Origin of the sequence: Stieleria sedimenti (assembly GCF_025060895.1) — a bacterium.
GTDB classification, from domain to species: Bacteria; Planctomycetota; Planctomycetia; order Pirellulales; family Pirellulaceae; genus Stieleria; species Stieleria sedimenti.
In genome coordinates this window covers 1-43,428 of record NZ_JANZKV010000138.1, presented here as the reverse complement: position 1 = coordinate 43,428, position 43,428 = coordinate 1, and the positions used below count along the sequence as shown (strand labels likewise).

Annotated in this window: 27 protein-coding genes; 13 read left to right on the top strand and 14 right to left on the bottom strand. The window is 59.3% G+C overall.

Annotated elements, in window-relative coordinates; genetic code table 11:
* Positions 1-296: 296 nt before the first annotated feature.
* The 4 genes from NZK35_RS17565 to NZK35_RS17550 form a co-directional block, all read right to left on the bottom strand.
* Positions 297-1,658 (bottom strand): methyltransferase RsmF C-terminal domain-like protein, encoded by a 1,362-nt coding sequence (locus NZK35_RS17565; RefSeq protein WP_259633837.1) that lies wholly within the window; start codon positions 1,656-1,658, stop codon positions 297-299.
* Positions 1,655-2,020 (bottom strand): hypothetical protein, encoded by a 366-nt coding sequence (locus NZK35_RS17560; protein ID WP_259633836.1) that lies wholly within the window; start codon positions 2,018-2,020, stop codon positions 1,655-1,657. The genes NZK35_RS17565 and NZK35_RS17560 overlap by 4 nt, the downstream gene beginning before the upstream one ends.
* Positions 2,017-3,039, bottom strand: coding sequence for a hypothetical protein (locus tag NZK35_RS17555; protein WP_259633835.1), 1,023 nt, complete (start codon positions 3,037-3,039; stop codon positions 2,017-2,019). Before NZK35_RS17555 ends, NZK35_RS17560 begins: the two co-directional genes overlap by 4 nt.
* 186 nt (positions 3,040-3,225) lie before the next feature.
* The gene (locus NZK35_RS17550) at positions 3,226-4,395 is read right to left on the bottom strand and encodes a fatty acid desaturase family protein (protein ID WP_259633834.1); all 1,170 of its coding nucleotides are present in this window, start codon (positions 4,393-4,395) and stop codon (positions 3,226-3,228) included.
* Between the two features lie 218 nt (positions 4,396-4,613).
* Between NZK35_RS17550 and NZK35_RS17545 the strand changes: the two genes are divergently transcribed.
* The 7 genes from NZK35_RS17545 to NZK35_RS17515 all read left to right on the top strand — a co-directional run bounded on the left by NZK35_RS17545 (position 4,614) and on the right by NZK35_RS17515 (position 14,305).
* Positions 4,614-5,891: a BaiN/RdsA family NAD(P)/FAD-dependent oxidoreductase gene (locus tag NZK35_RS17545; protein ID WP_259633833.1), complete on the top strand. Its 1,278-nt coding sequence runs from the start codon at positions 4,614-4,616 to the stop codon at positions 5,889-5,891.
* A 624-nt stretch (positions 5,892-6,515) separates the two neighbouring features.
* Positions 6,516-9,353, top strand: a complete 2,838-nt coding sequence (locus NZK35_RS17540) for a c-type cytochrome (RefSeq protein WP_259633832.1) — start codon at positions 6,516-6,518, stop codon at positions 9,351-9,353.
* 219 nt (positions 9,354-9,572) lie between these two features.
* Positions 9,573-11,087, top strand: coding sequence for a DUF7133 domain-containing protein (locus NZK35_RS17535; protein ID WP_259633831.1), 1,515 nt, complete (start codon positions 9,573-9,575; stop codon positions 11,085-11,087).
* A gap of 201 nt (positions 11,088-11,288) precedes the next feature.
* Positions 11,289-12,164: an alpha/beta hydrolase gene (locus NZK35_RS17530; RefSeq protein ID WP_259633830.1), complete on the top strand. Its 876-nt coding sequence runs from the start codon at positions 11,289-11,291 to the stop codon at positions 12,162-12,164.
* A gap of 376 nt (positions 12,165-12,540) precedes the next feature.
* Positions 12,541-13,395, top strand: a complete 855-nt coding sequence (locus tag NZK35_RS17525) for a hypothetical protein (RefSeq protein ID WP_259633829.1) — start codon at positions 12,541-12,543, stop codon at positions 13,393-13,395.
* A gap of 134 nt (positions 13,396-13,529) precedes the next feature.
* Positions 13,530-13,655, top strand: coding sequence for a hypothetical protein (locus NZK35_RS17520; RefSeq protein ID WP_259633828.1), 126 nt, complete (start codon positions 13,530-13,532; stop codon positions 13,653-13,655).
* A gap of 146 nt (positions 13,656-13,801) precedes the next feature.
* Entirely contained in the window at positions 13,802-14,305 is a 504-nt protein-coding gene (locus NZK35_RS17515) for a DUF1269 domain-containing protein (RefSeq protein WP_259633827.1), read from the top strand.
* A gap of 88 nt (positions 14,306-14,393) precedes the next feature.
* On the opposite strand, the gene NZK35_RS17510 is transcribed toward NZK35_RS17515, so the two are convergent.
* The gene (locus NZK35_RS17510; RefSeq protein WP_259633838.1) at positions 14,394-14,828 is read right to left on the bottom strand and encodes a ferritin; all 435 of its coding nucleotides are present in this window, start codon (positions 14,826-14,828) and stop codon (positions 14,394-14,396) included.
* Positions 14,829-15,312: 484 nt separating this feature from the next.
* Between NZK35_RS17510 and NZK35_RS17505 the strand changes: the two genes are divergently transcribed.
* Positions 15,313-15,681 (top strand): hypothetical protein, encoded by a 369-nt coding sequence (locus tag NZK35_RS17505; RefSeq protein ID WP_259633826.1) that lies wholly within the window; start codon positions 15,313-15,315, stop codon positions 15,679-15,681.
* Positions 15,682-16,012: 331 nt separating this feature from the next.
* On the opposite strand, the gene NZK35_RS17500 is transcribed toward NZK35_RS17505, so the two are convergent.
* On the bottom strand, positions 16,013-17,506 hold the full coding sequence (locus NZK35_RS17500) for an arylsulfatase (RefSeq protein WP_259633825.1): 1,494 nt from the start codon (positions 17,504-17,506) through the stop codon (positions 16,013-16,015).
* Positions 17,507-17,908: 402 nt separating this feature from the next.
* A complete protein-coding gene (locus tag NZK35_RS17495; RefSeq protein WP_259633824.1) occupies positions 17,909-19,606 on the bottom strand; it encodes a sulfatase family protein in 1,698 nt (565 codons plus the stop codon).
* A gap of 348 nt (positions 19,607-19,954) precedes the next feature.
* Between NZK35_RS17495 and NZK35_RS17490 the strand changes: the two genes are divergently transcribed.
* Positions 19,955-21,301 (top strand): amidohydrolase, encoded by a 1,347-nt coding sequence (locus NZK35_RS17490; protein WP_259633823.1) that lies wholly within the window; start codon positions 19,955-19,957, stop codon positions 21,299-21,301.
* 56 nt (positions 21,302-21,357) lie between these two features.
* On the opposite strand, the gene NZK35_RS17485 is transcribed toward NZK35_RS17490, so the two are convergent.
* The gene (locus tag NZK35_RS17485) at positions 21,358-21,561 is read right to left on the bottom strand and encodes a hypothetical protein (RefSeq protein ID WP_259633822.1); all 204 of its coding nucleotides are present in this window, start codon (positions 21,559-21,561) and stop codon (positions 21,358-21,360) included.
* A 204-nt stretch (positions 21,562-21,765) separates the two neighbouring features.
* Entirely contained in the window at positions 21,766-22,575 is an 810-nt protein-coding gene (locus NZK35_RS17480) for a hypothetical protein (RefSeq protein ID WP_259633821.1), read from the bottom strand.
* A gap of 254 nt (positions 22,576-22,829) precedes the next feature.
* Between NZK35_RS17480 and NZK35_RS17475 the strand changes: the two genes are divergently transcribed.
* From NZK35_RS17475 to NZK35_RS17460, 4 genes are all read left to right on the top strand, one after another.
* Positions 22,830-24,917 (top strand): CehA/McbA family metallohydrolase, encoded by a 2,088-nt coding sequence (locus NZK35_RS17475; protein ID WP_259633820.1) that lies wholly within the window; start codon positions 22,830-22,832, stop codon positions 24,915-24,917.
* Between the two features lie 177 nt (positions 24,918-25,094).
* The gene (locus NZK35_RS17470) at positions 25,095-25,931 is read left to right on the top strand and encodes a hypothetical protein (protein WP_259633819.1); all 837 of its coding nucleotides are present in this window, start codon (positions 25,095-25,097) and stop codon (positions 25,929-25,931) included.
* Between the two features lie 213 nt (positions 25,932-26,144).
* Positions 26,145-27,239, top strand: coding sequence for a glycoside hydrolase family protein (locus tag NZK35_RS17465; protein ID WP_259633818.1), 1,095 nt, complete (start codon positions 26,145-26,147; stop codon positions 27,237-27,239).
* 221 nt (positions 27,240-27,460) lie between these two features.
* Positions 27,461-28,768, top strand: a complete 1,308-nt coding sequence (locus NZK35_RS17460) for an NRAMP family divalent metal transporter (RefSeq protein WP_259633817.1) — start codon at positions 27,461-27,463, stop codon at positions 28,766-28,768.
* 142 nt (positions 28,769-28,910) lie between these two features.
* On the opposite strand, the gene NZK35_RS17455 is transcribed toward NZK35_RS17460, so the two are convergent.
* The 5 genes from NZK35_RS17455 to NZK35_RS17435 form a co-directional block, all read right to left on the bottom strand.
* On the bottom strand, positions 28,911-31,040 hold the full coding sequence (locus NZK35_RS17455; RefSeq protein ID WP_259633816.1) for an FAD-dependent oxidoreductase: 2,130 nt from the start codon (positions 31,038-31,040) through the stop codon (positions 28,911-28,913).
* A gap of 200 nt (positions 31,041-31,240) precedes the next feature.
* Entirely contained in the window at positions 31,241-32,695 is a 1,455-nt protein-coding gene (locus tag NZK35_RS17450) for a neutral/alkaline non-lysosomal ceramidase N-terminal domain-containing protein (RefSeq protein WP_259633815.1), read from the bottom strand.
* 258 nt (positions 32,696-32,953) lie between these two features.
* A complete protein-coding gene (locus NZK35_RS17445; protein WP_259633814.1) occupies positions 32,954-38,683 on the bottom strand; it encodes a neutral/alkaline non-lysosomal ceramidase N-terminal domain-containing protein in 5,730 nt (1,909 codons plus the stop codon).
* Between the two features lie 197 nt (positions 38,684-38,880).
* Positions 38,881-39,873: a sialidase family protein gene (locus NZK35_RS17440; RefSeq protein WP_259633813.1), complete on the bottom strand. Its 993-nt coding sequence runs from the start codon at positions 39,871-39,873 to the stop codon at positions 38,881-38,883.
* Between the two features lie 158 nt (positions 39,874-40,031).
* Complete coding sequence (locus NZK35_RS17435) at positions 40,032-43,172, bottom strand: cohesin domain-containing protein (RefSeq protein WP_259633812.1); 3,141 nt, start codon at positions 43,170-43,172, stop codon at positions 40,032-40,034.
* Positions 43,173-43,428: the final 256 nt, after the last annotated feature.

Below are 43,428 nucleotides of genomic sequence, written 5' to 3'. Positions count from 1 at the left end.
CCACCGTCTCGCTGCTCCGCAGCGACCAGAATCCGCCTCAAGGCTGGACACCAACCGCCGCTGGTGTGCAGGCTTCAGCCCAATACCGCTAAGTTAAGCGTCGTTTCTTCAGATGAGGGCCCGTAGGCTCGCGCCAAACGGCTGATATTCGTTTGACATCAGCCGGTTCGCGCCAGCGTCCGGGCCCCCTCATTCATGTTGACTTAGCGGTATTGGGCTTCAGCCGCCCGGTCTCGCTGCTCCGCAGCGAGAGGGCATCGCCTGAAGCCCAAACATCAACGTGCGAAGATCGAAGTTTATCCCACGTTCATCCGGGCCGCGGCGGGCAGGTGATTTTTGCCGGTCCCGCGAGATGCCTTCACCCAGCCCAACGCTCGGCCTTGGTATCGCACGACACACCAGCCTGACGCGTCGCAAGGGATCGGTTGACCACTCAGGTACCGCTGTGCCGTCAGCGCATCGACTTCGATCCCTTTAGACGCCCGCACCGCACCGGTTCGACGTAGCGCCGCACCATGCGCGGGCTTCCAGGTTTGGCCGGTGCGATAGGCCGCTTCGGGACCGACGGCGGCAATCGATTCGACCCACGGCGGAGCGTCCTCGGGCCATGCCCAAAGGACCGCGCCGGCAACCTGGTATCGCTGTGGCGTCGCGTCAAACCAGACGTTGAATTCCTCCGGCAACCGCTCCGGCTGCTTGCCGCGTTTGCGTTTTTCTCGAATTTTCGATGCGGCAGGAATCGTGTCGTCGAGGTCACAGCGAAGCGACGCGGCAAAACTGCCCGCACAGTCGTGGCGATGTGGCCACAAGCGATAGCAGCATCCGGTCTCGTCGCTCGCATAGTCCGCCAGGCGATCGAGTGGTTCGGGTGTCACGCCGTCTTGGTCTAATAGCCAGCGCACTTGAGATTCGTTTTCCGCTTCGGCAAACGTGCACGTGCTGAGCACCAATCGGCCTCCGGGGCGGAGCAGGTTGACGGCCGACGCAAGAATCCGCTTGGCCCGCAACGCGCTGTGTTCGATCTGAGTCTTCGAAACCGCGGCCAGGCTTTGTTTGCCGCGTCCCAGCAACGCTTGTCCGCTGCAGGGGACATCCGCCAAGACCAAATCAAAGATGCCGCCGAGTCGCGATTGAAGCCGCTCGGGATCAAGGCTCGTAATGGCGTAGCGGTCGCTCCCGGTGCGAGCCAGGTTGTAGGCCAACGGTGCAATTCGAGATTGAATCGGTTCGTTGGCCAGCAAAAAGCCGTCGCCGATCGATTCCAACAGGGCGCTCGATTTGCCGCCCGGCGCGGCGCATAAATCACAGATCAATCGGTCGCGTTGCGGAGGACGGTCTGCATCGGCGGCCGCCAAGGCCAACATCGAGCCGGCATCCTGAATGAAAAAGTCGCCGGCGGCGTACGGCAGTGTTCGGCTCGGGCGGACTTCCGGATCGGTGCATTGATAACCGAGTGAATACCACGGAATCGGGCGGACCGGAAACGCGAAGTCCGGGGGATCGATGTCGTGTCGATAACGCACCGCGCTGGGGTGTCGCGACATCAAGGCGGCGGAGAACGCGGCGAATTCCTCGGGACGCATCGCGGCGTTTCCGAGTGCCGCCACCAGCGGTTCCAGAACGTCGGCCTGATCCGCGTCAGACGGTTCGTCGTTCACGTTGTCGTGCGCTGCAAGTATTTCAAGGCTGAAACCACCAGCGACAGGACGCACGCTAACAGCAGGGGCGATGTAAACGTAAACATGATGAAGGCCCGATGTGCCAGTCGACCGACGTCTTCACCACCATCCTCCGCTTCTCCGTACAGCAACACACTGAGTTCTTCGCGGATCGCCGGGACTTGTGATGCGTAGTACAACGCCGCCGAGATGAAGGCGAACACGACCATCATCAGCAACATCATCGACAGACTGATTTGAATCCTGGGGCCATGCTTGGCGGGGCGCGGCGAGGCATCCGATTCGGCCGGCCCGGTCGCGACACGCTGTGAGGGTTCAGGGTTTATCGAAACTGGACTCATCCGTCGATCGCCTCCTTTGGCAATTCCGGCAACGGCTCGACCGGCGCTGCGGGCGGTTCCCAAAGATCCTCCGCCTCTTGGCCACCGGTGTCACTGCGGAGCAACAAATAGATTCCCCCGAGTAGACCAAATGCCAGCGTGGTTTGCCAGGCAACCACGACCATGGTGATCGCATCGGCGGCAGCCTGAAACTGCGCACCGTTTGGCGAAATCACCGACGCGACGATCTGTGCTGCCAGCACCGACGCCCCGCCGATTCCGCCCAGCAACAGGCCGAAGAGAAACACCACCGCCCCGGAAAACACCACGTACCCGATCAACGACAGTGGGCGACGATACAGTGACTCATAGCCACGGCTGAGCGAATCGATCGGGTCGGGCGTGGGTTCACAGACCATCGCAACGAGCGCCAGCGGTACGGCGAAAAGCGCACCGAATCCCAGAATGCCGACCGGAATCGCGGCGATACCGATCGCCCAGCCGGTGATGCCAGAGACCACGGGAATGTCCGCCACGAAACTCGGTACACGGATCAGAAACACGCCCACCAACAGGGCCACGATGCACAGGCAGGGCAGGATCGGCACGAACAGTGATCGCCCAAGCCGCGCTCCAACCAAACGCAACGTCCGACCGGCGCGCGGCAGGGGTTTGCCCGCAGCCAACGCAGCGCCGTCGCGGCAAACAAACTGAAGCACCGGAATCCAAACGATCAGCATCACGGCGACCAGCAGCGATCCGAACAGCGGACCGGTCGTATCAAAGATCGCCCCAAGCATCCGGATGTGGGAGTGAAGCTCCCAGACCGGGGCCAGTCCGAGACGTCCCCCTAAAAAGAACGATCCGACCGTTCTGGTCACGACGCAGGCGATCAAGACAACTGAGACGTGACTGGGCGAAGCGAGAATCCTGGGGATGCGGGTCAGTCGAATCCAGGATGCCACGTCGACCCAGGAACGCATCCGAGAAAACATCCCGGATTCGAAGTCGTAACCGGCGTGAATCTCGCTTTTGTTCAAGCCTGGGCTCCGCTTCGTCCGATCGACCGTGGGCAATTCCGACCAAGGGCGATACGCGCCGCGGTGGTCGCTCGTTCCCTCCAGGTCGCAGTATCACCTCCGCGGTGCCGATCACGCAAGAAGCCCAACTCCCGTGGTTGGCGAAAGCCTCGACACCAACGTGCGCGTCAATGGCTCGGCGGCTGTTCAGGCCGCCATCGCGGACGGTTCGCTCTCGGCAGATTTCCCACGATCGCGTGCCCGTCGCCAAAGCGCCTTGATCTCGGCGGTCAAGCTGGTCGCGACCGTTCGGTGATACGGCGAGTCGGCCGGCAACCCCTCGATCAGCCGACGATGGGCTTCGCCCAGGTTGTGGTAGGGCAGGCGGGGGAACAAGTGGTGCAAAGCGTGGTAGCGCGTTCCGATCGGCCCCCACAGTTCGCTGATCCACGCATGGTGGGGATAGTTGACCGAATCGAGTAATTGTTCTTCGAACGTCATCTCGCCGCCATCGCCCGTCCATCGATGAGCTCCCAGCGTGCGGACTTCGTTCAGCGTCAATAATCCAATCGCAACGCTGTACGCGACGATCCACAACGGATCAAACCATTCCCCGGTCACAATCTTGTGGCGAAAGATCAATCCGCTGCCGACCAGAAAACAAAAGAACTCCTGCATCACCACGATCCGCATTTCCTTGTCCGACGGATCATCACGCTCGTAGAACGGGTCCACCACCATCGTCGAGGCGTGGCGGTGCACGAACGCGCGGGCTCCCGGAATCAGCCAACAAACCGGGCTCAGTACCACGAATCGAAACAGGCCCAAAAAGGGAATGATCAGCGCCTGGCCGATGAAGCCGACGATCATCCAGGGGCTGTGATGGCTGAGCGACAAATACTCACCGTCGTGGTCGGTGCCGTAATGTTTGCGTCGATGGTGATCGACGTGCGGATAGTACAGAAACGACGGCACGAACAACGGGATGCCACACAACGCATTCCAAGCGAACCGGAATCCGTTGAACCCCTCTTTGGGTAAGTGGACCAGCTCGTGGATGAACATCACCGAGCGCATGAACAACAGCACGGTCGCCAGATACGACACGATCACCACGGGAATCACCCAGGGCGCCGGCCAAAACAATCGCGGCACGTGCAGCGTCGCGTGCAAGGCAATGAAGCCGCCGACGATCGACAGTAAGAAATCCGTCCAGTAGATTCGTGGATTCGGTTTCGTCAAATCACCGATTAAATTGCGGGCTTCGGCAAAGGAAAACGTGCCATCGCCCCGCGGCGGGACGGGAACCACCTTCGGCGTTCGCTTCGGGTCTGGATTCGTGTCGCTGGCGAGTTGGGCTGGGCTATCAACGGACATCGCAGAACAATCGTGAAGTGGGTCGCGGTGGTGATCCGGCACGCGGTTGGGCAAACCAACATGGTCGGACAGAATCCTCGTTTTGCTTGTATCGTCCCTGCAAGGCGGCAAGTTTGACCGGCCGTCCCAGTAAACCCCCAGTTTAAATCGCTTCTTACGGCCTTGCCCGCATATTCCCCAAAGTTACTGACGTCACGATTGTCGCAGGCGGACCGCACATGACCGATTCATCCACACTCGACAAATCCGCACACCGAGTCGTGGTGATCGGCGCCGGGGCGGCCGGCTTGGTCGCTGCGGCGGAGGCCGCAGTGAGGGGGGCTCGCGTACTGCTGCTGGAGAAGAATGGCAAAACCGGCGTCAAGATCTTGATGTCCGGTGGAACCCGCTGCAACATCACCCAAGACACCGATGCCAAGGGAATCGTCCAGGCCTTTGGCAAGACGGGACGATTTTTGCAAAAGTCCGTCGGTGCCTTCGGGCCGGCCGATGTCGTGGCGATGTTTCACGAGCAGGGGGTCCAGACCAAGGTGGAGTCGACCGGGAAGGTGTTTCCGCAATCCGACCGCGCGATCCACGTCCGAGACGCCTTGCAACGGCGTGCCGTCCAAGCGGGAGTGAAGCTTCATTTGCGTTGTGCCGTCACCGCGGTCGAAAAAACGGCCGACGAGTGGCTGGTCCGTACCGAATCGGAATCGATCCGCTGCGATCGGCTGATCGTGACCGCCGGCGGCAAAAGTTGGCCGGGCTGCGGCACAACCGGCGATGCGTATGCCTGGCTGCACAAACTGGGCCACACCATCGTGCGGACCCGACCGGCACTGGTTCCCCTGGTCGGCGGATACGATTGGACGCACAGCTTGTCCGGTTTAACGCTCGATGACTGCATCGCGTCGGTTTACCAACGCAGTGATTGGCAATCCAAGGCACCCTCCAAACGCAAGCCGCTGGTCAGCCGCCGCAGCAGCTGGCTGTTCACGCACCTGGGGTTCTCCGGGCCCGCCGCGATGGACGTCAGCGGCACGATCACCCGTGCCGATTCGTTCGACGACGTCACGTTGGCCGTCGATCTGGTGCCCGAGCTGTCGGTCCCGCAAATCGAGGCGGCACTGACCGATCGCGGCGGTGGCGGGCGCCGCACGACCACCGCCGTGATCGCAGAGTGGTTGCCAAGTCGACTGGCCGAATCGGTCGCCCGGGCGAGTGACGCCGAGTGCCCGATCGCAGAACTTTCACGCGTGAAGCTGCAGGCACTCGTCAACGGGCTGAAAGACGCAACGTTTCCCGTGCAAGGCACACGGGGGTTCGCCAAAGCGGAGGTGACGGCCGGTGGCGTGAAGCTGACGGAAGTGGATCCGCGAACGATGGAAAGTCGCAAGGTCCCCGGTCTCTACATCGCCGGCGAAGTGCTGGACGTCGATGGTTGGATCGGAGGCTACAACTTCCAAGCCGCCTTCAGCACCGGACGAGCCGCCGGAATCGCCGCCGCGGAGTAAGCCTCCCGCCTGCGATCCTCGGCAGTGGCGTAAGCTTCCAGCTTGCGATCCCCGGCCGTCCCGGCCGACCCCCGTCAGCCAACGCTGTGAAGCGTTTTTTCCATGTGTTTCTTGAGGTTTTAGCGGCAGGGCGCGAGCCCTCCGGTCTTTCACGAAGTTTTTGAAGCGCGACCGGACGGCTCGCGCCGTTCCGCTAACACCTTGAGGTTTTAGCGGTAGGGCGCGAGCCCTCCGGTCTTTCACGAAGTTTTTGAAGCGCGACCGGACGGCTCGCGCCGTTCCGCTAACACTTTAGAGCCAAAGGGCGTGACATTGGACGCAAGCCTACCGCTAAAAAGTCGTTCACGGCGTAGGGCGGAGCCTGGGAAAGAGTTGCGTCATGACGAAGACCGCTCCACCAACGACGGCGCGGCTCGCCCCACTTCGCAGGAGAGGGCTTCGACGAATGGGACGTGCGCAAACACGACTCAGGACTGCGTATCGCGCACCGCGACGCCGTGTCACGCCGGATTCTTGTGGCCGAGTCGCTCTGCTCTGCTTCGGCAGGCCAAATGCGTGCTCTACACTGCAGTTACACTGTCGACATCGAACATGAACCTTGATCATCAGACGAGAACCCTTGGCGTGAATCGAATCCTGCTCGCCGGACTGCTGTTTGTACTCGGTTACCATGCCGCACGGTGCCCTGCCCAGTCTCCCCCGCAACCCTCGTTGACCGACCGACTGCTCGCCGAAGGCAGCCGAACACTGGCCGCCCAGGCGCGGGAGCGGGGAGATGCGGTCCGGGGAGCCATTCTGTTTTCAACCCAGTCACTTTCGTGTACCAAGTGCCACGCTCAAGGCGCCGCCGATCTGCTCGGCCCGGATCTCACCCAAGTCTCCGCGGATCGGAATGACGAAACGATCGTCGAAGCCATCCTGCAACCTTCCAAGTCGATCGCCAAGGGATTCGAATCGGTCAAAATCCTGACCCAGGAAGGTCGCGTGGCGACCGGACGAGTCATCCGGCAAGACGCCGACACGATCGTGCTGAGGGAACTGTCCGATGCCAATCGCTTGATCGAGATCGCACGCGACGATCTCGAACTGCTGGAGCCGCAAACGGTCTCCGCGATGCCGACCAAGCTGGCCGATCAACTCAACGACCGGCAACAGTTTCTGGATCTGGTCAAATACCTGATGGACATCGCACAGACCGCGCAAGCACCAAACGTCGCCGCGTCGATGCCCGCACCACCGTCCACCTCGCTGGATCCTCGAATCCACGGATTGGTTTTGATGGACCAGTTCGGTTGCGTCCGCTGTCATGGAGACAACGCCGCGACACCGACGATGCACACTTCCACGCACACTTCCACGCCGCCCCAACAGGCTCCGGTTCTGACCGCGGCGGCATCGCGAATCGATCCCCAATACATCCGACGATTCATCGCGGATCCCCACAGCGTCAAGCCGGGGACCAGCATGCCGGATCTGATGCAGCATCTCTCCGACGGTGATCGCGATGCGGCGTCGGCGGCGATCACCCAGTACCTGATATCGCTGGCGAAGGATCCTTTCAAACAAGGATCGATCGACCCCCAGTCGGCGTCGCGCGGTCGAGAACTGTTTCACTCGGTCGGATGCGTCGCCTGCCATTCACCGCGCGGCCAAGACGGCGGCGAGTTGATGGCCGACGGTTCGGTTGCCCTCGGCGATCTGAGCCACAAGTACAGCGTCGACGGACTTTCGGCCTTTCTGGAAAATCCGCATTCGGTACGCCCCTCTGGACGGATGCCCGACATGAAACTGACGCACTGGGAAGCGGTCGATTTGGCAAACTATCTGGTCAGCGGTGCGGGGGCCGACGCCGATCGCCAGCCGATGCAAACCGATCCCGACATGATTCAGTCCGGCCGCAAGTCATTCACCGAACTCGGTTGCGTCCAGTGCCATGTCGCCGAGGAAGGCCAAACGCAGCAGGTTCAGGCCCAAGGGCGTGCCGAACGCTATCCCTCGCTGGCTCAATTGAACACGACGCAGGGCTGTCTGTCGGCGAAGTCGGGCGCGTGGGCAAATTACCGATTGGACGACGCCCAACGCGACGCGATTCGTGTGGCTCTCCAAGCGTCCGCCGTCTCGCTTGATGATCGAGAACACGTCGTATTGACGATGGCGACGTTTCGCTGTGACCGCTGCCACACGCGCGATGGCTGGGGCGGGGTGTCGGACCAACGCGATCCGTACTTCCAGACGACCAATGAGAACCTCGGTCCCCAAGGACGGATCCCGCCGACGTTGAGCGGCGTCGGAGGGAAGTTGCGTTCCAAATGGCTGCGCGATGTGTTGGTCAACGGTCGCTCCATCCGCCCCTACATGAAAACCAGAATGCCGCAATACGGCGCGGCCAACGTGGCCCACTTGGTCGACCGGTTCGCATCGGTTGACCCCAAGCCGTTGGCCGAAATCACTGAGACACAGGATCCCAAGGAAGCTCGCACGACGGGCTTGGAACTGGTCGGCACCGGAGGGCTGAACTGCATCGCCTGCCACACCTTTCAGCACAAACCGGCGCAAACCATGCCGGCGGTCGACCTGACCGAAATGGCCGAGCGACTTCATCGAGAATGGTTCTATCAATACATGGTCTCGCCGCAATTGCTCAGCCCGGGAACGGTGATGCCCTCGTTTTGGCCGGGCGGAAAAGCGATCCGCAAAGAAATCCTGGGCGGAGACCCGAACCTTCAAATCGGAGCGGTCTGGGAGTACCTGCTCGAAGGGCGGCAGGCCAGGATGCCGCGCGGATTGCAATTAGAACCGATCCGATTGTTGGCCGATCAGGGCCGCGCCGTGATGCTGCGTCGAAGCTATCCAGGTATCGGAAAACGAGGCATCGGGGTCGGCTATCCGGGCGGATTGAATCTGGCCTTTGACGCCGAACAGATGCGGTTGGCGATGATTTGGAAAGGCGACTTCGCTGATCCGGGCGGTGTCTGGCGCAGCCAGGGGCACGGGACCGTGCGACCTCTGGGAAGCGACTTGATTCGTTTCCCACCCGGGCCGGATTTGGACGACGCCCAAACACCCTGGATCGTCGACGAAGGTCGTCCGCCGCACCACCAATTCACCGGCTATGACCTGGACGACATCGGCCGCCCCACGTGGACGTACCGATTGGGCGAAATCGAAATCGAAGACTACGCGATCGACTCGAAAGACGCGGATTCCGATCAAACGGTGTTGAAACGGACGGTGACATTCACGTCGAAGGACAAGCGAAACAACTTGGTTTTCCGAGTCGCATCGGGCCAGACAGTGAAAGCCATCGACAAGCAAACGTTTCTCATCGACGACAAGCTGAGCGTCCGAGTCGATCCGAAACACCAGGCGGACATCGTGCAATCGGAAACCGAGATGCAACTGGCCGTGCCTCTCAATCTGCCGCCCGGCAGCACCAAGTTGGAGATCCAATACCGATGGTAACCCAGTGGGATAGGCTTCCAGCCTGTCATCCCTCACTTGTTGCCAGGCTCCGCCTGGCAACACACTGCCACGGAGGCTCCGCCTCCCGGCAATTGGCAGCGTGTGGCGCAGTCACGCCCGCATTGCGTCCCAAGGCGAAGCCTTGGAACGAGTCACGCGACTACGAAACACCGATCAAGAAACACCGATCAAGAAACACCGATCAACAATCGAATCCCCATGCGTCTGACAACAACCCTCACCGTCGTCCTCGCCTTGATCCTCTCCGCGGCGGCATCGGCGCATGCCCAAACACTCGGTGAATACTGGGACACGGCCGAAGAGGAATCCAAGTACTACAAGATCGTCGAGATCCCGATGCCCGAAGGCACGGCGATCGAAGCGGGCAGCTTTGAAGTCTTGCCCGACGACCGACTCGCCATCGGAACCCGTCGCGGTGACATCTTCTTGGTCGAGGGCGCGTTCGAGGAATACCCGCAACCCAAATACAAACGCTACGCCAGTGGGCTCGATGAAGTCATGGGCATGTCGTTCAAAGACGGCGCGTTCTACATCACCCAGCAAACCGAAGTCACCAAGATCACCGACGAAAATGGCGACGGACTGGCGGACCGTTTTCGAACCCTCAGTGATACCTGGGGATTCCGCAACTATCACGAGTTCGCCTTCGGGTCGAAACTGGATCCCGAAGGCAACATTTGGGTCGGACTGTGTCTTTCCAAATCTTATCAGTCCGATGAGCCGTTTCGCGGCTGGTGTGTGAAGGTCACGCCCGACGGCAAAACGATTCCGATTTGCAGCGGCATCCGCAGCCCCTGCGGGATCGGCCCCAACGAACACGGCGTGATGTTCTACGCCGAAAGTCAAGGACCGTGGAACGGATCGTGCAGCTTGAAGGTCTTGGAGCCGGGCGGCTTCATGGGGCATCCGGCCAGTTTTCGCTGGTACGACTTGGCGGAAAACCTGGAAAAGCCCAAGGTGGAACCGAACACGCCGTCAAGGCTGATGACCGAACGGCGCCGAGTCAAAGAGTTGGTGCCGTACGCCGTCGTGTTTCCCTACATCAAGATGGGGCGATCGATCTCCGGCTTCATGGTCGATCGCACCGGCGGCAAATTCGGCCCCTTCGAAGATCAAATTTTCATCGGCGACTTCAGCCTCAGTGTCGTGATGCGAGCAACGACCGAAAAAATCAACGGGGTCTGGCAGGGCGCCTGCTACCCGTTCCGCGAAGGCCTGGCGACCGGGTTGTTGGCGTGTCAGTTCACGCCGCAAGGCGACTTGATCGTCGGCGGCACCAACCGCGGCTGGCCCGTCCGCGGCCCGCGAGAATTTGCCATCCAGCGACTCGACTGGACCGGGATCGTGCCCTTCGAAATCAAGCAGCTCAATGCGTTACCTGAGGGGTTTCGGGTGACGTTTACCAAGCCCGTGGATCCCGACATCGCGTCGCAACCGGAATCCTACCGGCTGACAACCTACACCCACCTCTATCGCCAAGGCTACGGCAGCCCCGAAGTCGACCACACCACTCCGACTGTGACTCACGCGATGGTGTCCGAAGACGGTCTGACGGTTCAGCTGAAGGTTGACGGATTGGTCCAGGGTCACGTCCATGACTTTGACTTCCAAGCGATTCGGGAACCGAACGGCGGAAAGTTGGTCCACACCCGGGCCTACTACACCCTCAACGAAATCCCCAAGAGGCCCAGCGACGCGACCGCATCGAAGTAGCGGAGGGGGTAAGAAGATTTTGGAGGTAAGAAAATTTGGGTCGCGCCTTGCCCCATCGTTTTCCAAATCTTCTTACCTCCTCAATCTTCCTGCCCCCAAGCAGTTCCCCGGTCTGTCATCATTTTGCCCGCATTGTTTTGCCCATCGCCCCCGTACCACGCCTAACGATGCCCGAAACGAACTCACCGAGGATTGTCCGACGTGCACGCGCGTGACACGATCAGTAGCGAGCAAACGTGGAGGTTCGGTCATCACGATCGGTACGTTCGATCCTGGCACGCCCCCGATGCGCGGTCGTCGGAGTTTCCGCGAGAGATCGTGTTGGGAGTCGTGCACGGTTTGGGCGACCACTCGGGACGATTCGATGCCTTGGGGTGTTGGTTTGCCGGTCGCGGAATCCGCGTGTTTGCTTATGACCAGGTCGGACACGGTAAAAGCCCGGGACCGCGGATGCAGATCCCGAGCTACGAAGCACTGTTGGACGACGTCGAGATCTTTTTGAATCGTCTCAGGGAACGGCATCCCGATGCATCGGTCGGTCTCTTAGGCCAAAGCATGGGTGGCAACTTTGTAATCAACCATCAGCTTCGGCAGTATTCCAAGGTGGAGTGGATGATTGCGGGGTCGCCGATGTTGCGTTCGATGAAGCAGCCGGGACCGATCCACCTGTCTCTGCTGCGACTGTTCGCGAAAGTGCGCCCGCACCACGTGTTGAACACAGCCGTCGATCCGGCCCAGCTCAGTCGTGATCCCGCCGTGCAACGAGCCTTTCTCGACGATCCGCTCGTGCAGCAACGAATCAGTCTCCGTCTCGGCCGGGCCTTGATCGACTCCGGACGCTGGGCGCTCGATCACGCCGACCGACTCACCACCCCCACCCTGATCACCCACGGCGACGCCGACCAGATCACCTGCCATCAAGCCTCCATCGAATTCGCTCAGCGATCCCAAGGCCGAGCGATCACAAAGATCTGGGCGCAAGGAACACACGACCTGCATCACGACATCATCCGTGAAGACTATCTCAGCAGTCTGTTCGACTGGATCGTCGCCGAAGTGACGAATCGAGACAGCTAGTCGCGCGCCCTGCCGATAACAAAAACACCCCCGGAAGGTGTTAGCGGAACGGCGCGAGCCGTCCGGTATCAACGGGAAAGACCGGAGGGCTCGCGCCCTGCCGATAACAAAAACACCCCGGAAGGTGTTAGCGGAACGGCGCGAGCCGTCCGGTATTAGCGGGAAAGACCGGAGGGCTCGCGCCCTGCCGCTAACAAAAGCACCCCGCAAGGTGTTAGCGGAACGGCGCGAGCCGTCCGGTATTAGCGGGAAAGACCGGAGGGCTCGCGCCCTGCCGCTAAGACGTCGGTGTTCGGATTGTGGGCGTGCCGTCGCCTTGGTGGTTGTGGGGGCAATCGGTTGCGCGACGAGGAACACGGACACAATGAGTTCTCCAATGAAAGATCTCCTGCGACTGAGTCGATTCGATGCGGTCAGTTCGTTCTTGTCCGCCGTGATGATCTTTCTTGGTACAACGGTGTCGATGTTGTTCCTCCTGTGGTTGCTGGCAAGCGGTCCAGCCCCGCAACCGGGGATGCAGATTGAGCGGACGCTGACCAGCACCAGTCCGATCGGTTTTGCCCAAGATTTCGAACCGCCGGGGGCGGAGGAAGTCGCGGATTTGCGGGAGCCTTCGTTGGCGGAAACCGTTGACGCCGTCTCCACGACGCTGCGCCAAATGTCGCCCGCCGTGACGACCATCGCAAACCCCTCCCACGCATCTTCAAACGGATTTACGGACGGCAAATTCGACGCTCGGTCAACCGGTCCAGGAGACATCGACGCCGTTGGCCGCTGGGAACGCTGGGAGATCGTCTTTCACGCTCGCGGAATCAAGGATTATGCTTCGCAATTAGATTTTTTTGGGATCGAATTGGCGGCGTTCGGAGGAGGCGACAACGCGATCGAATCCGCCTCCCTTCTGGCGACCCACCCCGTCCGTCACGTCAATCGTCAGCCCAGCACCGAGCAGCGATTGTATTTTTCCTGGAAACGCACCAACCCCTTTGTCCAGTTCGATCGCCAACTTCTGGCGGCGGCCAACATTCCCACCGATGGACGAAACGTCGTCCGATTCATACCGCGCGACCTCGAAGACACGCTGGCGTCGATGGAAAAGGCGTTCTGCGAAAACAACGGCAGGTCGTTTCCCGGTGACATCGCCAAAACCACTTTCCAGAGCAGCGTGGCGGAAAAAGAATTCGTATTCCAGGTCGTCAATCAACGGTATCGATCCGGGCCCGATGGATGAGCCGTCAAACGATTGCGGAAAAACGCGAGATGTCCGTCAGTGGGTTGCCACGATGCACACTGTAAACGCCGTGTCTTTCTTGAGTCTCCTGAAGGTCGGTTTTCGTCATTTGATCGACAAACGCAACCCGAACATTGAACGCCGACACAGCACTAGCATTCGGGTTCGGATTGGGGGACGATGGATACATCGAAACGACGTTGTTTCGCGATGATCTGACCGACAGGATAAGAAACTTGCTGACGGCGGAAAAGTCTTGATGCCGTTGGATGACTACGGTTTCAGTACCCGGTTTGGATGGGTGACGGACTCTTTCGGCGTCTCCTGGCAACTGAATTTTGGCGAATGGCAGTGAATCGGGTTAAATGGTGATGTGGGGCGTCTGCCGCAAACGGGGAGAACAATCATGTCCAAATGTTTGGTCGCTGAATATAAAACGCACGCCGCTGCGAAAGTCGGCTTGGAAGAGCTCGAACAAGAACACTACACGTTAAAAAATATCTCGGTGGTCTCCAGTTCTACCGACCCGGCCGCGGTGCACCTCAATGAGCTTCATGAGGAGGACGAGCACAGTTCGGGCAAACACGGGCCCGACGGGCGGAGCACTTCGTTGGGAATGCTGATCGGAGGGACCGTTGCCGCTCCGATCGCGGCCGGAACCTTGGTCGGGCCGTTCATCATGGCGGGACCCTTGGTGGGAATGGCGATCGGCGCCGCCATCGGTAGCCTGCTCGGCGTGATGGATCGGTGGGGCGTCGACCACGACGTCAGCTCCGACTACGCAGCCCGTGTGGAATCAGGCTCGGTGCTGGTCATCGTTCACGATGTCGACAACAAAGCTCTCAACCACGCCGAAAAGGTGCTCAAAGCAACCGACCCCAAGACCCTGGAGCGATACGAGATGGACTAACCGTTGGTGTCCAGCCGTTGGGCGTTCCCTCTCGCTGCCGAGCAGCGACACCGGGCGGCGAAAGCCTGCACACCAGCACGCTCAGCGATCACTGGGGCGAAGTGTCCATCGGCAAGTTGCGCTGGCCCAATGCGTTGTCGAAATCCAAAACGGCCGCGGGATCATCGGCAATCATCTTGATCCGCGCCAAGTTCGTCCGGGCAGTTTTTTCTTCTTCCACTTGTTCGGTCACGAACCATTGAAGTTCGACCAGCGACGCGAATGCCTTTTGCTCCATCGCCATGTGGAACAGCTCGTCGATCCGTTTGGTGTTTGCCTGTTCTTGCTGCAACGCACACTCGAAAATTTCCACGATCGAATGGAACGTCTCACGCGGCGCGTCGAGCGGTGACAGCTTGACTTCGACGTCTCGATCGAGCAGGAATTCGTAAATTTTCATCGCGTGCGTGTACTCTTCCTGAGCCTGTGCCCGAAGCCATGCCGCACATCCGGAAAGTTGTTCGCGAGAACACCAGGCACTCATCGCCAGATAAGAATACCAGGACGCAAATTCCGAGGCGATTTGTCCGTTTAAGGCGTCGTTGATTTGTTGGTTTGACATTTTGGGGGGCTTTCGTGTGAAGGGTGGAACCGAAGTCGCCGAACATCGGTTTTCGCAGCGCCGCCGCGATCTGTCGAGTCCCAGTACGGATCCCAGGGCGGAGGATCCGGTGGGGGAGCCAAAAATAGAAAAGCTCTTTCTCGGAGAGCGTCTCGTTTGCACGATTGACCCACCTGGGCGAGCGTGAAATGGGCCATGGCGACAATCGCATTGGATCCGAATCGCGTTTACAATGCCCGCGCCGTAGCGATCCCCACCGCCAATCCTCCGCCCGGTCAGCCAATCCCGAACGTAGCGCATTGCGCTCCACATAACGGCAGACCACCAGATCGTAGTGGTTCGGCGCGGAGGTTTCCGCGATTGAGAGCATGGAAAAGGCCACCCGCTTCATCGGATCGAGAAGCTCGTGGCATGGCTTTGTTCTCCAAATGAGAAGAAGAAGGCATTCTGCCGATGCCCGATCAGCGAATTCGATGTTCAATGGCACTGCAATCACCGCACAGCGTTCCTTGCTATCCTGGTGCTCTTCATCAAAGACTCTGTAGACCGCGTAATTGTCGAAGATCGGTGTCATTGTGTAGGTCGTGATTTCACCAACCGTGATCGGAATCATGGTGAAACCACCGAACCGGGTTTTGTCATGGCAGTGTTCAACGGGCCCCTCAACGACGACAGCGTCGCCGGCTTTACCTTCATGATCCACCGAAGATGGGTTGATGGCTCTCGGCATCGATTGGCGATGTCTTTCCCGCAAGTCGGGTTCAAGCATGTTTAGAATTGCACACTTCTCAGCTTCGGAAAAATCAAGCGTTGCCAATTTGAGAAAGAGAAATGCATTGTTTGCTCCGACGAGTTGCCCTGCCGCTTTTGCCAATTCGCCTTTGGTGACAATCTTGTCATCTGCGTGAGTGAACAGGTGGTAAAACCGGCCTCCGTTGTCAAGCTCGCGAATAAGGTCATTGACTGATTTGAATGCTTTGACTTCTAGCATGAAATCCACCGCGACAAAAAGCTGATTCCAAGAGGGAGGCGAGCAAGATGCTCACCCCACTGTGCCAGTTTCGCGCAAGCCGATGGCAAGCAGGATGCTTACCCGACTTGGTTTGCTACAGCGTGGGCGGTGTCCAGTCGGGGATTCCCTTCTCTGCCAACTGCTTTTCGTACCGCACCTTTTGCGGCTGTTGCTCGGCGTAGGACGCGTCTTCGTTGACCATCAACGGCACGGTGTCGGCCCACCACTGGTCGTAGGCCTGACGCAGTTCGGCGATGACTTCGGGGTGATCCGCCGCGACGTCCTGCGCTTCATAGGGATCCACCGAGATGTCGTACAATTCTTCGTTGTTGACAAACCGCCACCGTTGGGTCCGAACGGCACAGTTTTTGAACTTGCTTTTATTCGGGTCCTCTCCCTTTTGCCAACGGCCCTGATGGACGAACAGTGTGCGATCCGGCCACGCGGCCTGGGGGTTTTCCAACAACGGAATCAAGGAGCGCCCGTCGATCGGTTGGATGTCGTCGGGGACCGTGACACCGGCCAGCGCGCAGAACGTCTTGTACAGATCGAGGTGCGCGGTCAGCGCCGGGATGTCGACGCCTTCGCCCAGTTTTCCCTTCCAACGCCAAAATGCCGGCACATGCGTGCCACCCTCATACGGTGAACCCTTTCCGGTCTTGAAGCCGGCGGTGAAGACCTGTTGTTGTTTGCCGTTCTTCTTGGCACTGCGTCCGGCTTGGCCATTGTCGGTCATGAAAATCACCAGCGTGTCGTCCCACAGATTCCACTGGTCCAACTTGTCCATCAAGATGCCGAAGTTGTCGTCGATGTTTTCGATCATTCCGTAGCGGCCTTGCAGATTCTGATCCCAACCCAAGTCGCGGAACCGTTTCTTGTACTTTTCCGGTGCCAGCATCGGCCCGTGCGGTGCGTTGGTGGTGATGTAGGCGAAGAACGGAGTGTCTGATTCGTGCTGTTGTTTGATGAAGCCGAGTGCCGCTTGAAAGAAGACATCGGTGCAAAAGCCTTTCGTTTGCACGATCGTGTCGTTGTGCAGGATGACGTTGTCGAAGTATTTGCCGTCAGCGACACGATTGGGCGGGAAATCGGCGCAACTGCCGGGAAACGCTTGTCCGATCCCGCCGGCTCCGTGAATAAAGGTCTCGCTAAAGCCGCGGTTGTAGGGCTGGTAGGCGTCCTCGTCGCCAAGGTGCCATTTGCCAAAGATCCCCGTGGCATACCCCGATTCCCGCAACAGCTGCGGAAACGTCGTCGTGGACAGCGCCATCCGCTCGCGTTCTTTGATCGTGTGCGTGACGCCGTTGCGAAATTCATGACGGCCGCTAAAGATCGCCGATCGGGTCGGGGCGCAGGTCGGGCTGACGTGGAAATCAGTGAACCGAGTCGAGATCGCATGGAATCGATCCAGGTTGGGCGTCCGCAAAAGCGGGTTCCCCATGCAGGACAGATCGCCCATCCCCTGGTCGTCGGTCATCACCAAGATGATATTCGGTCGCGAGCCGGAAAGTGATTCCGCGGGCAACCGGGCTGCGAGCGTACAAAAAAGCACTCCACCAAGGACGGCCAGGGCCATGTGAATCTTCATTGTCTGTTTTGGGGGTGGGAGAATGGATTGCAGCAGAAAAGAGTTTAACCGCGGATGGCAACCAACGGTGGAGAAGAACGAAACGCTAACGCTTGTTCCCCGGCTCTGCCTTACGCCGTGAACGATATGTTAGCGGCAGGGCGCGAGCCCTCCGGTATGTTGGCAAAGATGCGCAAGCCGGAGGGCTTGCGCCCTGCCGCTAAAACCTCGTCAAACACAGGAAATAAATCGTTCACGGCGTAGGGCTCTGCCTGGGAACACAGTGTCCCGGAGGCTCCACCTCCGGCCCGAAGCCCGCGTGCGGCGGAGCCACACCGACATTGCGTTCCAAGGCTGAGCCTTGGAACGAGGCGTGATGACAGGCTGGAAGCCAATCCCACCTCGTCTCGGCTCAACTCGATCTCACTTCCCGTAGTGCGTGCGAATGTTCCGCTGGCCGGCCGCCAATTCCTCCAGTCGCCGCTGGAGATACCGGTGTGAGATCTCACGTGCCTTGGCCTGATCCGCGTCGTCATAGTCCCAAAATTCTTGCACGATCGCTTCGCACGCCGGGTAATGCGACCCGTCATCACCGACCCGCTGACGGGTCTCGGCCAGCTGAGATTTCAGCTTCGCGGCCAGATTCGCGTGCTCGGAATCATGGTACAGGTTGCGTGTTTCTTGGGGATCGTTGACCAGGTCGTACAGCTCCCAGCCGGCCGGCGTCTGGTAGCCGCCGTCGTAATTACAGCCGTAGTAATAGATCAACTTGTGCGTCTTGGTGCGGATGCCCATGTGGCCGGGATTGTCGTGGTGGGCCATGTGCATCCAGTAGCGGTAGTAGGCCGCCTGTTTCCAATCGTCGGGCTCTTCGCCGGATTCCAGCATGGATTTGAACGAGCGACCTTGGACGGTGGCGGGGATTTCAGCGCCGGCGAACTCCAGCATCGTGGGACCGTAATCGACGTTTTCGACGATCGCGTCGAAACGCTGACCGGCGGGAACGGTTTTTGGGTAGCGAACCAAGAACGGCATCCGCTGGGATTCCTCGTACATCCAGCGTTTGTCTTGGTAATCGTGTTCGCCCAGCATGAATCCTTGGTCGCCGGTGTAAATGATGACGGTGTTGTCCATCTGGCCCGTCTTTTCAAGGTGGTCGAATAGTCGCCCCAGGTTGTCATCGATGCCTTTGACGCAGCGCAGGAATTTCTTCAGGTACGCGTTGTACGCCAGTCGAGTGTTTTGCTCGTCGGAGAAATCTGCCGGGTCATAGCCTTTGGGGAATTCGTTGGGATACAGCTCGGGCAGATCCAGCAGGTAGGATCGACGTGGGTTGCGCGACCCGATCGATGTGCCGATGTGGGGAACCAACTCGTCGTTGTCGCCACGTGTCGCCAACGATCCGAACGACTCGCCACGTTTCCAGAGCGTTTCGGGTTCGGGAATCTCGACATCGGCCAAATAAGATTCGTAACGCGCCGCATTGTCAAAGTAATCGTGGGGCGCCTTGTAGTGATGCATCAAGAAAAACGGTTTGTCCTTGTCGCTGCGCTCGGAAAGCCACTTTAGCGACAGGTCGGTGATCGCATCGGTGACATGTTTGTCCTGAAAGCTGATCAGGTTCTTGCCCCACGGCTTGTCGCCCCGCACGCGAAAATCGGGGTTGTGGTATTTCCCTTGTCCGGGCAAGACACAGTAGTAATCAAAGTCGGCCGGCTCGGCTTTCAGGTGCCACTTGCCGATCATGGCGGTTTCGTAACCCGCCTTGCGCATTTCAATGGCCAACATCTGCTTGCCCGGTTCAACACTGCCGCTCAGGTCGAACGATCCGTTGACATGGTTGTATTGACCGGTCAGCACGCAGGCCCGCGACGGCGAACAGATCGAATTGGTGCAGAAAGCGTTGGTGAACAGGGCACCTTCCTTGGCCAGACGGTCGATGTTGGGCGTCGGAGCGATCTCGGCCAGGCGGCTGCCGTATGCGGAAATCGCGTGCGCCGCATGATCGTCCGACATGATGTACAAGATGTTCGGACGCTCGGCCGCGTCGGCTTCGCGCGACACCAGAGCGACGGCGAACAAAATACACAGGCAGAATGCAAAGGGGCGAAAAGTCATCATCAGATCAAACGTGGGGGCATTGGTGTCTACACCTCTTAAGTCACCCTCCCTGGCAGGGAAGGTCGATCGTAGCGAGGGGAGGGTGACTTTCAGTCTTGTGACTGGAGTCGACAGGGATGGACGTAGGGAGATCGAGTGGGGTGTGATTCGAGTGGTCAAACCGGCTCCGAACCGGCCACGCAGTATAATGCAGCCACTGACGATGATCACCGACCGTGCTCAGATTGTGGGCGATGTCGAAAAAGTCCTTTGCCGATCGTTGCCAACGCACGCCCGAATCAAAACAATTTTGAATGTTAGAAATCGGAGCGATCCCCCCAGCCTTGTTCAGCAACCGGAGTCTCGCTGATGAAACCGACCTGCCTGATTCTCTTTTTGCTCGCGATTCCGATCCCGTCGGCGGCGTTCGCCGAGGATTTACGACAGTCGGTCCGCGTCGACTATGAAACGCATCTGGCGGATTTGTTCGATCACTTTCACCGCAATCCCGAATTGTCGTTGGTCGAATACAAGACGGCGGCCAGGATGGCGCGGGAAATGCGCGCCGTCGGGTTTGATGTCACCGAAGGCGTCGGAGGCACCGGAGTCGTCGCGCTGCTCAACAACGGCGAAGGCCCGACGGTGATGATGCGGGCCGACATGGACGGATTGCCGGTCGAAGAGAAATCGGGACTTCCCAACGCATCCAAAGTGACGCAGCAGAGCCCGATCACCGGTGAGGTGGTTCCCGTGATGCATGCCTGTGGTCATGACGTGCATTTGACCAGCTTGGTCGGTACGGCACGCTACATGTCCGCCAACCGCGATGCCTGGCAAGGCACGTTGATGTTGATCATGCAACCGGCCGAAGAGCGTGTGATGGGCGCCCGTGCGATGAAACAAGATCGATTGTGGGAACGATTCGGCGTCCCCGATTATGCACTCGCCTTTCACGTCACCTCACGCGACCGATCCGGATTGATCAATGTCTCCGAAGGCAGCCCGTATGCCGGTTCCGACACGGTCGACATCGTCGTCCACGGTATCGGGGCACATGGCGCGAGCCCGCACCGGGGAAAAGATCCGATCGTCCTGGGCAGCCAAATCGTGTTGGCGCTTCAAACGCTGGTCTCCCGCGAGATCGCGCCGCGTGTTCCGGGGGTGGTGACGGTCGGTTCCTTTCATTCCGGAACGAAACACAACATCATCTCCGACAAGGCACATCTTCAGCTGACCGTCCGTAGCACCAGTCCGGAAACGCGCAAGACACTGCTGGATGGCATCCGCAGAATCGCGACCAACATGGGACGAGTGGCGGGGTTACCGGAAGACAAGTTGCCCGAAGTCACCGTGTCCAAGGAAGGTGTGCCGCCGACAAACAACACGCCCGAACTGGCGCGGCGATTGCGAGCCGCATGGCAGAAAAACATTGGCGAAAATCAAGTCATCGACGAACCGTCCAAAGGGATGGGGGCCGAAGATTTCCCGATCTTCACCAGCGATCCGACGATCCCGTCGGTCTATTGGTCTGTCGGTGGTACCCCGCAATCCGCCTTCGACACCGAAGCAGCCGGCGGTGCGGCGGTGCCGAGTCACCACTCGCCGTTGTTCAAGATCGAATCCCGACCGGCTGTCATTCGCGGCGTCGAATCCACCGTCGTTGCGCTGATGACGCTGATGGGCGGCGACGAATCAGGCGCCCGAAAGCCGAAATAAGTCGATTGCCTGAATGATCCATTCGCCGGGATGATTCGATCACGTGTTGCAGCCGATTACTCCATTTCGCCGTCACTGATCACCGCGTCATCGACGCTCCTGGCAATCATGATCGCTTCCTTGATCGACTGTTTCAGGTATTTCGTGTTGTCGTCGTCTGCGGGAACTCGCCCGCTAGCGATGTAGGCGGAATAAATCTGTGCCGCGGCCTGCACGATGACGCTCTCGCTGTGCTGCAACGTGATGTGCTTCTTCGCCATGTCTGAGGGGTCCTTTGAAAAATGTCTCTAGTGGAGATTTCAGTGAATCGCGTCAGTCTATCACAGGACCAGCGATTCGATCGGCCCGGCCGCTGACGCGTCNNGCCAGCGTCCGGGCCTCTCCGTTTGGCTTCACTTAGCGGTATTCGGTGTCAGTGTCGCAAGCTATCGGCTCACGCCCCGCCGCTCACCTTGAACACTCCGTCAGTTGGCCGCTTGTGATTTGATCACCAGATAGGGCTGGTCGGGCCGGTTGACGGCTGGCCATGGCGGAGCCAACTTCGGGACGTCCCAGATCAACTCGCCATTTCGGTGCACGATAAAACGGAGGCTGTTCTGTCTGCCTAATCCGTAATGCCATCGTGTTTGGCCGTCTCGCTGGCGGGCTTCGAGCAACAGCAGCACTTCCGGGTTGTTGGTGTTGCCTTGACAAAACGCGAACATCGCCCCGTCGACGATGCCCCGTTTTTCGCTTTGGTACCGAAAGATGGGTTTGGGCAAGCGACGCAAATTCCAGGTCGACGACGGATCCGATCGATCTTCCGCTTGGGCGACGAATTGTTCCGCGATCGCGTGCATCTGCCTGGATCGCTGAAACGGGCGATCGCTCGGCGCGGGGGCATCGGCAAGCAACTTCATCTCGAGCCCCTTTCCGGTCGACCAGGCCCTTGCTCCGTAACGCGTCATCGTCAGTTCCGACTCGCTGAGCGATTGCAGTTCGGTCGCCTGGTGCGTGTGCGGAGAAAACCATTTGTAGATCGACGCGATCGCTTCGGGGCGGCCGTCCAGCGTCCAAATGTAAACGTCGCCATAAATTTGACCGGACACCGGATTGGTCCAACGCAACAGCGGTTCGGTTTCCCACTTCAGCTTTTGGGAACCCTGGAACAATTCCAACGCTTTCGCTTCCACCTTGGCCAGTTCGATCGCCCGCTTGGCCTGGTCCTCTGACGCCTCTTGGGCCATACCCCAGCATGAAATCAAACACGACATCATGACACAGAAAGCACGCATGGTTCACCTGATGCACCGAGGGAGTTTTACGTTGGGTGTACTGATACCGTTCCGCAATGGAGAAGTTGTCACGATAAGACGTTTTGTCTATCACGTCAAGCAAAATGAAGTGAAGCGGGTGGGAGGCGGAGTCTGGTAACAAGCGAAAGTGGCACGAAACCGGAGAGGTCGCAGATCACGTCGTGCGACGCCTTCACGGGCCGTCTACAATCAAACGTGTTGAGATTCATGCATCGATTATTCGGACGACTGCTTTGAGAAACATCATCATTCTTTCGTTTAGCATTTTCCATTGGCTTTCGATCGCGTCGATTTGGGCCGGCGATCTGTCACCTGTTGTGATCGAAGATGCGTTGCAGCACGTTCGGACCACTGCAGAACGCGAATGGGCGTGGTTTCCTGAGAACGCCCCGACGCAACGCTTCGAACGAGAATTCGAATCGTCCGCCAACCCTGAAGCTTGGACGCTGACGCTCCGTCAGCAGAATGTCAAACAGGCTTGGGACGTCCGGCTCAACGGAACGTCACTGGGAAGACTCGTTCGCGACGAGAATGACATGCGGGTCGACTTCCCGGTCCCACCGGGCAGCGTGATCGACGGCAAGAACCGTTTAGAGATTCGTCAAAATGGTAGCGACGCCGATGACATTCGGATCGGGGAAGTTCGGCTTTACCCGACTTCGGCGGAGACGCGTCGCAATCTCGCCCGGGTCGAGATCTCGCTGGTGGATCCCGCCGGTGCCCCGATCCCTGGACGAATCACGATCACCGATCAAGCGGGCGCGTTGATTCCCGTCGGTGCCGTGTCCAACCACGACACGGCCGTTCGCCAGGGCGTGGTCTACACGCTCAGCGGCAAGGCTGCCTTCGGTGTCGCGCCCGGTCAGTATCGCATCGTTGCCACCCGAGGATTCGAATACTCATTGGCGGACGTGACGGTTCAGCTGACGGCGGGACAACGGATCACAAAAACATTGGTGTTGTCACGCGAGGTCGATACACGCGGCTGGGTCGCATGCGACACCCACGTGCATACGGTCACACATTCCGGTCACGGCGATTGCACCATCGAAGAGCGGATGGTGACGTTGGCCGGCGAAGGCATCGAGTTGCCGATCGCGACCGATCACAACAAAGCCATCGATTACCGGCCGATCGCCGAGTCGATGGGCGCGGACGCCTACTTTACGCCTGTCATCGGTGATGAATGCACGACGAAACAGGGCCATTTCAATCTCTTTCCGATCCGTCCCGACAGCGAGCTGCCCGATCATACGCAAACCGATTGGAAACCATTGCTGGCCGACATCGCTTCGACGCCCGATGTCAAAGTCGCGATCTTGAATCACGCACGCGACATTCACAGCGGATTTCGGCCCTTCTCGCCGGCCCGCCACAACCGTTTGACCGGCGAACGACTGGACGGACAATCGTTGGATTTCAATGCGATGGAGATCATTAATTCGGGAGCGGTCCAAACCGACACGTTGGAATTGTTCCACGATTGGTGCGGCTTGATCAATCGCGGACTGGACGTGACCCCGGTTGGTTGCAGCGATTCGCACGATGTCGCTCGTTTCATCGTCGGTCAAGGCAGAACCTACATTCGCTGTGACGATGCAAACCCTGGGCAGATCAACGTCGCCGACGCGATCGACGCGTTCGTTCAAGGACGGGTCATTGTCAGCTACGGCTTGCTGGTCCATTTGACGGTCCACGACGACTCGGGGCCGGGCGACCTGGTTTCGCTGGATCCCGATCAGGGAGATCTGGTGGTGACCGCGCGGGTGACGGGACCGGCGTGGACACGGGCCGATTCGGTCGCCTTGTACGTTTGCGGCCGCGAGCGGTTTCGGCACTCGGTCGCTCCTGTGCCGGGTCGCGAAACCGCTGTCGATTCGCATGTCACCTGGCGTCTGCCACGTTCCGAGTGCAGACACGATCTGTGGCTGACTGCCGTGGCCACCGGTCCCGGCATCACCGATCCCTCCTGGGCGACGGCTCTGCCCTACCAGCCGACGTCCACTTCGTTTTCCCACACGGTCTTCAGCTCGACAGGCGCCATTCGCGTTGATGGTGATGGAGACGGAACATTCACATCGTCCTTGGAGTCCGCGCGGCAGATTGTCCGGCGGCACGCCGGGGACGCCGCCGGATTGCTGAATCGTTTGCGTTCCAGCGATCCCAGTGTGATCCATCATGTCGCGTCGCTGTTGCGAACGTCCGGTGATGCGCTCGCGGAATTGGAGTCTTTGGCGCAGGGGAAGGTTGCCACGGCGTTGAGTGAAGCTCGCCGGGCTGATCGCATGTCGGTCATCGCCAAGCTTGAAGGTGTCGAATAACCGATCCAGGGGGCGACTGTCCCTTTCCAACCGCCTCAGAGACTCTTAGGATCAAGTGGATCGCAATTTTGAATCGCATTCGAATGGTTTTGGCGCCCCGGCGTCGGTAAGAATTTGCCAGAATGACCGAACCGCCTCCTGCCAAATCTCGCTCTTCACGTGAAGGACAAAACTGAAATGTCTAATTTTGTCGACCCCCGGACTTCCGGTAGCGAGCCGCAAGTGCAGAGTTCCGGATCCGGCAACGGCTGCCTGTGGGGCTGCTTGATCGCAGGCGGACTGTTCATCGGATCAATCCTGTGCGCCGGATTCGGCGGCTATTGGCTGATCAGTAGCCAGATCGCCAAATACACATCGGACACGCCGGTTGATCTGCCGACCGTCGAATACTCCGAAGAAGAACTCGCCAAGCTGGATGCTCGGGTCGAAACGTTTCGAGAGAAGCTTGATGCCGGGGAGACACCCGAAGAAGACCTGGTGCTGACCGCCGATGACATCAACGCACTGATCAGCAAAAACGAAGACTTCAAAGGAAAGGTTTACGTCAAAATCGAGAACAATCAGGTCGAAGGGGACGTGAGTATTCCGTTGGATAAAGTACCGATGGGCAAGGGACGCTACTTCAACGGATCGGCGACATTCGATGTCTCGATGGACGGTGGCGTGTTGATCGTCACCGTTGACCAAGCGGAACTTAACGGCGAGCCGTTGCCCGAAGAATTCATGCAGGCAATCCGGCAAGAGAATTTGGCTAAAGATGTCTACAAGGATCCCGAGAACGCCAAGTTCATGAGCCGGTTCGAAGACATTCGAGTCGAGGACGACAAGTTCATCCTCCGCGTCAAACGCGGTGGCGAACGCGGTGGCGAAGGCGGTGTCCAGACCAACCCGATGGTCGAGCCCGCTGACGAAACCGCGACCGAAACGGACGAAGTCGAAACGCCAGTCGCCGAGCCGGAAGTCGCCGAGCCAGAAGTCGCCGAGCCGGAGCCGGCCGGGGCGGCAAGCGAGTAGTCGGTAGGTCACGCAGTGCGAGACGTGATGGGGGCAAAACGATGGGGTGGCCGTTGGGCCCCGCCGTTCATCTTCCGATCTTTCGTCCTTGTCTCCCACTCTCCTTTCCTTCTCTCTCCTCTCGCCCGACGCCCCTGACCCGCCTTTCGTCTTGGTATACTCCGTGCTTTTCCCCCTGAAAGCATCCCTGATCCACCAAGGCAGGCGAGACGGATGATGAAACCAATCGAGCGTTCCCCTGTGCTCGGAGCAATGTTGTTGGCGGTCGGGTGCGCCATCGGTGGCCACAGCAGTCATGCGGAAGCCCCCCCCGGCGTTAACGTCACAAACATCCGCCGCGTCTTCGATAACGGCGAGCACAATGCGTTCACGGATCTGGTGCGTTTTCGCGGCAAGTTTTATTTGACCTTTCGCAGCTGTCCCGATGGGCACATGGTGCATCCCACTGCGTCGGTCATCATTCTGGCCAGCGATGATGCCGAAGTCTGGCATCCGGTTCATCAGTTTCGCGTCAAGCACCGCGACACCCGCGATCCGCACTTTCTGGTTTTTCAAGACAAGTTGTTCGTCTACACCGGCACCTGGTACAGCGGCGAAACAACGATCCCGGTCAGCGATTACGATCTCAACATGCACCTCGGCTATGCCGCCTGGAGCGAGGATGGGCAGAATTGGACGAGTCCGGTTCTGTTGGAAGGAACGTTCGGGCATTACATTTGGCGCGCCAATACGTTTGACGGAAAGGCTTACCTGTGCGGCCGCAGAAAAGCCAACTTCGAGGCCGGCCCACGCGGTGAAGGCAAGATCGTCGAGTCGTTGATGCTCGAGAGCGACGACGGATTGATCTGGCGCAAGCGGGCGTTTTTTCAAGAAGTCAACGGCGACGAAACGGCGTTTCAGTTCCAGGGCGACGGAAGCGTGATTGCGATCGGGCGTCGGGGAAGCGGCAAGGCGCAACTCTTGCAATCCAAGCCGCCTTATCAACAGTGGGACCGTCAGGAACTGGATCGTTACATCGGCGGTCCGTTGATCGTGCGGTGGGGCGATCGCTATGTCGTCGGTGGCCGCAAGTCGATCGGCGGCAAAGGTCCGAAGACCTCCATGTATTGGCTGATCGACGATGTGTTGCATGAATTCGCCGAGCTTCCCAGCGGGGGCGATACGTCGTACCCCGGCTTCGTTGCGCTCAGTCCAACGAAAGCGATCATGTCGTGGTACTCGTCGCACGAGAAAGACGCGGACGGCAATCCGATCACGGCGATCTATCTGGCTGACCTCGAGATCGCTCCGGTGCCGGTAGCACTGTGAAGCATTTACTTCTTGTGTTTCTTAAGGTTTTAGCGGCAGCGCGAAAGCGGGCTGTCGATTCAGTCGATGTTCCGAAATCAACGCGTCCATACCAGGTGCGACGCGTGAGCGAGGGGCGCCGCGTGGCCCCTTGCTCACGCGTGCGGGCTTAAATCGACAGCCCGCTCGCGCCCTACCGCTAAGAAATGCTTCATCGCTTGCCAAATTTCAGAAAGTAGAACATGAAACGAATTTTACAAGCCGTCGGTCCAGCCATCATTGTGGCGGCGGTGGTTCTCGGTCCAGGATCGATTTTGACCAGTTCCAAGGTCGGTGCTTCGTTGGGATTGCTTGGGCTGCCCGTTGTTTTTGCGGCGACGGTGTTGATGATCGCGATGGTCGCGTTATCGGCCAGGCTGGGGGCGGTTTACAAAAACAGTCCCTGTGATGAATTGGCAACTCGGTTGGGACGGCCCGTTGCCGTCGTGATCGGCGTGACGCTGTTCACGCTGGTCGCGTTTTTTCAGTCCTCCAACAACATCGCATTGATCGGCGGCGTGGAGCCGATGTTCGGCGACGATCCGTTGCCGCTGGCTGCGCGAGCGATTGTGTTGCTGGCCGTGAACGGTCTGGTGATCGCCAGTCTGTATCTGTTGAAAAACCTGTATCGCAGCGTCGAAGGGTTGATGAAGCTGCTGATCGGTTTGATGACGCTGGCGTTCTTGTTTAATTTCGTCGTGATCTTCGTCAGCCCGCCGGATTTTGAGCGTGTCGTTCCCGAAGCCGCGTTGGATGTGTTTGCGTTATTGGGAATGATCGGCACGACGTTTTCGGTCGGCGGCGCCTTCTATCAGGCCTATCTGGTCAAAGAGAAAGGCTGGGGGATCGGTGAAGTGCGACAGGGGATGATCGATTCGATCGTCAGCATGACCGTCTTGGGATTGATCACGTCGATGATTCTTGTGACGTCATGGCGGGTCTTTTACGGCAACCCCGACGGCGTGGCCTTGTCCTCGGTCGGTGATGTGGCACGCCAATTGGAGCCACTGTTTGGGGCGTCGGCCAAAATCATTTTCTGTACCGGAATCCTCGCCGGTGCCCTCAGTTCCTTTCTGGTCAACGCATTGATCGGTGGAACGGTGATGTCCGACTCGCTCGGCAAGGGTTCCAAGCTAGACGACAAATGGCCGCTGCATTTGACGACCGCCGCCTTGTTGGTCGGAATGTGCGTGGCGATCGCGTCGCTGGCCCGCGAAGGCAGCACGGTGCACCTGATCACGATTGCCCAGGCCTGCACGGTGTTGGGCATCCCCGCTTTGGCCGCCGCGTTGATCTATCTGGGCACGCGGAAGGAGTTGACCGGAGCACGTAAGGTGCCGCGCTGGATCATCGTGTTGGCAGTGATCGGTTTCCTGGTCTCGTGTGCCTTGGCCTGCCTCACAGCCAACAAGGTCTATCAAAAAATCAATCCGCCAGCGGCAGTCGTCATGCATGACGTGATCATGCCAGCGGGACGCGTTAGCGAGGGGCGCCGAGTGGCCCCTCGCTAACGCGTGCGGGCTTAAATCGACAGCCCCCGAGCCGTCCGATCGCGTTTCAGAACGACTGTGAAAGACCGGAGGGCTCGCGCCCTGCCGCTAACAAAAACACCCCGCGTGGCGTCAACGTCGATGGCACTGGGCTTGCACCCGCTCATTCCAGCGGCAGCAGTTGGATGGCGTCGACGATGACGTGGCCATCGGTCTCGTGATTGTTGATCTCGACCTCGGCGCGGCCGGCCGGGAAGTCAAACTTGCCGACGGTGGCAAACGCACCGTGATCTGGTTTGCGTCTTTGATTGACTTTCGAATTCACCGAGTCTCCCCCGGTGCGGACGATGACGGGAACGTTGGTGGCCCGATTGGCATTGGGCGAGTAAGCGAGTCGCAACTCGTATCGGCCTGCGTTCTTGATCATCACCGGAAAACGAATGCTTTGGTGCCCCTTGTCCGTATCGCCGTCGTGACGATAACCGACGGCGACAAAGGGACCGACCACCTGACTGGTGGCGTGAAAGCCTGTTCGTTCGGCGGCTTCGTCATCAACGACGATTCCCGGCAGCGACTTGGGGTCGACCGACGCCGCCGTTTTTCGCACCGGGCCGGTCCAAATCAAGACCTGTCCGTCGGCCATGAGACGTTCCTTGAGTCCGTCGTAGTCGATCGCTTGAACCGCGACACCGGCATCGATCGCTTGCATCGCGGCCGTCGCCGACGACTGGCCGAGGACCATGAACACCGGTTCCATCCGGATCGAACCGAACGCGATGTGTGTGGCGCTCAAACAGACGGGGACGAGAATGTTTTCGCAATGCCCGGCCTTGGGCGTTAACGAGCCATAGTCGATGGCGTAGGGAGAAAATCCACCGACTTGGACGTCCCCTTCGTTTCGGGCGTGTCCTTCGGCGTCGACATAACGCTGGACGTTGTGGGAATCCATGGTGTAGGCGGCCAGCCCGACCGGGGCTTCGGCAACATCGCGGCCTTGACAATGATGTTGCGTCATCACGATTGCCCCGATCATCCGTCTCGCTTCACGGATGTAAAGCTGCTGCTGCCAGCCGTCTTCTCGCCCGAATTCGTCGCGGCACATTCCCCAACGAGCGACGTTGCTTCGGATGTGTTCGGGCACTCGCGGATGATTCGCCAGCGTCCACATCAACCCCTGTTGATAGTCGCGGTGGCGCCGAATGATCGTTTCACGCTCGGCATCGCTGGCTTCCGGATAATCGTAGTTCTGGCCAATGAAATCCGTTGAGAATCCGGTCCGGTTGTTGGTGTCTGTTTTGCGATTGGGCATGCTGGAATTGATCCACGGCATCCCCCGCTCGCCGGCCTCGAAATTGCGCAGCAACAATTCATAGTCCAGTGGATCGTAGCGTTCGGGTTTCGCGAACGGGATGCGGTTTTGGGGGTGATCGGTCAAACACATGCGAAAGCAGAAGGCTTGAACGCGGTGATCCCCACTCCCTTCTTCGCCCGGTCCGTCGGCGTCGATGCCGGGCAGTAATCCACTGGTTGCGTCGCCTGGAATCACGTACGCATCGACACCCGGCACGATTTGATGGTGCTTGGCCTGGCGGGTCTGAACGCCGTTCAAGGTCTCGTCATAGTCCGCGTTGCTTTCGCGTCCGACGGTGTACGGGACGCCGGCACCGGCCAACAAGTCGCCTTCGTACGTCGCGTCGATAAAGATACGTCCTCGGTAGGTCTGCCCGCTTTCGGTTCGGATCGACACGATCCGTTTGCCGTCAAGCGTCACGCCCTGCACCCGACTGGTGGAATCTGAGAGCGGCGTGCGATCGAGTCGCTGGTTGTAGATCACCGGGAGGTCGTACTCGCGGACAAAGTCCTGCATGATCGAGAGCGCCGCCGACGGTTCGAACGTCCACATCGTGTCTTCGCCCGAGCCCGTTCGTGACTGACCGCTATCACGGTATTCATCGGGCCGCTGCCACTTCCAGTGCTCCGGTTGCTCGTAGTACTTTCGCACCCGTTGATAGAACTCGCGTGCAATGCCGCCGATGGCCGCCTTGTTCCCGATGTCGGTTTGACCGAGCCCGCCGGTGGTCAGACCTCCGATCCGTGTACCCGGTTCGATGACGACCACCGATCCACCCATGCGTTTGACTTGGACCGCGGCGGCGATCCCCGCCGAGGTGCCACCGTAGATCACGACATCATGGACCGTGTCATCGGCGGCATGGACCGTGACCGACGGGATGCCGAGGCACAAGGTCATGATCAAGGCGACCGTTAGCGGGAAGAGAGCACGATTCATCATTGATGTATTCTTGGAAGAAACTGAAGGTGTCTGGCTGCCGTAGGGCATGCTGTGCATGCCAATCAAAACTGGCTGCCGTAGGGCATGCTGTGCATGCCAATCAAAACGTAACGCATGCTGTGCATGCCGATCATAACGTAACGCATGCTGTGCATGCCTATGAGCCGTCAGGCACAGCCTGACCTACGCCTGCATCAAAGTTACTGCGAAACCTGTTCGAGCAGCTCCAGCAGTGTTTGTCGCACTTGCGGTTCGGCATCGGCTGCCAGATAGCTGGACTTGGCACGCCAGGTTTCGTAACCGCCCCAGGTGTGTTGTTCCGGAGTCGGCAGGTAGCCGTTGTATCCGTTGGCCAGTTCGATGGTGAAAGTCGGTTTCAAGGGGCTTTGTTTTTTGATCGCCAAGCCTGTTTCGACGAACGTTTCACAGGGGCTGCTGACGATCCCCAACTCACCGATCCGGATCGCTTGAAGCTTGACAGAGACGGTATCGGGGTACTTGGCCAAATCCAACGTTTCGTTGGCATAGATCAACCGGCGGTCTCGCCACGGGCCCGGTCCGGCTTCGGCGATCAGTTCCTCGGCGCGGGCCAATTCCTCAGCGTCGGGGCGGCGCACCCCGAGTTCGATTTCGGTTTCACGCATTTTCAACGGCACCCAATCCAGATACTCGATTCGTTGATACGCGACGCGTGCGGATGCCGCGACATCGGCGGCGACCAGACGGATCTGTTCGAAGGGCTGTTGACGTGCGGCCCCTTCGAAGAAGTTGATGTTGTTGATGTCACCGCTGGTTCCGTTGGTCATGGCGGCGACAAACGCGGGCTTCGTGTCGTCGGCGTCGATCGATCGAGAGAACTGGCGAGCAAATTCGCCGAAGTAATCCGCCGAAAGCGAGTTGGCTGGCACGCCGCCGACGTAGTGCAGCGAGTAGTTGGCCCACATCGCGATCGGGCGACCGTCGACGGCCTGGACCGCCAAGACCGGGACTTGCGGATCGATCGGGCCGGCCGGTTGCAGCAGGCTCTTGCTGTTCGCGGCGGGATTCATCCGGACCTTGTCCGTGCCGCGATCGAACGGATCGGCAAGCGGGTTTCCGGGACGCAGGAACCAGCGGCGATTGAACACCTGTCGCGGATTGTTGCCGATCGCCCAACCCACCCGTGCCGGTTCTAATTGCGAATGGGCTTGGATGATGCCTTCAGCGATCCGCTGCGTAAGAAACTCGAGGTAGTCCTCTTGGACGATGCTTTGAAAGGTGGGCGTCGCCGTCACCGCGGTGTGCGTGTGGGTGGCCGAGCAAAGGATGTGATCGGTTTCAATGCCGGTCGCTTCGGACGCCCGCTGCTTGGCCGCGTCGTAGATCTCGCGCGGAATCATGCAGCTGTCGCAGGTCACCAATGCGATCGTCGTTTGGCCGTTGTCCAGCACCAGACACCGTGCGTGCAGCGGGTCATGTGCCTTGTCGGCCATCCGATGCGTCATGCTGCCGGCCGAACTGACGGGGAACTTGGTCGGAGTGATGTCGATCGCGAACGCACCGGCGCGAAGCAACTTGCCGGGCGGCTCGGCGACGGTCATGCCGCTGAAAAATAGACTCAGTGAACCAACGACTGCGACGGCGAAATGCAGCCTGAAACGAAGCGACGAATACATGGATGAATGCTTCCGTGGGAGGTGCCGTTGCGACGGCAGGCGGGAATGGTGAGCAACGGGTATGGGTGGTGGGCGATTCCAACGGACATGCTATCTGCTCCACTCGGCCGAAGCAACTTCATCGCGGTCCAGGTCGGTCATGGGACCAATGGGACACATAGGACGTATGGGGCCCCTCTGTCCTATTGGTCCTATCGATCGCGGGACCCTTGTCCTTGTTCCAAGGCGGTGCCTTGGAACGAGTTTTGTGCTGATCGGTCAATCTGCACTCGTCGGATCAGACCGCAACAGCGCGATCAGGTCGGCGACGTCTTGAGGCGAAAGTTCTTTTTCCAACCCATCGGGCATCAGCGATTTTCCCGATGCCCGCAACTCTTCAATTTCCGATCTCAGGATCGTTTCCCGTTTACCTTCGCCCGACAACAGGGTGATGCTACTGCCGGTCTCGGTGCCCAGCAATCCATTTCGGACGCGACCGTCATCGCTCAGCACGATGTACGTCAGGTAACGTGCTTCCACCGCGGCACTGGGGTCCAAAATGTTCGAGAGCAGCACGTGGGGACGTTTGTCGGTGATCGAAGCCAGGTTGGGTCCGACTTCGTGGCCGACGTTTCCGAGTCGATGACAGGCGGCACAGCTTTTGGCAAACACCTTCTTTCCCCGTTCCAAGTCACCGGCCAACGTCAACGCGTTTTGGTAGTCGTCGATCACCTTTCTACGGTCCGGGCTGGTCGAAGACGCGAAGGCTTCCGTCCAGCCGGATTGAAGCGTCTTGTCCTTGGTCGCTAACAGCCGTTCGCGGATCGCAGGACCGATTTCGCCACTGGAAAGTTTTCCCGCACGCACCGCCGCCAACAGCGCCGAACTCCACGCCGCGCGACCGGACAGGACGTCGAGTACACGTGACCGCAGCGCCGGACCGTAGGACGGCCAGCCGGACAGCAAGACCTGCCCAATTTGCGGATCGGATTCATTGGCCAATCGATCCACCACCGCCAGCTGCAACTCCACCGTCGATTGCGGCACCAGTAATTCCGCGAGCAGTCGCATGTCATGGGGGTAAACGTCAGGTTGTCGTAACAACAAACGCAACGCACTGTCGACCGAGGGGGGCAATTTCCCTGACGCTTCGGAAACCACGCTCCGTGCCTGTTGGATCGATCCGGCAATCAACTGTTGCTGAGCATCGGAGAGCTGTGTGACGGAAAACTTGCGTTTTCCTAAACCATCGAGCAGTTCGGCCAACCCGGACAGCTGCCATGGTTCAGGGGGCAAGTCTGACCGTCCCGCGAGGCTGGCGACGGTTTGGCCGATTGCGTCTGCATCCCCCATGGCCGCGACCTGCGCGAACAACTGTTGTTGCAAGGGGTGGTCGCTTCGGTGGCGCGCCGCTGAATCGGACGCGATCGTCATGAAGGCATTCAGCACATCGGTGAGGTTGCGATCACTCAGCGAACTCATCACGTTGGCAACGATGTACGCATCATCCGCTGATTGCCACGCCAGACTTGCGAGTGCTTGGGACGCGAGCGGGTCCTCGTATGTCCCCAGCGTAGCCGCCAGCTGTAATCGCACCTTTGCGTCCTCGTCGTCGACCAGCGACGCCAACGTCTGGACTTCGACCAGATGGCTGGCAGCCAACCGCACGGCTTGGCGGCGGACGGCCGGATGCGGGTCATGCAACGCCGTCTGCAACACTTCGGCGTTCAACGCCTGCATCCCATCGAGCGTGCACAGGGCTTGCAGTCGCTGGCGTGGACGGTCGTCGGCGATTGCCATCGATCGAAGATGCGGAACCGCTGTCGTGTCCTTCGTGCGAACCAGAGTGCGCTGAGCCACGTCTCGCTGCCAGCCGTTCGAGCTGGCCAAGGCACGCAGCAAGCCTTCACTCGAATCGTCGATCTTTGGAATTGCCGGATTCTTGCCGGAGGGTAAGACGCGATAGATCCGACCTTGGTTTTCTCCGAGCCGATAATACGGTCTCAGCTCATCTTTTCCGTTTTGAGGCAGCCACTGGGGATGTTCAATCATGTAGCGATACATGTCGACGACCCAGAGCGCGCCGTCCGGTCCGGTGCGAACCATCACCGGCCGGCACCAGCGGTCTTCACTGGCAAAGAAATCAACGGCATCCTCGGCTGGGTCTCGGTGGAAGTCGAAGCTGACGCCGTCTTCGGTGATGATGTTGTGTTGAACCAAGTTGTGAAACGGCTCGCAGGTAAATGCGTGCTGCTCGTCGTCGGTTTGCGGAAACAGTACGTCGTCGCGATAGATCATTGCCGAACAGGCTGACGTGAAGCGTCCGGATTGGTTGAAGCTGTGAAAACGCTTTTGCAGTTGTGCGGCGGGAAACACCGGTGGGTTGACCGGCGTGACGACCAGATGCTTCGGATCCGGCGGTGCGAAGTGCGGATTGCGACGGATGTCTTCATCGGCCAAGACGTAGTGCCAGAGCGGGCGACTGTTTTGCACACCGAACCAGTTTCCCCAGTCGTCTCGGTTGCGTCCGTATTGCGAGGGGCCGCTCTGTGGATCGATCTCTCCGCTGTCAGGCCGAATGCGGAAATCGCGGCTGCCGATTTGATGACTCTCGCCCGTGATCACGGACGAGATTTGGTTGCCTTTGCCGTACCCCGCATGATGGCTGCCGCTGGCGCAATGGACCCAGTTGTCCAACCCCCAGCGTAACCCGTTGACGCGCAGCTGCTGGTTGCCTTCCAGGAACCCATTGAAGACCGTCCGCTTGACGTCGGCTTTGCCATCCCCGTTGCTGTCTTCCAGATACAGGATCTCCGGTGCGGCGGTAATCAGAACGCCGTTGCCCCAGACCAGAATGCCGTTCGGGAAGCTGAGTTGATCGGCGAACAACGTGGATGTTTCGTAGTACCCGTCCGCATCCCGGTCTTCCAAGACGCGAATCCGGCCGCCCGGTTTGCCCTGCCCATCGATGCCCAGTGGATAGTCGGCCATTTCCACGACCCACAGTTTGCCATCGCGTCCCCAGTCGATCGCAACCGGATCCTTCAGCTGGGGTTCGCTGGCGACCAACTGGATGCGATAACCCTCGCGAACATGAATCTTTTCCAGGGAATCGGCCGCCGCGGTCGGCGTCGGTTCCGATTCCTGCTGGGCGTTCGTGGTGGTATTTTCAACCGGAGTCGATGGCACGCCGGCGGCGACGAAATGAGATTTGGCTTCTTCCGATGTGATCGCCCGGTCGTACACCGCCACCTCGTCGATCATGCCTTCGAGATTGGCGAAGTTGTCATTGCGACCACCGATTTGAAATTCTCCGCAACCGTCGGGATAGGTCTTGGGAAGCCGATCATCGATTTCTATCTCGCCGTTTAAAAAGACCTTTACGTTAGCTCCCTGTCGCGTCATCACCACATGGTGCCAGCCACCGGGGACAAGCAATGTCTTGCCGGTCACCGATTCCCCGCGTTCGTTACCGTTGAACACCAGCAAGCGTCCCGTGGAAGTATGCGTCCCGCCGAGTCCCAGGTTGTCACCGGGGGCACCGTTGGCTCCGTCGACGCCTCGCGTGAAGAGATAGGCGGTGATCGGGCGGTTGGTGATCGGAAGCTCATTTCGGAACCAGAATTCAACGCTGTAGTCCTCGTCCAGCTTCGAAACTTCCGCCAAGACCCTGCCGCCGGAAAAATTCGGCGTCGCAGTGCCAGGTTTGCGGGGGCCGGCATTGGGCTCGTAACGCGCGTGGTTGCCGCCCATTTCGTCACGGGCAGAGTGGCGGTCGGCGTCATGCAAACGCCAATAGGCGAGCGGTTGCGAAGTTCGAACCACTTCGGCGTACCGTTTCAGCGAATCGTCGTTTGACGGTTTTTCGCTTTGAATGAACGGCCGTCGAGGACGCGCCGGAGGTTGCATTCCGGAGGTGCGATACAAACCGCTCCTTTCGTCCGCGGAAAGAGTTCGCGCGAACAAGGCAATGTCGTCGAGCTTGCCGTCGAATCGGCCGAAGGAGAACTCCTCTGCTCGTGAGCTGTCCTTTGCCGGGTGTTGCAGTTCCAATTCAGGCTTTGAATTGCCGTCCAAGAAGACCTTGACCGACTCGTCATCACGCACCCACGTGACGTGATGCCATGCTTGATTCGACAAAGGTGTTGCAGCCACGTGCTGTGTCGATCCGTCGTCGAATGCCAGCAAAGTCATACCCCGATCGTCGCTGATGATCGATAACGATTCAATCGATTCGTCGCGGCCACGCGAAAACAGCGTTCCCGATTGGCGATGTCCATCGGCCGGCAAACCGTTCCAAAACCACATCGACACGCTGTAGGGATTCGGCAGCGAGTTCACGGTGGCTTCTAAAGAGCCGCCGGCAAAGTAGACGCTGCGGTTGCCCGTTTCGTCAAAACCGCCGCCGCTCGGTCCCGGCAGGTAGAGTGCGACACCGCCCTGGAACGTCGCGTGATGATTTCCCGTCGCATCGGTCGCGCGGTCGACCACCATGTCGCCCAAACGCCAGTACGCCGCGGGCTCGGCACTGAGGATCGCGCGGGAATACGCGTTCGGCGGATCGACCAGCGGGCGTCGCTTCTTTTTCGAGACGGATTCCAACAGCGACAGCACGCGGTCGACGATCTTTGGTTCCGCATCGATTTCCAATCCAGCCGTTCGTGCCGGCCAGGTTGTGTATCCGCCCAAACGATGCTGCTCGGGCGGCGGAATGTAACCTTCGGCGCCGTTGGCCAGTTCCAAGTTAAATGTGTCGCCGAGCGGACTTTGCTGTTTTAGTTTTAACCCCGTGATTCCGTAGACTTCGTTCGGCAGCGCCGTGATGCCCAGGTCGCCGATCCGTACGGCTTGCAGAACCACTTCTGTTTCCGGATTCTCGTCAATCCACTGCGCTTGTTGCGCGTAGACTTCCGGGCGATCTTTGGGTGGACGCTCACCCCGTTGTTCGTTGAGTGTCTTGGCCCACGCCTGGCGTTGGGCGTCGGGACCTCGTCTGCGGAGTTTCATCCGTGATTCGGCCATCGCGATCGTCAGATCCGACCGATGCTCGATTTGTTTCCACGCCACCAAGGTCTTTTCGGCGATCTTTTGGGCGTAGTCTTTTCGATCCACGCGCTGTTGCGGTTTGGCGTAGTTCATCCAATGCAGATCGCCGCTGGTCCCTTGCGACATGATGCCGACGAAGGTGTGATCTGATGCGTCATCGGTTTGGGCGATTTGCGATTCCAGCAAATCGGCGACTTCACCGAAGTAGTCCGCCGAGAACCCGGAACTGCTGCCGAAGTAGTGCATCGAATAATTCGCCAGGACACAGATCGGCGAGTCGTCTTGGGCGGAAACGACACTCAGTACGGACAGTTGGTGATCGACGGGGCCGGCCGGACTGACGTAATCGGGATTCAAGTAACCCGGATGCATCATGGCCCGCACCGTCGGTTCGCCGAAAGGATCGGTTCGAATCCGATCACTGCGGGTGATCCAGCGACGACAATTGGTGTGTTCTTCCGCGTCCACGGACGTCCAGCCGAGTTTTGCCGGTCGCAGGTTCCGATGCGCGGACACGATCGCCTGGGCGATTTGCGGCACGACGAACTCGACATACGCTTCATCGCGACCGCTGCCCAGGCAGTACGACATCACCGAAGGGGCCGAATGGGTGTGGGTGGCGCTGATCAGGATGCGTTGGGTCGGAAGCGAAATCTCATCGGCCACCTTCGCTTTGATGGCTTCGCAAATTTCGGTGGGGAGCATGCACGAATCGACGATTGCCATCGCGATGGTTTCTTTGCCATCGGACAACACCAGGCAGCGGGCGTGCAGCGGATCGTCGACACGATTCCATTCGGCTTGCAAGAACCCGCCGTTGCGAATCGCCGGCAGGGTGCGGGGGGAGATATCCACCGATGCCGCTCCGGCTTGCAATCCACCGGCCCGCACGGGGGCGTCGGCGAGCGTTAGGGCGGCGAGGGAAGCGAGGAACAACCAACACACGAAGCCGTATTGATTCATGAAATTCACTCTCGGAAATGATCGTTTGTCAAAACAGGAATCGACTTTCAGACTGTCCATTCCGCATTCGTTCAGTCGTGATCGTTCGATCGCATACGATTTGTACCGGTGCGCCGCTTGAGCGGTACGCGTCCTTCGACGCGATTGATTCGGTCGACTTGCCGAGCGAAGGGAGACACTGATGGAACGGCGGTTGGTTAACGTTCGAAGCGGACCTTGGCGAGGTAGATGTTCGTTTTGCCTTCGTGTGACGAATAGTAGCTGATCCACAGCATCTCATCATGCCAGACCAGACCTGCGTAACTGGTGTCTCCGCCCGATGGCAGTTTGAGTGCTTCGGTCAGCGTGCCGTTCTCGGGATCGAGCCAACAGAGTGACGTACGGACGGGCGAATCGTACAGACGGACGACGGCGACGAAACGACCGTCGGGCAGCTGCATCATGTCGGGACCGCCGATCCGCACACCCAGGCTCTTCCAGTCCCAATGCGTGTACGGGGGACGCGATGTACCGAGGTTGCCTGAATTGGGCTTTCCGTCTTGCCGCAACAAGCAGTACGCCGTGTCGTCGGGAAGAAAAACGATGGACGTTTCGTTGGGGTACGTGCCTTCGACGTCAACGTTTTCGATCAGTGTTTCAAAGGTCTTTCCGTCGGAGCCCTTGAACAGCCGCAGGCATCGATCGCCTTTGCCGCAACCGTAGCCGAAACCGTACGCATTGCCCTTGTGCCAAGTGATCCGCCAGAGCCAGTTGTCTTGGTCACCGACCGCGGTTGGGGGACTCCAGTTGGTGCCGTCGTCGGAAAACCAGACCAGCGATTGATGGTGTCTGCCCTCCGGCGTGTCGGCCGCTCCGGCGCCGGCGAGCATCAGCCGGCCATCGGGAGTGACGGTGATTTTGGCATCGCGCAGATCGTAGTTTTTCGACGTGACCAGTGCCGCGGACTTCCAGTTTTCACCGTCCGGCGACGTCAGAACTCGCAACGCACCGTCAGGAGAGACGTGTTTTTGACCCTCGCGAAAAACGCAGTACCAACGCTCGTTGAACCGTACCAAATCGGTGAAGGCGTTGTGTGGAGCCGCGTCCCAAATACGCTGCGCGTCGACGAGAACGGGCTTGGGAAGGTCGTCAGCGGCCAACAGCGAGACGGGTAGGAAAAGCAATGCAAAGAGGGAAGAGGCACGGTTCATGATGCATGTCCTGGGTGGGCCTGGGAGGGTGGGGGCGTGCATTCTAACGAAACGGGACAGCGATGGGGGGAAGCGGACCTGACGAGCCCCGGCTGCCATCCCAACGTTGCCTCCGTCGTCCTGCTCTGCCATCCAAGCCGTCCCCGGCCACCAGCCTCCTAAACCCTCTTCAGAAAATTCAAACCGAAGCGGCCATAGTCTTGTCCATCGACATCGCCATCGCCGTCGGAATCCATGAAGGGGTCGTAATTCGGATCGCCTGACCGGCTGAGGAAAGCCTGGCCAAAGCGTCCATAGTCCTGGCCATCGACGTCGCGGTCGCCGTCGGTATCACCATAGAATCGAAAGAACTGATCGAGTGAATCTTGGCCGAATTGATAAGGTGCGGTCATTTCGCCCGCAGTTGCCGCACGCACATTGCCGGCGGTGATCTCCAGTCGATAGTTCCCGTCGGCCAAGGAATTCTCGAATCGTCCTGAGCCGCTGCGTGGCACCGTTGAATCGCCGGCAAAGGTGAGGGTCGCAATCGTCTTGCCAAGCCCAAGATCGTCCACGGCCGATACATGGATCACACCGACACGTTGCAACTGATCGAGATTAACCAGGTCGAACGCATCGCTCAGCAAGCCATGGTCCAAGATCGTATTGAACTGAATCGTCAACGACGTGATCTGAGACCGGTTGTTCGTTCCATCGTTGACCGTAATTTGCTGGACGCCGGGCATCACCGTGATCGCACCGTCGACCGGATCGTTGGCGTTGTTGGTCGGCGACGGAACCAGCAACAACTCCTGGACGTTTGCGTTGGTCGCGTTGGTCGTTGTTCGGCTGATCGTGTCAACGAAATTGGCCCTCAAATTGATGGTCGAAGCGCCGATTACGGCGTCACGCTTGACCGTCATGTCGAACACCAGCAGCGACCCGGTGGTCCCGTCGGGCAGCAGCGGCGTGCTCGCGGCCGTGGACATCGTGACCCGGATCATCCCCGGACGTTGGACACTGACGGCTGGATCACTGAATCCGGAATCCTGGACCAAGTCTCCCAGGCGGAAATTTGCCACGTCGAATTGGTCCGGGTCAAACTCGATCACCAAGTCGACACTGCTGAGCGTGATGCCGTCGCTTTCGGTCACGGTCAACATCACGGGGGTCGCGACGGTCGTCGTCGGTGAGGCCTTCAGGTCGGTCGGGATGAAGATCAGCGGATCAGGGCCGTCGGCGGCTTGCGGTGTGATGCCACTGGGGATCGGTGGCACCACGTCGACCGGAATGCCGATGATCACGCGTTGCAGCAACGTCGCGTCGCCACCGGATAAGTCGCCGCTGTGGTTGAGGTCCGCGATCACTTGAGGGTCGGCAAGTTTGTAGTCGGCAAACCCCGAAGCGCTACCCACGACGACGCGCTGAAGCAGGGTGACGTCGCCACCGGTGTACGAACCGCTGGCGTTGTGGTCGCCGGTATAAGCCGCGATGTGCAATCCATCATCGTCGCGAGTCGGACGCAGTGCAGGCAGCGGCGCACGATCGCGGACTTCGATGGCTCGTACGTCCAAAACCTGTTTAGCGGTATAGGGTGCGGAGGCGGGAATGGATGCAGCGAATCGCCCGAGTTCCATCAACCCCTCCTCGGCGGCAAACTCGTTCGGACTGCTGACCGTCACGCGTGCCACTCCGGGGCTGACTAGATGGAACGCAGCGACCGCGCCGGCGATGTCGGTGTTAAACCCGCTCAGAGTCAACAGGCTCGGATCAAACGCCAGTTCAAAGTCGACACTGGAAACATCATGCCCGGTGCTCAGCGTCACAGGGATTCCGGAATCGGCGTTGCCTGGCAGATTGACCGTTTGGCCGGCACCGCGGGCGAATTCGGGGATTCCGATCGTCACGTCATTGGCCGCCGGCGTCGCGATCACAAAGCCGCGACTGAACTGATCCCCTGCGGTTCCGTCTTCGTTGCCGTCGAGCAGCGCGCCCTGGTCGTCCTTGAAACCGTCCGCTGCACTGCGCAAGGTGACGGTGTAGTGGTCCGGTTCCAAGGGGCCGCCGGTGCGGACAAAGGTCACGCTGCGCCCGGCTTCATCGATCACCAGCGATCCACGCACGATTCCCGTTGCAGCACCTTGTACGACGACATCCGCTGCCCCCAGGGATTGGTCAAAGCCGTCGTACAAATTCAAGTCAGCATCATCGAGCGGGCGATTGAAGTGCGCGACAAAGCCGTTGTGGTTGGCCATAAAGTGCGTGACCACCAGCGTGGGCGTCGCTTGATGATTGCCAAAATCAATCCGGTCGGCCACCTCGTCTTCGCCAAGATGCACCAGATGCGACTGATCGTTCGCGGTGCTGGTAAATGTGAATTGGTCCACCACACCGCCGCTGAACACGATTCGCGAAATCGAATCGGTCGGATCGAGTGTGACAAAGTTCGCAGGATCGGCGTTGACCGTCGCCAGCCGGCTGGTGACCTGTCCCAGAACGGTCCCGTCCACACCGTAGGCCGTCGCCGTTGCGGCGGTGGGTCCGGCATGAACGAAGAAGAACCGCGTCGAATCGATGGGGCGGTTGAATTCCACGCTCCCCTCCGTGTCGTTGATTTCGTAAGCGAACAGCCCTGACGCATTCAGTGCCGGCATGCCCGTGTTGAGAACGGTTCCGCCGGCGAAACGTGCCCCGGCAAAACTGAAATCGGTCACGCCGGGAAGCGTGATCCCCGACTCCGGCCCCGTCGCATCAAATTCGATCGTGTTCGACACCGCCGCCGCGATCGGAAAGGTCTGTTGGAATCCCGTCGGCACGACTTCGCGAATGACATGACTTCCTTCGATCAGGTCGATGATCGTGTACCGGCCGGTTTCATCCACGTCGGTCGTCGATGGGTTGTCCGCCGATGAGATCGCAAAGGGTTCGCCGACGTCGTACTGTCCGTCATGGTCCACGTCGACGTACATTCGGACGCCCCCGATTCCCGGTTCGCCGGCGTCGCGTCGTCCGTTGTTGTTCAAATCGTTGAACTTGGTTCCGGTGACTTCCGCGAAACCGGCTCGCGGAGATGGCAGCGCCGGCATGAAGACGGCGAGCGGACGAGCGGCATCGTCGACCTGGTGGAGGATTTTGGCGTCGATTTGCTCCGGAGTCGTCGTGCCCCAGAAGTTGTAGCGCAAATCGACTTCCCCATTCGGATCGCCCACGAGCACGATGCCGTTGTTGCTGGAGGGAAGGTTGCTGAAGTCATTGATGCGAATGTCTGTTCGGGCCGCCGCGTCGATTTGAATCGGACTGTAGAACTCATTGCGGTTCAACGTGATTTCGGCACTCGGATCGACGATAATTTGGTTCCACGCGAAAGTTGAGCGTTCTGCAACGAATTCTCCTCCGATGTGAATTCGAGTGTGATCGGTTTGGTTGCTTACACCTAATCGCAAGAAGTCCGTGTGCATGACATTCAAGGTGCCCGAGTTACGGACCAAGATCCCTGACGTGTTGCCGTTCGCACCGTCCTCGATCGTGACGGAATCGGCATTGTCGAATTTCAATGCACCGTCAACGATCAACTGC

Excerpts from the sequence above, each read along its gene's own strand:
- NZK35_RS17560 (WP_259633836.1), bottom strand. The coding sequence starts at position 2,020 with ATGAGTCCAGTTTCGATAAACCCTGAACCCTCACAGCGTGTCGCGACC.
- NZK35_RS17550 (WP_259633834.1), bottom strand. The coding sequence starts at position 4,395 with ATGTCCGTTGATAGCCCAGCCCAACTCGCCAGCGACACGAATCCAGAC.
- NZK35_RS17545 (WP_259633833.1), top strand. The coding sequence starts at position 4,614 with ATGACCGATTCATCCACACTCGACAAATCCGCACACCGAGTCGTGGTG.
- NZK35_RS17535 (WP_259633831.1), top strand. The coding sequence starts at position 9,573 with ATGCGTCTGACAACAACCCTCACCGTCGTCCTCGCCTTGATCCTCTCC.
- NZK35_RS17525 (WP_259633829.1), top strand. The coding sequence starts at position 12,541 with ATGAAAGATCTCCTGCGACTGAGTCGATTCGATGCGGTCAGTTCGTTC.
- NZK35_RS17515 (WP_259633827.1), top strand. The coding sequence starts at position 13,802 with ATGTCCAAATGTTTGGTCGCTGAATATAAAACGCACGCCGCTGCGAAA.
- NZK35_RS17510 (WP_259633838.1), bottom strand. The coding sequence starts at position 14,828 with ATGAGTGCCTGGTGTTCTCGCGAACAACTTTCCGGATGTGCGGCATGG.
- NZK35_RS17500 (WP_259633825.1), bottom strand. The coding sequence starts at position 17,506 with ATGAAGATTCACATGGCCCTGGCCGTCCTTGGTGGAGTGCTTTTTTGT.
- NZK35_RS17495 (WP_259633824.1), bottom strand. The coding sequence starts at position 19,606 with ATGATGACTTTTCGCCCCTTTGCATTCTGCCTGTGTATTTTGTTCGCC.
- NZK35_RS17490 (WP_259633823.1), top strand. The coding sequence starts at position 19,955 with ATGAAACCGACCTGCCTGATTCTCTTTTTGCTCGCGATTCCGATCCCG.
- NZK35_RS17485 (WP_259633822.1), bottom strand. The coding sequence starts at position 21,561 with ATGGCGAAGAAGCACATCACGTTGCAGCACAGCGAGAGCGTCATCGTG.
- NZK35_RS17480 (WP_259633821.1), bottom strand. The coding sequence starts at position 22,575 with ATGCGTGCTTTCTGTGTCATGATGTCGTGTTTGATTTCATGCTGGGGT.
- NZK35_RS17470 (WP_259633819.1), top strand. The coding sequence starts at position 25,095 with ATGTCTAATTTTGTCGACCCCCGGACTTCCGGTAGCGAGCCGCAAGTG.
- NZK35_RS17465 (WP_259633818.1), top strand. The coding sequence starts at position 26,145 with ATGATGAAACCAATCGAGCGTTCCCCTGTGCTCGGAGCAATGTTGTTG.
- NZK35_RS17460 (WP_259633817.1), top strand. The coding sequence starts at position 27,461 with ATGAAACGAATTTTACAAGCCGTCGGTCCAGCCATCATTGTGGCGGCG.
- NZK35_RS17455 (WP_259633816.1), bottom strand. The coding sequence starts at position 31,040 with ATGATGAATCGTGCTCTCTTCCCGCTAACGGTCGCCTTGATCATGACC.
- NZK35_RS17450 (WP_259633815.1), bottom strand. The coding sequence starts at position 32,695 with ATGTATTCGTCGCTTCGTTTCAGGCTGCATTTCGCCGTCGCAGTCGTT.
- NZK35_RS17445 (WP_259633814.1), bottom strand. The coding sequence starts at position 38,683 with ATGAATCAATACGGCTTCGTGTGTTGGTTGTTCCTCGCTTCCCTCGCC.
- NZK35_RS17440 (WP_259633813.1), bottom strand. The coding sequence starts at position 39,873 with ATGAACCGTGCCTCTTCCCTCTTTGCATTGCTTTTCCTACCCGTCTCG.